Raw genomic sequence first — 57671 nt, forward strand, 5'->3', positions numbered from 1 at the left:
CTGGCATCAGCGGCATCTTCCTGCCACGGCGTTTATTGGTTGTCTGCTTGCTGACCCGGACGATGTTACGTTGCCTCTTCCGACAGAGGTTCGTCAGGCACTGCATTGTGACGTGCTGAAGGCTGACGCACTCATGTCTGAATACTCAGGTACGGGCCAGAAAAAAGATAACACGGAAGAAGGTGTGCCATCTGGTGGGCCTGCATTGCTGAAATACACCCATAATCTGACTCAGAAAGCGCGCCGGGGAGAGCTGGATCCCGCTACAGGGCGTGAGAATGAAATCCGCCAGATGATAGATGTATTACTTCGTCGGCGTCAGAACAATCCAATCCTGACGGGTGAACCTGGCGTCGGTAAAACAGCACTGGTTGAGGGATTAGCGCAGCGCATCGTCAGCGGTACCGTACCAGACGCACTGAAAAAAATGGATATCATGTCACTTGATCTCAGCCTGTTACAGGCTGGAGCCAGCGTAAAAGGTGAATTTGAAAATCGGCTGCAAAGCCTGCTCTGTGACATTCAGTCACACCCCGTGCCGATCATTCTTTTTATTGATGAGGCACATATGCTGGTTGGAGCAGGAGGGACTGCGGGCCAGAACGATGCGGCCAACCTGCTAAAACCCGCCCTGGCAAGGGGAGAGTTACGCATGATCGGTGCTACCACGTGGTCTGAGTACAAAAAATATTTTGAAAAGGATGCTGCGCTTGCCCGCCGCTTTCAGATAGTCAGGGTGACGGAACCCGACCGGGACACGGCAATTAACATGCTGCGGTCGATTGTACCCGCCATCAGCAGTCATCATGGTATTCCAGTCCCTGATTCGGCAATCGTGGCTGCTGTTGAATTCTCTGCCCGTTATCTTCCGGGCCGGCAGTTGCCTGATAAGTCAGTCACGCTGCTGGATACGGCATGTGCCAGGGTGGCTTTATCCCAGAGCGACGAGCCACGAGAGATTGAAGATCTGAATGTCATGCTGAGGAATATCTCACTTGAGCGCCGTAGCCTCTCTCTGGACAGTGGATGTGCAACACGTATTGCCTGGCTGGATCAACGTAAAGCTGAAATCAAACAAGACCTGACCATTCTGACTCCGGTATGGAAAGAACAGCAGAGCCTGGTTGCCCGGATTGCTCAATGCCAAAATTCTGAGCAGCAAGCAAGCCTGCGGCAGAAACTGTCTGTAATGCACAAACAGCAACCTATGGTCTTCGAGCGTGTTGATGCGGCATGCGTTGCAGAAATTATTGCCGGGTGGACGGGGATTCCGGTGGAACAAATCCTGGAGCAAAAACAGGGGCCGCTGAATACTCTGTATGAACGTTTGTGCGAACGGGTTACCGGACAATCACATGCGCTTGAGGCAATTGTCCGGCAGATTCGAACCAGTCGGGCGGGTCTTGCCGATCCGTTAAAGCCAATGGGCGTCTTTATGCTGGCCGGACCTTCCGGGACAGGTAAAACAGAAACAGCACTGGCCCTGGCAGAAATGTTGTACGGCGGAAGTAGAGGGCTGATAACGCTGAATATGTCTGAGTACCAGGAGGCACACTCTGTCGCCGGCCTGAAAGGCTCTCCCCCTGGCTATGTCGGCTATGGACAGGGTGGCGTACTGACTGAGGCTGTGCGTCGACAACCCTATAGCGTTGTTCTGATTGATGAAGTTGAAAAAGCACACAGAGATGTGATCGAACTTTTCTATCAGGTATTTGACAAAGGGGTCATGGAGGACAGTGAAGGGCAAACTATCGACTTTCGCAACACCTTCATCATTCTGACCAGTAATCTGGCTGATGATGTAATTATGGCGGCAGGAGAAAAGGAATCTCCTGATATCAATGCATTAGTCCGCCAGATACGACCTGAATTCAGCCGCGTATTTCCAGCGGCGTTTATGGGGCGTCTGACCCTGCTCCCTTACTTACCGCTCAGTGCCCAGGCGCTTAATAATATTATCAACGCTAAGCTCAGAAAAATCAGCCTGCGCTTTTCTGGCAGAGACGGTGAGAAGAGATCTCTCAGTTACAGTCCTGCAGTAGTGAGGTATATCGCTGACCGCTGTCATGTCAGGCAAAGTGGCGCGCGTGATGTTGATACTGTAATCAATCAAAGCCTGTTGCCTTTGGTGACCGATTATTTGCTCGAAGCTGACGGCAGCGGAAACCTGCATATCCGGGTGCAGGTTACGGGAAAAGATCTTGCCATCGTTACAGATCGACAGAGTAAAAGAAAATGAACTCAGGCACTGGTTTTCAGGCGCTAAAAGTTAATAAAAAAGATCCGAGACAGAGCCCGGAGTTTCTTGAAATCAACTGGTCCATGCAGAATGCAGATATTCGCAGGATGAGTGAAAGTGAATGGAAAACGCTGGATAGCCAGTGCCGGGCATACTGGCGTAAGTATGGGTATGATTTGCAGAGTGGGTGTTGGTTCTGTCTGATGAGCTTAAAGCTGGACGGCTGGAGAGGTCTGGCGCAGGGACTCAATATCCTGGTTAGAGTATGGCGCGGCAAGGCATCCGAATATTGCTGGCCTCCGGTCGTCGATTCGGATCGACGACGATATCTGCTTGAATGGCTGAATACACACGTAGTGACCAGTATTTACCAGCTTGACTGTGATGATAATTTTACGGCCGTGGCCAGTAGTATTGCTGAAAGTATTGCACTGCTTTATGACGAAGCGGTGAAAACGGATGCGCGTTGCAGAAACTCTTTAAAAAATATGCATTATTTTCTTCAGGTTCGCAGTAAAGCATCTTCTTCTTTTATTTTAAGCCTTGCACATTTAAAAATTGATAAAGATATACGGCCAGAATTATCTCCGATCAATATTAAAACCAATTCCTCTGTCCAGGGGAGCAGCATAAAAAGAAAGCATCTTATTCAGGCAGGATGTGCAGGTATTATTGGCGGTATGTTGGCGACCATGCTGTTAATGTCCGGCATCAGATACATGGAAAAACCAGGAGTTACCGAAAAGCTTGCTGGGGTACTTCAGGATTTTCCGGGTGACGATGCACTGACAGCATTAGCATGGCAGGGGATAGATAAGGAAGAACTGGAAAGTCATCGTGATGAAATATTGCATAAGTCGGCGTCATTATTGACATGGATTGCGGATCGTCCAAACGATGAATTACTTCGCAAGGGCGATATTCTTGCTCAGCGTCTTGAAAATGCATGGCCTGATAATTCAGTCAGTCAGAAATGGAAGTATGAACTGCAGGCTAAGGCTAACATTTTACCCTCAACGTGGAACTACAAAGAGGTTACTGCCGATCTGGACGAATTTGATTTAAAACTGGCCAATGCAGAACAGAAAAAAGGAGGATATTTAACGATTTCTGAACTGAAAAGCTTTTCCTGGAAAATACGCAGAAAACTGGAAAGTTCAGGCGTACCACCAGAAGAACTGCTTAGATATTCAGCAGAGGATAAAGAAGGCAGCCGTAAAGAAATTCTGGAGTCTGTTGCAAAAACCTTGTCTGCTTTAAATGCTTTGTATGTATTGTCAGTGAACCAAAATGATAAGCCAGCACAAAAAAATCATTAAGTCCCAAAAGGATTATGCTCTTTAATGAACGTAATGTTTTTTCTGAAAAAATAAAGCTGATTTGATTTTGTTATTTTGAGGTGGCTGGCAACACTAAGCTAGCATCACCCGTGTAAAATTATACTAAACATGAGATTTAAAATGATAAACTTTGATAGAAGTATTTCAAAGAAATGTTTAAAAAAATTCAGTGAGAGAACTCAGGTTAGAAACGAAAGAGAAAAGATTAATAGCGATATATTACGGGCGTGGGATTATGAATTAAATAAAAAAGCAAGACCAGATTTAATGATCGCACACTGTATCTCTTCCCGCGGAAGCGTTTCTGCCATTGGAAAAAAGAACACAAACTCACCTTTTTTAACAAAGACTGTAGAAGCGGTTCTATCATCATGGGATGTTATATCTGCCTGTTGTACAGGTGTAGTGTCGAATTCTAACGGTATTATGGAAGGTCGGGTGCCTCTGGATATTCAACTCAATCTTCGTGTTCCGGTACAAAATATTTTGGGTACGCATCATAGTGATGTGAGATTCAATAATTTTTCAGGGCTTGAAGGTAATGTTCCGCATGGACGTGTTCTGGATAAAGCGGCATTGACCGAAAGTATTTTTAAAGGGATAGAAAGACCTAATGATCATGGTTTCAAAATGTCTGGTCCTTATAATATTTTACGTCATCCAAATGAATTCTTGAGAAAAATTGTTTCCAGTGCGGGTAATTATAACGAAATACTTCTTGTGGGGAAGACAGGCGTACGGATGTATATGGACTTCCCATGTACTGAAATGATAAAGCTAAGAGGGGTTTCATTCAGACCAAATTATCTTATAAAGCTTTTGATCAAAGGGGAATATGACGAAGAAACACTGTCAAAATTTGAAGAGGACATGGAGTTTATGAAAAAAATTCTCAGGGTTAATGCTAGTAACAGGCTTCTATTCCCGATGGGAAGACATCCTGGGTTAAGAAGGCTTAAGTTTTCATCTCACATTGAAAAAGCAGGGTTTATAACAGTTGATGGTAGCTCTTTTGTGCTTAGTTGAAAGCTAAATTTTTAACATTTTACTGATTATTCGTAAGGTGCCGGGAGAATGTTCCTGCCACCCCTGTTATCCGTTAATTAGTAAGGAGATACGTATGGATAAAAAAAAGTGTGTGGCCGGCAATCCATTGCAGGTTAACAAGGCATTGGAACTACAGGCATTGATTATGTGTTATTTCCCAAAATATACTAACTGCGAAGTTGAGTTTGAAGAATGCAACTGGGATTTCGGGGGTAGTGATAATGTTATTCAGTCAAAAATAAGAAGTATGGCTATATCAAAAGGGTATTGTAAAAAGGATTTTATAGTGCGAAACCGGATGGTTGTAAAAAAAGAAAAAGCAATCAGCCCCATAAAAACCCTTCACAGGGCATTGGTAGCAACCTATGTTACTTCAGGTAATTACTATAATACGCCCTTAAGACGACGTCTCAATCCAGTTCAGCGGCTTGTGTCTGAACCACTTACCATGAGTATGGAGGATGTCATTGAAAAGTTCAGGCGTGAAAGCGAAGAAGCTGCCAGAGGTTATGGGTTTAGCCTTGATTTTACTGTAAGAAGCATGAGATTACAGGGCAGGTTGTCTGCGGGCTTTTCAACATTACTGCTTAAAAATCTGCTATTGGAAAGAAAAAGAAAAGGGACAACGTTTCGTGGCGTTCTGGCGTCATCACAGTTTGTGACTTTGCTCGATTATTACAGTCAGCATTCTACCGTTGTAACCACAGATCAATTTCTTTCCACTACCACATATCAGCTTGTTGCCAGAGAGTTTTCCGCAGGAAAATATGATTCCCGATCTGTTTCTGAAGGAGATAAAAAAGTTGTCTTTATCGTGGAGGGATACTCTGGTGCAGAAATATCAGCATGGATTGATGAAGGTGAAGTGTTATATCCGCCAGAAGTTTATTTTCAGGTCTGTCCAGTAAATACTTATGAAAAAATACGTTATCTGGGTGCTACATACGGCGCGTTTATCTATAAATTAAAAGAGGTTCCTGCGCCAGATACCGATAAGGAAATACCCTTTTTAACAGATGTTCATAAATTGCAACGTTAAGGCATAATTTTAATAACATGTTTGATATCACACCTGAAAATGCTGGGGTTAAAACATACACTCCATAAATATCTTCTTTTGGTTTTTTAGCTTTTAAGAAGAATATGGCGGTGTTTTCAGGGTGAGGTTTCTCTTATTTTTTTTGGTGGATGCTTTTATTTTTCTATAATATAAAAGGTAATGTTTATGTTAACAAGCACTCAACGTGATAAGTTAAAAAATATATTTAATCATCGTGCTAAAATGAAGACAATCAATTCATTTTTATCCTTACAAGAACCTGCGGGCCCAGAGCAAATCCTTGAGCTAAGGAGATTGTCTGACAATGATTATTTTTTTGTCCCTGTGATGCCTGAAAGGAAAGTTAATATCCCGAAACCTTATGGGCGATTTTTATTTGTTATTCCCTCTTTCTCGCCAGGAAAGGTCTTCTGTGGCGTACCTGATGGTTACCGGACGTTTGCTTCTGATATTATCAAACCAATACAGGGCCATACTTCAATATGTCTTGATAAAGATGTGTTTTTTGCGGGTGAAGTGGATTTTATTAATGGTGTATTGAAAAGCTGGTCGAATAACAGTGGTCATTATATGCCAAAAGCAGAACTCATTGATATTAATTTTATTCCGGCAGTAAAATTACTCTTGCCTAAAAGTAAGTTTAATGAGATTTTTTGAAGTAATTTTTTGTTAATGATAGACATGTGATTTTTTAGACTACTGTTTTTTTTGAAAAGCAGGATGTCCAGGAGTGCCAGAAAGATTCATTCACTACAGAATCTGGCAAATGCCTGCAAATACCTCAGAATTGGTAAAGGAAATAGATCGTTCATTACGGTCTGGAAGAATGCGTTAGCAAAGATACCTGAACCCTAAAATTTTATGAACAAGGAGCACCCCATCATGGAAAGTCAGAGTCTTGTTGATATCGCTGAGGTCTTTCCTCAGTCAGCCATCGATCTCAAATATGCCACCGCTGACAACCTCACCGGTAAGCCGATCTATCGCGACGCGCGTTGTCTGCTGCACGTTGATGCGGCGAAAGCGCTGGCAAAATGTATCAATATCGCCGGTGTGGCGGGCTATAAGATGCTGATCCTCGATGCATATCGGCCACCTGCTGCGCAGGCTATTTTATGGCAGGCCTGTCCGAATCCTGACTATGTTGTGCCGCTTTCGCGTGGATCAAACCACAGTCGCGGAACGGCGGTAGACGTGACGCTGATCGATGAGCGCGGTGAGATCGTGGATATGGGCACCGGCTTCGATGAGATGAGTGAGCACTCTCATCCTTATCATCCTGCGGTGCCTGTTCAGGCACAGCGCAACCGACTAATGCTTAATGCCATCATGCTGGGCGGTGGCTTCAGCAGTATTGCAACCGAATGGTGGCATTTTGAATTGCCCGGTTCAGATAACTATCCTCTGATTGACGGTGCGTTTCACTGTTATTCCTCGCCTCATGCTGAAAATATCAACATCTGAAGCGTTATAAACAGACGGGGTATAATGAGTGCAGGGAAATGCGTATCGCGCTGTTTAATGTAAGCAGAGTGATTAAATAAAGGAGTTCGGGCAGGGCGGAATGACGTTGTCATTTACAGCGGTTTTCTGGAGTAATAAAAAATAAGCCGTGGCAGGCGCCACGGCTAACGATTTATGCAGACTGCCACTCGCTTTCAACATCCGCTTTGGCTTTAGAGAGAATGACTTTATTGTCATCCACTTCTTTAACCCAGCTGAATGGAATAATGTGGTGCTTGCCGCCTGCTTCAGGGTCGCTTTTCGCCAGTTTAATTTTGTCGTCGCCTTCAAAATGGTCGACAATACCGACATGTTCGCCATTTACATCAACAACCTGTGCGTGATCCAGAATCTCTGATTTATCTACCATGGTGGCTTAATCCTTATATTTGATGAGTTAAGTTGCCCTCAGACAAAACAAGCCTGGTAGTTAAATACGTTTTTAGCCAGGCGATTAACAAAATGAAATAGTTAAGTGCACTGGTCCTGGTCGATATTATTTCCCCTCATAAGTGTGTGAAAGAAAAATAAGCGAAACCGCAGATAAGGCGGATTTGTCTGTTGCATCAGGCATTCTGACCTGTTCATCTGCCACATCACTTTAATCAGATTAGCTGCGTGAGTCTGCCGCGCGTTTAACAACAAGGCTATGATAATCAGACCCATCGTCTTGCGGTAGAGCAACCTGATCGCGGGCGGTTTAACGTACAGAAAGGAGTCCCTATGACAGCAGTCAGTTCATTGACCACCGAAGGCGGCGTCTGGATTAATCAGCCGCCGGTACACAGTCTGGATGGCAATACGTTGCAGTTCGAAACCGCATTAAACAGTGATTTCTGGCAGCGCACCTGGTACGGCTTCGAACGGCACAGCGGCCACGCCTTTGGCTTCTGGGTAGAAAACGACTTCACCGTTCAGGTGCAGGTGAGGGCAGAATTCAGTCAGCTCTATGATCAGGCTGGTCTGTTCATTCAGGACAGTGAAACGCATTGGGTTAAAGCGGGTATTGAGTTCAACGATGACCAGCCCGCCATTGGCAGCGTGGTCACGCGTGAGTTTTCTGACTGGTCTACCGGCGTTTTTCCAGGCGATGCGCGTCAGTTCTGGATGCGAGCCACGCTGGAAAATGCCGCGCTGAGGATCCAGTACTCCACTGATGGAGAGATATGGCCGCTGTTGCGGCTCTGCCCGTGGCCGGGTCAGGGGTGGCGTTTTGTCGGTGTGATGGGCTGCTCGCCCGAACGCGAAGGGCTGGCGGTTAGCTTTATGGATTTCGCGCTGACTCCGCCGCTCGGTAAAGCACTGCACGACCTGTCATAACCCTGGGCAGATTGCTTATCATCGCAGAATCGGCTTAATTGTCGGGTCAGAATTTGCGGTGATGCGTCGTCCATACAGGGCAACGCTTTTACAGGGAAAGCCATGCGTTGTTCCAACTTGTTGACCAGACTGCTGGTCATCTTCTGCTGTGCCGGATGGGCAGAGCAGGCCGCAGCCGATACCGTCTGGCTGAATAATGGCGACCGGCTGACGGGCACGATTCGTTATCTCAGTGACGGCAAGCTGGGTATAGAGACACAGTATGCCGGGACCGTCACGCTGGACTGGAATGCGGTCAGCACGCTCGCCAGCGAGAATCCGGTCAATGTCGAAAACAAACAGACCGGTGAGCATTATCAGGTGCGGCTCAGCTCGTCCGATCCCGGCTATGTCTGGGTTGAGCGCAACGAGCAGGAACAGCAGGTCTCCCTCAGGCGTATTGACGAGTTTATGAAAGCCAAAGTACGCACCGATCAGCTCGCCTGGACCGGCAACATCGATGCGGGCGTCAAAGTCAAAAAAGCCTCGACCAAAACGGATGACTACAGTTTTGCGCTTAACACCAAACTCAACCAGGGAAAATGGCGGCATGACATCGGCGCGACCTTCAATCGCGAGCAGGAAAACGACAGCATCAACACCAGTAACTACAGCCTGCGCTATGCCTTTGATTACCTGGTCAGGGAGCAGTATTTCTGGCAGACCCGCGCGACCTACAAGCGCGACTGGGTTGAGAATCTCTCCCGGCAGGCGCTGATCGGTACCGGGCCAGGCTATCAGCTGTGGGACACTGAACTCAGCGCGTTCTCACTCTCATTGCTGGGCGGTGCCTTTGAGTATGGCTACAGCGATGACAGGGAAGAGCGACATTTTGGCGGCTCAGTACGCTGGAACTATCAGCGCTATTTGCTGGGCAAGTCGGTCACGCTTTACAGCAATGGCGACATCGGCCATTCGCTGGACGATGACGGGGTATTTATGCTGGATGCGGAAGTCGGAATGCGCTATAGCCTGACTTCCTGGTCAACCCTGCATATTGGCTATCATCGCAACCTGGTCAGCGGCATACCGGATACCCTGAATGAAGGCATCTTCTCCACCGGGCTTGGGCTAAAGTGGTAATCCGCAGATTGCGCAACGCCGCAGCAAATCCTTACGGTTTTTATCCGGTTACAGGCCCGGCATTAGCTAAGCTCCATGTACTGTCACAACAGGAATGCAGAAGATGATCGTAAGTAGCATGGTGTATCGTCCGGGATGCGCGGGCGAAGAGGTCCAGGTCGATGATATCAGTGAAGTGATTAAAGAGCCGGAGGCGTTTATCTGGCTTGGGCTGTGGCAGCCAGACGCTGAGTTTATGGCGAAGATTAAAGAGGAGTTTGGACTCCACGAACTGGCGGTTGAGGATGCGCTTAATGCCCATCAGCGACCTAAAATCGAACATTATGGCGACTCACTGTTTATTGTCGTGAAGACGGTGTGCGCTAAGGATGATACCTGCGAGCTGGGTGAGTCCCATTTCTTTGTTGGGAAAAAATTCCTGATCAGCATCCGTCACGGCGCATCGGAAAGCTACACCCCGGTGCGACAGCGGGCGTCTGAAAACCCGGCGCTGCTAAAATTTGGTCCGGCCTATCCGCTTTACTGCCTGCTCGATTTTGTCGTGGATCGGTATGCTCAACTCTCCACCTCTCTGAATGAGCGGGTCGGGCAGATGGAGAACGATCTCTTTACCAGCGAATTCGACCGCAAGTCGGTGCAATCGGTTTACACCATGCGTCGTCATCTGCTGTCGCTGCGCAATGCGGCGCTACCGGTTGAAGAGATCTGCAATCAGCTGATTCACCTGCATGAAGATTTGATACCCCGTCCGCTGCGTGCCTATATCCGTGACGTACAGGACCATGCCCGCCATGTGGTAACCGACGCGGAAGATATGCGCGAGATGCTGACCAGCGCCATGCAGGTCAATCTGGCGCTGGTCACGGTGCAGCAGAATGAAGTGGTGAAAAAGCTGGCCGGCTGGGGCGCGATTCTGGTGATCCCGACAGTTGTATTCAGCATGTATGGCATGAACTTCGAGCACATGCCAGAGCTGAAGTCGCTGTATGGTTATCCGCTGGCTGTCGGGCTGACACTGGTGGCCTGCGGCGGGCTGTGGGCCAGGCTGCGCCGCTCTGGCTGGTTGTGATCGTGACGGGTCAGGAGAGGCTGCACAGGCGGTCATCCGGTTCCTGACCCGTGTTATTTCGCTGTAACTGACGCAGCTGCCCGTTTTTGCCGCGGGTCCACATGAAGATGCGCGGGATTGGTCCGGCAGAACAGGCAACAGACACCGCCACAAAGCGAACCCTTTGACGCTGCGCTTATTCTGCCGCTGCCCTTGTAATCCTGTCGATTTAGTTCAGACTCACTACTCCACTCATGTTTTATCATCAGAGCTGGCCTGACTATCAATCAGCGTTATGCTTTTACAGTCAGGATTAATGTGAATGAATTTACACGTTTTACCTTCTATCCGATCACCGGCTGGCATATCGGTCCTCTGAGCTCGCATCAGGCACTCGTCCTCAAATTCGGTTATATCGATCCCGACGCCCCGCGTGAACAGGGCCCGCAGGAGACGCTGTTCCTGGGGCTGACCATTGAAATGGCCAAAAAACTGGTTGCCAGTCTTTCCGAACATATCGACTACGCCGAAAAAATGGGCAACCAGCACTAGTTTCCATCCGGGAAGACGCCTGGCGGTTGGCATTCAGTAATCCATCGTCGGGTGCGCACACCGTTACGCTGCCGCCGCATTTAACCTACTGGCACCACCGCCGACAATAACGCTATCCACGCCACACTATGCGACTGGCCTACGCTGCGATTCACTGGCTGTCGCTGCGGGGTTCGTTTTCGTCTGATTGCAGCATAATGAGTCCTGTTTGAGTCAGCAGCGTCTGTGCCCGACGGGCCTCCACGCCTCTTTTGGACTATTGGTAGTTAATCAGCAATAGCCCTGTTCTTTCATGGTGAACACACTTTTTTGTCATCCTGATGTCAAACCAGCGACAATAAGAGAGCAGGAACACCATCCGACTGACCGGTCAACAACGTTGCCTGCGCGACGGTACGTAACCCGTTGAGTGCCATAAGTAACCATAAAGATCGTCTACACTGCTTAGGGTCTGTTCCACATTGAGGTGTTGCCATGACCGAACATGAATTCAGAAAATTGTTAGCCGAACAGGGCTTTGATGAGCCGCTGCTGGTTGAACGTGCAGCGTCAGCCCAGCTTGATAATCACGTCCATCCCTTTGAGGCGCTGGCACTGATTCTCAGTGGTGACATCACTATCAGTACTGAACAGGGCGACACGACTTATCATCCCGGTGAGACATTTCACCTGCAGCCGAATGAGCTGCATCGCGAGGCGTTTGGTCTGCAGGGCGTCAGTTATCTGGCGGGACGTAAATATGAGTAACGAGTATTAGCATGAAGGTTTCAGACGATCTCTTTATCCGGCTGGCGCGCTCACCGTTCCGCCAGCGTTTTCGCCTTGGACGCGCTGAATATGATTACGCCAACAGCAAAGGCGAGTCGGTGGTGAGACAGCACGCCGCAGGGTTTGTGGAACAGCGCCTTGCGCCTGCCCAGCCTGAGAATGATGGCAAACAGACACCCATGCGCGGCCATCCGGTGTTTATCGCCCAGCACGCCACCGCGACATGCTGTCGTGGCTGTCTGAGTAAATGGCACAATATCGGACAGCATCAGCCGCTGAGTGCTGAGCAGCAGGCGTATGTGGTAACGGTGTTACTGGCGTGGATTACGCGACAGCTGGAACAGCCTGCGCCGCCTGCTCGCGTGACCCGAAATCAGCCTGAAAAAGACGACGATCCGCAGCTCGCGCTTTGGTAGTGGGCGAAAAATCTACAATCAATCACTTTTTCTGGTGAAAACTGGCCCTTTTTCATTCCTGGTTTATTCTTAAATCTTTCCTGGGAAGGCTATGCCAGGATTAAAACCTACACGGCAACGATGAATACAGAGGGAATTATGAAGAAATCAATTATTGCACTGTCTGCTATTTTGCTGGCCTCGCCAGTATTTGCTGCTACTACTACAGACAACACCGTTGCAGAAGCGCATAAAGGCGCTGATACCGCGAAAGAAAAACTGCATCAGACCCAGAACGAAGGCGAAGAGCTGAAGCTGAAGTCTGAGCACGCCGCTGAAGGCAAGAGCCACACCACCGGTAGCAAAATCACCGAAGGTACACAGAAGGGCTGGCACAAAACCAAAGAAGGCACTGAGAAAGGCTGGGATAAAACCAAGCAGGGTGCTGAAGATCTGAAAAACAAAGCGACCAACTAATTCGCTGCTGTTTCAGAGTTAAAAAAAACCCACCGAAAGGTGGGTTTTTTTATGGCCTGACGCTGTCAGGGCTTATTCAAGGCTGCTTTCTCTCTCTGCGAGGCGACTAACGCTGAGACTTTGCTTTCCGTTTCTGCAGCCGCTTCCGCTGATGCCGCAGCCGCTTCTGCCGCGGCTTCTGCTGCTGCCTCGGCGGCGTCATCGGACTGTTTCTTGCCTTCTTCGATAAACTCTTCGTCGATGGCTTCGATATTCTCGCGGTTGTCGCGTCCGGAGAGGAGATTCCAGCAGGCGATAAACAGAGCAGCAATCACCGGACCGATAACAAAACCGTTAATGCCGTAGATTTCCATGCCGCCCAGCGTGGCAATCAGGATCATATAGTCAGGCATTTTGGTGTCTTTGCCGACCAGCAGCGGACGCAGGATATTATCCACCAGACCGACAATCACCACGAAGAAACCCACCAGGAACAGCCCTTTCCACAGTGCGCCAGTGGCGAAGAAGAAGATCGCCGCAGGCACCCAGATAATGGCGGAACCGACGGCCGGAATCAGGGAGAGGAAGGCCATCAGCGCACCCCACAGCAGGCTGCCGTCGATGCCGGTAAACCAGAAGGCCAGCCCGCCGAGAATACCCTGAACGATACCGACTACCACCGTGCCTTTCACCGTCGCGCGCGCCACGGCGGCAAACTTCACCATCAGGTGATGCTTCACGTAGGTTGAAAGCGGCAGCGCTTCCAGAATCAGATGTACCAGATAGGAGCCATCTTTCAGCAGGAAGAACAGCAGATAAAGCATGATGCCAAAGCCGACGGTGAAGCTGAACGTTCCTTTACCGATAATAAAGGCGCTGCCCGCGACATACTGACCGCCCTTAAGGGCAAACGAGGAGAGCTTCTGCTGAATCTGCCCGGCGTTATCCAGATTGTTTTCAGCCAGAAAATGCTTCGCCCAGCGCGGCAGATGCTGCAACAGATCGGCGAAGACCACCGGGAACTGCGACGAGTTGGTCTGCAGCTTGTGATAGACCGCGTTGGTTTCAACCACCAGTGAGGAGGCAATGATCGCCAGCGGCGTAAACACAATCAGGCAAATACAGAGCAGGGTAATTAACGCCGCTACGCCATTACGATCACCCAGTCGATTACGAAGCCAGGTTTTCAGCGGATGGAAAATGACCGCCAGAATCGCTGCCCATAAAATCGACGAGAAATAGGGCGAAAGGACGTCAAAAAAAGCGACGGTGGCGATAGCCAGAATCAAAATGAAAAACCCGATGTTCAATCCTTTAAAACGCATGGAAAAACCTCATCTGGAACAAACGCTGATAAACCCGACGCGCAAATTTTCTGTGCCTGTCTTCGCCTATGCGAGGGCCTGGGACGCATTAACGGTCTGGCTTTGTTCTTAACACGCTGCTGGTGGCAGCATCATACTGGCTAACTATCTGAAAGGTCTGGCAGAAGTGATGAACGGATAATGTTCGTTCGCTGCGTGACTTCCGGTCGGTAGCAGGCTGCTTATGACTGCAGCGCGCTGAATCCTACATTAGCGTAGCGGTTTCGACCATTATTGGTAGGTCAGAGACTCATGTTCTCTGTGTATGCTGCCGATAATAGCGTTGACTGAGCAAAAAACAGGCAATAAGAAATGGGTAAACCGAGCGTTTTAACGGTGCTGCTGGCGCTGGCACTAACCGGCTGTGCCACCAAACAGTATCCTCAGGCGGCGGCGGTAACGCCGGAAGAGACGGCGACACTTAACTGCAGTGCACTGGATCAGGAACTCGTGAAAGCGCACAGCGTGCAGAGTGACATTGAGCAAACCGGCCAGTTTGATGCACTGACCGTACTGGGGTTTGTCGGCGATTTCGGGCTGGGTAATGGCATTGCGAAATACAATGCCAGCCAGAAGGCAGAACGGCGACTGAATCAGTTACAGTCGCTGAAAGCCGCGAAGTGCAGCCAGCGACTGTCGTAGCGGGCGGCTTAAAATCAGCCAACGGTTCCTGCGCGGACATGCTGCAGCCGGACATTTTCGGCTGCACGTTTACCTGCCAGAAACGCGTGATCCGAATTGTAATATTCCCACTCGCTGTAGCGACCCGACAGATGAATATCCTGAGTCAGCAGCCACTGACGGATCAGCGCCACGTTATCGCTTCGTGCATGGTCATAGACCACGTAGGCATAGGGCATATCAACCTCTGAAGCACAAAGCAGCGGATCGTCCGCAGTGATCATGCCGACCCTGATGCAATCCTGACGGCAGCGCTCAATCAGCGCATCGCCCTCCAGCGGCAGTGGGTTGGCCGCATTGTAAGTGATTTCGCAGGTTAAGCCGAATCCGCCCGGCGGATTGCAGTGTGGGCTGGCATTACCCTGCACAAAGATGCGGTGGAACAGCGTATCGCCAGGATAGTAAATCCAGTGCTTTTCGGTCAGATCAGCGCGACCAATGCCCAGATTCACACAGCGCACCGAAACAAACTGCAGCTGCTGCGCCGCCCGTTGCACACTCTCCGGCACCTCATCGCCCATCAGTTTAATCAGCTCAGGTAGCGGCATGGTGCTAATCAACTGCTCATAACGGTAGTGGCGACCATCCGCCAGCAGCGCAACATGCGCCTGCGAATAGATGCGGGTCAGCGTCGTATCCGTTTCCAGCGTACATTTCAGATGCGGCAGGAAGCCGGACATCAGTGCCTGGAAACCGCCGCGCAGCGGATAGCCAAATCGGGCGTTAGGGCCGACCGGTTTCGCCAGTGGTTGTAGTGCGCCATCGATGATCTGCGACAGATCGGGCAGTGGGACGCGTCCGCCCAGCCACGAGGTTTCCATGTCGCTCAACGGCACCTTCCACAGCTTCTGGTTGTAGGGCAGGGCAAAGTGACGTGCGATGCCTTTACCCCAGGTTCGCATAATGAAGTGCTGGAAATCCTCTTCGCCTTCCACCATGCCGCTGCTGCTGCCCTCATCAGGAATCGCGCCATCCGCACAGCAATCCCGCCGCGCCCGCGCGCGATCCAGCGGCACGGCAGCTGTCGCCGTTGCGCCATAACGCGCCTCGATAGCCCCCAGCACGCACTCTTTTACCACTTCGACGGGTAAGCCGTGCAGCGCTGACTGGAACGGATAGCGGGTATACACGCCGTCACTGTAGACCCAGGCTTCACGTGCCTGCCAGTGCAGATTGTCGCCCAGCAGCATTTCATAGAGCTGCAACACATATGGGTCCTGCGAGAACATAATGTGACCAGCATAATCGAAGGTGAACCCCTGATCGTCAATCGAGCGGCACCAGCCGCCTGGGGTGCTATTTTTCTCCAGCAGGACTGCGCCTTCGCCATAGTGATAACCGGCGCTCAGCCCGGTGGGTCCGGCGCCGATAATCAGGCAGGGCACCGCTTCGCTCTCCAGCATCGCCGGGGTGAGTGGTGTCACGTTAGTCTGTGCGCTGGCCTGACTGGCTGACTTCAGGGCAGGCTGACGTTGCGCGAGCGCCTGCTGGATCAGTCCATGTATCTGCTCAGCGGTGCGATCCCATGAGGTGGCATCCACTTTTGTCTGCATCCGTCCCATCAGCGCCAGCCGCTCAGCGGCACCCATCGCCATTGCCTGTTCACAGGCGGCAATAAACGCCGGGTGAGTTTCTGCTACTGCCACCTCCTCTGCGTAGTGGCGCGCCACATCGACAATCGCGGTACTGACAATCGGCAGCTGCGCCGCCATATATTCCAGCACCTTGGTAGGCGAGATGAAGCGGGTGGAGGCATTAATGGCGAACGGCATCAGACAAACATCCCAGCCTGCCAGAAATTGCGGCAGTGCCTGGTAGGGCTGCTGGCCGAGCCAGTGAATATTGTCGCGCTGTGGCAGGCTGGCGGGATCAATTTTTACTACCGGCCCAACCATAATGATCTGCCATTCGGGGTGGGTGTCTGCCAGCGTCGCAATCAGCGACAGGTCGATGCGCTCATCAAGCACGCCGTAGTATCCCAGACGCTGCGGTGGAATCGTATCCTGCAACGGATGACGATTAGTGCGATCGCGTGCCTGCTCAAAATGAACAGCATCGACACTGCTGGGAAAGCAGTAGACCTGAGAATGTTTGTCACGCTTCGCTTCGTAGAGACTGGTGCCGCCCGTAAAGACCAGATCGGCGCGGGTCATCAGTGCCGATTCGCGCTGTTGTAACTGGCGCGGCGCATTCTGGAAAGCGGAAAGCTCATCCATACAGTCGTAAATTACCAGCGAGGGATCAAACGGCGTCAGCAGCGGCAGCGCCATCGGCGTATAGAACCAGATCAGCGGCTGTTCATCTTCCTCAAGAAGTGGCGCCAGCAGCAGCAACAGTGGCGCGATCTGACTGTCATGAAAACCGGGCGCGTCGCTGTCGGTATGTGGCTGGATGACCGTGATGTTAGCGGCAGGTGAACTCTGATGCAGACCCGGTGGCCCCGACTGCCGGACCGGCTCCTCGACAAACAGCACGCGATAGTGCTGCGCCAGGCGTGTCAGAAGCTGCTGCGGACGCTGGAAAACAAATCCCCAGCGTAAATGGCTGAAAACAATGAGAACAGGTGGTTTCATGGTGTGCTCCTGACGTTGTAGTGGGGACTGAATGTGCTGCAAAAAGCGCTGCGCCTGCCGTAAAGCGTCGGCATAAGGCTGCTGTAACTGGCGGGCGTAAGGATCCGGCCCCAGCAGATCGAGATCCCATAAACCGCTGCGGGTCCAGAAGGTTGTCTCTTCCCACAAGGGACGATCGAGGATCGGATAGAGGCAGATGCCGATCAGATCAACGCCTGCCAGCTGTGCCTGCGCTACCTGGGCGGTGATTTCGCTGATCCAGGCTCCACGTCCGCTGCCAACATGACTCGTTTCCGCCAGCAGAATGGGCCGCTGGTAACGCTGCCAGACTTGCTGCAGCATCTGATGCAGTGGCTGGCGGCGGTTGTCGCCCAGATGCCAGTAAAGGCGGAGGTTTGAGCCCTGTTCCCACTGGTTATCGTGGTAGTAATTCACGCCAATCAGATCGAGATAGCGGGGTGTGCCACCCAGCTCCGGGTTACGCCTGCCGCTAAGCATGTCCCACGCCTGATACTGGGTATCGCACATCTCACGCGCCAGCACGTCACTGGTGGGATCGGCAGGATCGGGCACGATATGGATCAGCGGATCGCAGTGCAGCAGACGGGCGCGCGGATCGGCCAGCCAGATCGCATCACAGGCGGCCAGAGTGGCGCGAACCAGTTGCTGCTTGGCAGCATCCGCCCGATCCGGCGCCGGAATCGCCTCACAGGCGAACAGCCCGACCGAGATGCCCCAACTGACAAAGGAGATTTCATTCATTGGGGAGTAGACCGGCGGCTGCTGATACCAGGGCGCCAGAAAGCGGGCCAGCGCACCGCAGAACGCAGCAAAGCGACTGATAAAATCGTGATCAAACAGGCTGACGCCAGCGGGCCAGCCGTAATGGCAGATTGTCCAGCTCAGCTGGATGCCCTGCTGCTCTGCGGCCCGCATCCGCGCAGCGACCGTCGAAAAGTCATAATGCCCATCGCGTTCACATAAGCGCCAGCCGACGCTTTCGCGTACCGTGCGAATAGAAAAGGGGGACAGCGCGGCATAATCCTCTGCTACACGTGCCTGATGCTGATTAAGATCGTTCATCGACAGCGCAATCCCGGCAGGATTGATATGGTCGGCACCTTCATAGCCGGCCTGCCAGAAACTGGTAAAAGGCGTCATGGCATCTCCCGAAAAAAAAGCAACACGTTTCTCTCTGACGAGCCGTCGTGAAACGGGTCAGGGCGTTACAGGTATGCATTGCAGACTGGTCGTTATGACCAGTCTGAACAGATGGGCGATCCTTGCCATAAGGCACAACCACTGAAGGACAGGCATCAGGTCCTGTGGCGGTCTGGACGAGAGATAGCAGGTATCTATGTGCGGCGCTATCGACAGGAAAAAGACTGACTTCTCTGAATGTTATCGGGTTTACGGAAGCCTTACTGGAAAGTATAGATGCGAGAATGTGTTAATCAACTCATTGAAGTAAAAAGAAAAAAAGCGTAGCGGTAAAAGAATTCCAGTCAGAAACAGGATGTTTTTTGGTTAAGTTTCATAATCTGTTTGATAAGCGCAACGTGAACAGCGTCAGCGCTATTTTCAGCTTTATTAACCTTTTCCTTCACATGCAGAGAGGTCAGACTCACCCGCTTTTACGTTACAGCTTCGCTTGCCTTTTGGCGGTCTGGCGACAAGATTTACTTATCACTGGCCTGAATCTGCGGGTCATCAACGGAGGGCTGCGATAATGCGCGTTCCCTTAAAACAGGATGTTTAGCAGACTATGTTCTCATTCGACTGGCACCGTTTCTTACTCAACGATCAACCGGCCACTTTTTTATTTGAGGTGGTGGCGCGGGTCCTGATCGCATATCTGGTGGTATTCACCTTTTTGAAAGTGTCTGGACGACGCGGCGTGCGCCAGCTGTCCCTGTTCGAACTGGTGGTCATCCTGACACTGGGCTCGGCATCGGGTGACGTCACATTTTACGATGATGTACCGGTGTTGCCGGTCATTATGGTGTTTGTGGTGCTTCTGGCCCTCTACCGCCTGACGACCTGGCTGACGGCACACAGCCCGCGCTTTTCACGATTTATTCAGGGCGACGTCATTACGCTGATTAAAGATGGGTTGTATGTGCTGGAAAGTCTGGATCGGCTGAATATTTCCGAAGATGAGTTCTTTATGGAGTTGCGGCAGAGCGGCGTGGAGCATCTGGGGCAGGTCCGGCTGGCGCTGGTGGAGGTCGACGGTCAGCTTAGCCTCTATTTCTATGATGATAATGAGATGCGCGCCGGGCTAAGCATACTGCCGCCGGATCATCGGCAGGATTACAGTACGGTGCCGATCAGCGCCCTTTACGCCTGCACGCATTGCGGGCAAACACAGAGGATAGAAGCCGGGCAGCCGGCCGTCTGTCCGCGCTGTCAGCGGCAGCGCTGGTCTGCGGCACTGAGCGTGCGTCGGCTGCATTAATGGCCCGTGCCTGCTTAACCTTTCCGGCTTGTCGCGTCAGTATCGCCCCGATGAGCACCGGCGAAACAGGCGCTGAGTGAGCGCTTTTGCTCTCCTTCGGCGGTGAAATTATCCGCGCTCAGCCAGGCGTTCAGGGCGCGCTGAACGTCTGGCCATTCCCGATCAATCATCGACAGCCAGTCGGTATCCCGATTACGCTGTTTTCGCGTCATGACCTGACGAAAACGGCCCTCAAATCGAAACCCCAGCCGTTCTGCTGCGCGTCGTGACGCCACATTGGTTGAATCACAGCGCCACGCGACTCGCCGATACCCCAGCGAGAAAGCCTGTTGCAGCAGCAGAAAAATCGCCTCGCTGCCGATCACACTACGCTGCATCAGCGGCGACCAGGTGACGTGACCGATTTCAAGGGTGCCATGTTCGGGTTCAATGCTGGCGAAGCAGACCACACCGCAGGGCTGCTGATTCGGCGTGCAGACAGTGAAGGGTACCAGGGCTTTATCAGCAACTTTATCCGCAATCCAGCGCTGCATCTGCATCAGCGAAGCGGGCCGCTCTGCGCTCAGCCAGGTCCAGTCGCGATCATCAGGTGCCAGCATAAAGGCCTGTAACAGCGACGCCGCATGTTCCACGCTAAGCGGTAAAAGAAGGCAGTGCTGTCCCTGGAGAGGAACGCCGTGAGGTCTGGCGACCGGCTGCCAGTCGGGCAACGCTTCACCGACCGGCTGATCAAACTGATTGATGTTCACTGGCATCCTCCTGAAGGGAATAGGGACGGGAAGCGGGAAAACTTTCGAGCTGTACTGACGGGCTATCCTGAACCGCGAGTAAACCCGTCGCAGCTTGTTCCCGCTACCCACATAACTTTGCCTGTTACTGACAGAAAATGAAAACCCTTCAGGCAGCATAGCGACACCGAATTCATTGAGGTGTGCGTATGAAAGTGAGGCTGGCCAGTGCATTACTGTTTTTGCTGTTATCGTTTGGCGCGTTTTCACAACAGGTGATCAGTGAAAGTCATCCCCATTCACGCAGTGCGCGACTGCTCGAGCAGGGGAGTCAGGTGGACACGGCGGATTCGCCGGATGAACATCTGCTGGAGCGGCGGGAGTGGCGAAGCAGTCTGGAGCGTAAGCCGTTTTGAAATGAATTCCCCGGCAGAGTTCTCTGCCGGGGAGCAGGGAATGTGGCCCTGCTGGTTCATGTGACTAAATGGTGGCCTGGGAGGCTGCCATGCCAGGCACCAGAATCACCTTGCGACACTCCTCTTCGCGTTTTGCGAAAATATCGTAGCCGCGTGCGGCATCTTCCAGCGGGAGATGGTGAGTTATAATCTCTTCCGGCGTCAGATGGCCCTGCTCAATCAGCTTCAGCAGGTCAGGCAGATAAGCATGGACATGCGTCTGTCCCATCTTAAAGGTCAGCCCTTTGTCGAAGGCATCGCCAAACAGAAAGCCGTGAATAAATCCTGCGTAGACGCCTGGCACGCTGACGATACCGCCACGTCGCACTGCAGCAATACACTGACGCAATGCTTTGCCGCTACTGCCTTCCAGCTTGAGATTGGTGAGCACGGTCTCAGTCATGCTGCCTTTTGCCTCAAACCCGACGGCATCAATTACGGCATCTACACCGCGATTGCCGGTACTGTGTTCGATAATCCAGCCAGCCGGATCATCAATTTCATCGAAATTAATCGGGATTACGCCGTAACGTTCGCGGGCAAAGTTTAAGCGGTAATTATTATGGTCAATCATGTAGATCTGTTCGGCACCCTGCTGGCGGGCGCAGGCAGCACTGAGCAGGCCAACCGGTCCGGCACCGAAAATTGCCAGGCTGGAGCCCGGCTTGACCTCAGCGTTTTTCACCGCCTGCCAGGCAGTGGGCAGAATATCCGACAGGAACAGCACTTTTTCATCCGACAGCACCGACGGCACTTTGAACGGGCCTGTATTGGCTTTGGGCACACGGACATATTCCGCCTGGCCGCCAGGCACACCGCCATAAAGCTTGCTGAACCCAAACAGCGCCGCAGGTGGCGTGATGTTTTTGCGGTTCAGGATGGCGCCTCGTCCGCTATTGGTATTTTCACAGGCGGCATACTGACTCATGAGGCAGAAAAAGCAGTCGCCACAGGCGATAACAAAAGGGATGACAACCCGATCGCCTTTGGCCACGGCGGTCACGGCGCTTCCGGTCTCAACCACTTCACCCATAAACTCATGACCAAAGATATCGCCATGCCCGGTCCCCGGGATTTTGCCGCGATAGAGATGCAGGTCTGAACCGCAAATAGCGGTAGCGGTCACACGCAGGATAATATCATCGGCGGCTTCCAGTCCCGGATCGGGCACGTTATCCACACTGACTTTATGGGGACCATGATAAGTTAATGCTTTCATCTCTTCATCTCCTGCTGACAAGGGAATGGTGGTCAGGCCAGAAGGCGTGACTACCCGCGGGAAAGACTCAGGGAACCTGAAATCGCAACCTGCCTGAAGTGTAGTAACCCTTTGAGGAGTAAGCAGAGCGGTGCATATGACTGACCTGTATCAGCCGGGCTGACAGGGCGGATGCAGCTGGATCGTAGCGACCGGGGCGGAGGCCGAATCGGGCTGCCAGCGGGCCAGATCGGCAAAGGCACGACGATAAACCGTATCGATCTGCGCCGGAACCTGTTCGATGTAGTGAAACGCATGCTCGCGTGTTTCACCGGTGAGATTATGCAAATAGTGCCGTGCGTCATCCAGCGTGGGGATCTGGCCTTCCGTTCCCGCCATGCGGGCGGGCAGACCGGTCCAGATTAATCCTTCAATGCCTTTCGTCTGTGCCCACTCCGCCAGCGGTCCGGTTGCGTTCTCTGTCACCGTAATCATGCCGATGCCATCGACGCGGCTGTCCGGAATCGCCTCACGAAGGCGCAATGCACGGCAGGCGCTCTCCAGTGACGCCGTGTTTAACCAGGCCCAGAGTACCTGCACCGGTTTTGCGTTCAGACAGATTGCGGTCGAGAGTTCACCGCCGTCAGCGATGCGCACAAATTCAATCGGTACCGCAGGACCATCATGATGCCACGGACTGGCCACTGGCAGGTCGCCGGTTTTCCAGATTAACGATCCCCATCCCAGGCAGGCAATCTTCATTTTCATCTCCTTTGCATCTGTCGGCGTGATCGCGACAGCGTGAGGTAAAGCGTAGTCCGTTATGCTGAATCGTTGCAGGGATCACCTTTTTAAGGGGGTAAAACCGCCACATAAATGGCATGATCGCCGTGCAGTCGTCTTGCACGATATGACGGATTTTTGCGCAACACATGCGAGTTTATCTTCGTTACTTGAAGTTTTATCGTCATGTAGTGTAAAAAGTGGCGCACGCAATCGATTACCTAGGCGCGGGCGGATCAGCGTTACCCTTCACTGATCCGCTTGCAGCAGAGGCGGAGAGCGGGAGAGACCTTTTCCTGCCTGTTGGCTCAAATTAATGGCGGCTTTTAACACGGAAAATCTGATGAAAACCACGCAAACGGGCACGCTGGGTGCGCTTGAGAGTGACGTCGATACGGGATGGCGTAAAACCGACACCATGTGGATGCTGGGTTTATACGGCACGGCAATTGGCGCGGGTGTACTGTTCCTGCCAATTAATGCGGGTGTCGGCGGTCTGATCCCGCTGATCATTATGGCGGTGCTGGCTTTTCCGCTGACCTTCTTTGCGCACCGCGCTCTGACGCGCTTTGTGCTCTCCGGTAAAAATCCGGCCGGTGATATCACTGAAGTGGTCGAGGAGCATTTTGGCATCGGCGCGGGCAAGCTGATTACGCTGCTCTATTTCTTCGCTATCTACCCGATACTGCTGATGTACAGCGTGGCGATTACCAATACGGTAGAGAGCCTGATGGTGCATCAGCTTGGCCTGGTGCCACCGCCGCGTGTGCTGCTGTCGCTGCTGCTGATTGTCGGACTGATGACCATTGTGCGTTTCGGCGAGAAGATGATCGTGAAAGCGATGAGCGTGCTGGTTTACCCGTTTGTGGCGGTACTGATGCTGATGGCCTGCTACCTGATTCCACACTGGCACGGCGCGGCGCTGTCGACCCTTAACGTTCAGCCTGCGGGCAGCAGCCTGTGGATGACGCTGTGGCTGGCGATTCCGGTGATGGTCTTCTCGTTTAACCATTCACCTATCATCTCTTCCTTTGCGCTGGCGAAGCGCGAAGAGTATGGCGATGCCGCTGAGAAAAAGTGTTCGCGCATTCTGGCCTGTTCGCACCTGATGATGGTAGTGACGGTGATGTTCTTTGTGTTCAGCTGCGTGCTGAGCCTGTCGCCCGAAGATTTACACGCTGCCAAGGCGCAGAACATCACCATCCTTTCTTATCTGGCTAACCATTTTCAGGTGCCGATGATTGCGTGGATGGGGCCGCTGATTGCCATTGTGGCGATCACCAAATCATTCCTGGGTCACTATCTGGGTGCGCGCGAAGGATTTAACGGTATGGTCAATAAGGCGTTGCGCAGTCGCGGTAAGACCATCGCGCCAGCCAGACTGAATCGCCTGACGGCACTCTTTATGCTGCTGACCACATGGCTGGTGGCGACGCTGGACCCGAATATTCTCGGCATGATTGAGACACTGGGCGGACCGATTATTGCCATGATCCTGTTCCTGATGCCGATGTATGCCATCCAGAAGGTGCCCGCGATGCGTAAATACAGTGGTCACATCAGCAACCTGTTTGTTGTGTTGATCGGACTAATTGCTATCTCTGCAATCTTCTATTCGCTGGTGAAGTAACACGCAACAGGCGCATCTCAGTCACGCTGAGACGCGCCTGCTTTCCTGCCCGCCACTCGCCGTTCTTACTCTCCTCCTCCGCAATTCTGCGCCATCGCTTCGTGATTTCAGCCAGCAATCGCGTTCCTGATCTTCTCTGACAGTAGCATCCGGTCAGCAATTTTTACATTTGTTACGTATTCGCATGGTAAAGTAAACGCGAATAATTATTATTCCTTTATGGGACAGGAGAAAAATGAAAATCGGGATTGCTGCAGCTACCACACTTTTACTGTCAACGGCCTGTGCGGCTACCACCTATCCGGTCACCGTGACCGACATGGATGGCCAGAAAATTACGCTGCAAAAAGAGCCACAACATGTAATTTTGCAGGATGGGCGCGACGTGATGTCGCTGGCACTACTGGATCGACAGAATCCGTTTCAGCGGGTTGTCGCCTGGAACAACCTGCCGAAAAAGCAGGACACTCAGACCTGGGACCTGCTGAAGCAGCGCTGGCCGCAGGCCGCATCCATTGTGGACATGGGCTTTAACGATCAGGGACAGGTCAATCTGGAGAGCGTGCTGGCTCAGCAGCCCGATATGATGATTGCCCAGCTGCGTGCCAAACCGGCCCTGGTGCAGTCAGGCGTGCTGGCGACCCTGAAAAATCTGCATATCCCGGTGCTGTTCCTGGATGATGAACTCCATCCAAAAGAGAATACCCTGAAGAGTGTGAAAGTGCTGGGTACCGTTCTGAACCGCGAAGCCGAGGCGAAAGCCTATGCTGATTTTTACCAGCAGCGCTGGGAGATGCTTCAGCAGAAGATTGCGCAGGTGCAGCACAAGCCGACAGTGTTTATTGAGCCAATTGCCGGCAACAGCGATAACTGCTGCTTTACCCACGGTCATAACGGCTGGGGCGCACTGGTAGAAGCGGTCGGTGGAAAAAATATCGGCTCAGCGTTACTGCCCGGCAGTTCAGGATTTGTGTCGCTGGAGAAGATTATCGCCATGAAGCCGGACGTCTACATCATGACCGGCTCTAAACGCCCGAACAGCAACGTGCTGCCGTTTGGCTACGGTGCCAGCCATGCCGACGTGACCGCCACCTTTAACCGCCTGCAGAGCCGTACCGGTCTGGAGCAGATCGAACCGATAAAACAGAAGCGGGTGTATGGCGTTTATCACCATTTCTATAATCACCCTTACAACATTATCGGAATGGAAATTCTGGCAAAAGATCTCTATCCGGATTTGTTCAGGGATCTGGATCCGACGGCTGATTATCACCACATTGTGACGCACTTTACCGGGTTACCGGACGCGCCAGTGATCCTCAGTACGCCATAACCGGATAACGCGTCAGAGAGCGATTCAGCATCCTGACGCATCTCAACGCTTAAACAGTCAGCCTGATGCGTGATTATCAGGCTGACTCTTTGATATCTGGATTACGTCAGGAAAGCTGTCCGGATATGACGCGTGTTAAGAAAGCGCTAAGCAAGCGTAATAGTGTGTAAGTTACCGGATTTTAAGACTTTTGAAGATGTCTCCCGCCACAATTATTGCCATCATGCCAATCAACGGTGCCTGAACAGCCGTTATTTTCGGAGGCAGTATCATGAAAAAAACAACACTCACGCTTATCGCTTCACTTTTGACATGCAGCACACTCTTTTCTCAGCCCTCACGGGCAGACGATCACGGAGACGCACCGCGTATGCCGGTGCCACATCAGAATGATGATCATCGTCCTGACAATCGCGGTCCTGACCAGAATCGCGGCCGCGACAATCGCGATCATGATATGGGCAATCATCGCCCGGATCAGGATAACAAACGCCATGGCAGAGAGGGCCGCAATGAACGGGACCATTTCGCCTGGCAGGGGCACGACTTCCGTCGCGGCCATCCTGTTCCGCCAGAATATCGCGGTGACCATTATCGTGTAGCCGACTGGCATGAACGCGGTCTGCGTGAACCGCCACGTGGTTACCACTGGGCAAACATTGATGGCAACTATGTGCTGATTGCTGCCGCGACCGGGGTGATTACCGCGCTGGTGCTGAATAGCGCCCTGAACTGATTCCCGGGGGATGGCTCAGGCCATCCCTCTTTCTTTCCGTTTTGCTGCGCCAGCGGCTATCCTGAGACTCCACTCTGAAATTTCCTGTGTAAGGAGTCATGATGACGACGGTTAAGATGGTTGCGGTAGATATGGATGGCACGTTTCTGGACGATAACAAGCAGTATAATCGATCCCGTTTTCTCGACTGCTATCAGCAACTCACCGCCCGTGACATCAAATTTGTGGTAGCCAGCGGCAATCAGTATTACCAGCTCAAATCCTTCTTCCCGGAGATCGCCAGCGATATCGCTTTTGTGGCAGAGAACGGCGCATGGATTATTGATCGTGATGAGGAGCTGTTTTGCGGTGCCTTTGAACGACGTGATGTGGAAGCGGTCATCGACACTCTGCAAAACGGCAACTATCCCGGCCTGCGTTACCTGCTGTGTGGACGTGACAGCGCGTATTACTTCGAGGGCATGGAAGAGACCTGGCTTAAGAAGATGCGCCACTACTGTCACCGGCTGAAGCCGATTCATCATCTGAATGAGGTGCAGGATGACAGGCTGTTTAAGTTCGCACTGAATCTGTCTGACGATCACATAGAAGCACTGATGGCGGATATTGAGCGTTTGCATCAGGGCCGCGTGGCGGCGACCTCCAGCGGTCACGGTTCGGTAGATTTGATCGTGCCGGGAAATCATAAAGCGCACGGTCTGGATCTGCTGGCTCAACGCTGGGGGATTACGCACGATCAGGTGCTGGCCTTCGGCGATGGCGGTAACGATCTGGAGATGCTCAAACAGTCCGGCTTTAGTTTTGCCATGGGCAACGCGCCTGAGCGGGTGAAGCAGGCGGCGCGCTTTGAAGCACCCTCTAACAACGAGCAGGGCGTGCTGCAGGTGATTGAGCAGATGCTGGCAGGTGAGGGGCCTTTTAGCGCCAGAGAGGCTTAGCCTCGCGTCTCAGAGCGCGGATGCAACAGAATTGCGCTGAGCGGATGCCTGACCTGCCAGGGCTGGCAGGTCAGAATTGCCGGAACCGGGAAGCGAGATTCGCGTTGATCACGCCGTGATTTGCCAGGCCTGCGTAATCATCGTCTGCATCTGTTCGTGGCTGTAATTTACCAGCGAGTTTTTGCTGTTGGCACGCGCCAGAATCCACTCGACCTCGGTGCGGCTCAGTGTGGGGCCATCCTGCCAGAACGGGGTGATCGACTGCGCCTGCAGCCACTGCTTCAGAAACTGTGCCGGTGAATCCGTGGTTTCGCTGAAAAGTTGTGGGTGTAGCTCGGCCATCAGCTTTCGCTGCAGCGGCTGCTCGCTATCAGACAACAGATCCAGGAACGGAAACAGAAGCCGTCCGCATACTTCTCCGTGATGGAACGGTTTTATCGCCCCCAGTTCTCCCGCAATACCATGGATCACGCCGAGACCCGCACTGCTGAGACTGACACCTCCCAGCCACGACGCCATCATCATCGCTTCTCGTGCCTCATCACCAACCGCATCCTCGCGATTGAGTGCAGGCCAGGCCTGAATAAACTGACGCAGACCGGTCAGCGCCAGCTGTCGGGTGAAGAGATTGCCTTTGCTGGAGAGATACGCTTCGAACAGGTGGGTAAAGGCATCAATTCCGCAGGTCGCCAGCACAGAGTCAGGTGCACCTTTCAGCAGATCCGGGTCAAGAATCGCCACCTCTGGCACAAAGACCGGGTGGCGCAATGACGCTTTGATTTGAATGTCCTGCTGATCGGTTACCACCGCATTTTGCGTCACTTCACTGCCGGTCCCGGCAGTAGTCGGAACAGCAATCAGCGGCAACGTGATGGGCTGAACGGCGGTGTCACCCACTTTTTCCAGATAACGGGCGACAGGTAACGGATGCTGTACCATCGCACTGAACGCTTTCGCCGCATCCAGCACACTCCCTCCACCAATCGCGACTACCCGATCAACATGCCCGCGCCAGCGCGCAACCCAGCCATCAATTTCAGTGGGTGAGGCTTCATGGCTGACAATTTCGTAGCCAATAATGTGATCGTTGAGGCCAGCTTTCAGCCGGGCGTAGGCCGGGCCCTGCAGGAAAGATTGTCCGCAAAACAGCAGGGTAGGCTGTGAACGGGCTGCCAGCAGCGGCACCAGCTTATCCAGACTACCGCGGCCAAAAAGGGTTCGTTGATTACTGTACAGCTCACTCAGGTTCTCACTCACCAGTGCATCCTTTTTACATTTCACTAAAATCTGAGTGTAACGAAAAGCGCGGCGTCGACACTGGCAAACTTTCTGATAACGCATCGGCAAAAAGTTGATCACCTTCGCAAAACAGAAATTCACCGTCGGCGGGGTGATGCTTTCCTGCGGATGTTACCCTTAACATGTTATCGGTAACAGCGTTTGTCGGGATGTGTAAACATCTTACAAAGGCACTGTTTTGTCGCCCTACGGGGATCATGATAATAAATCGACACCGTATTCCGTTCGGTGCACAAGGTGGAGAAAAGCTATGCCATTACTCTATGTGGCGATCGGCGTCGCGCTACTGTTGCTGCTGATGATTCGCTTTAAGCTCAATGGATTTATCGCGCTGATCCTGGTGGCGCTGGCCGTCGGCGTGATGCAGGGCATGCCGGTGAATAAAGTTATTACCTCAATCAAAGCGGGTGTAGGTGGCACGCTGGGCAGCCTGGCGTTGATCATGGGCTTTGGTGCCATGCTCGGTAAACTGCTGGCCGATTGCGGCGGGGCGCAACGTATCGCGACCACCCTGATTGAGAAATTCGGCACAAAGCACATTCAGTGGGCGCTGGTGCTGACCGGTTTTATTGTCGGATTTGCGCTGTTCTATGAAGTCGGCTTTGTACTGATGCTGCCGCTGGTATTCAGCGTGGCGGCGTCGGCGCGTGTGCCGCTGCTCTATGTCGGGGTGCCGATGGCCGCTGCTCTGTCCGTGACGCACGGTTTCCTTCCGCCCCATCCGGGTCCAACCGCCATTGCCACGCTGTTTAACGCAGACATGGGTAAAACGCTGCTGTTTGGCACGCTGCTGGGTATCCCTACGGTGATTCTGGCAGGTCCGGTCTACGCACGTTTCCTGAAAAATATCGATAAACCGATTCCACAGGGGCTCTATAACCCGAAAACGTTTACCGAAGCGGAAATGCCCAGCTTTGGCGTGAGTGTCTGGACGGCACTGGTACCAGTGGTGCTGATGGCGCTGCGTGCCGTGGCGGAGATGCTGCTGCCAAAAGGCCACGTGCTGCTGCCCTATGCGGAGTTCTTTGGCGACCCGGTCATGGCGACCCTGATTGCGGTGCTGATTGCCATCTTCACCTTTGGACTGAATCGTGGCCGCACGATGGAACAGGTGATGGATACCCTGACCGACTCGATCAAAATCATTGCCATGATGTTGTTGATCATCGGTGGTGGCGGTGCCTTTAAACAGGTGCTGGTGGACAGTGGCGTAGATAAATATATCGCCAGCATGATGCACTCAACGCAGCTGTCACCCATCTTTATGGCGTGGTCGATTGCCGCAGTGCTGCGTATTGCGCTGGGCTCTGCCACGGTAGCAGCGATTACTGCCGGCGGTATTGTTGCACCGCTGATTGTTACCAGTGGCGCCAGCCCGGAACTGATGGTGATCGCCGTGGGGTCCGGCAGCGTGATCTTCTCTCACGTTAACGACCCTGGATTCTGGCTGTTCAAAGAGTATTTCAACCTGACGATTGGCGAAACCATTCGCTCCTGGTCTGCGCTGGAAACCATTATTTCGGTTTGTGGCCTGGTGGGTTGCCTGTTGCTCTCCTGGGTGATTTAACCTGTCGTCGCTGGCAAATCTGTCAGCGGCGCTCTGTTCTGACCGGGTGCACGACGTTAAAACTAAAAAGGGCCGCAAGTGCGGCCCAGGCTGTCACTTAATTCTGACGCCTTAGTGAGGCGGTTCAAAACCGGCTTTCACCATCTCTTCCCGCAGCGCACGTGCAATTTCACGGTTGCCGCCAGTGACCGGGTAGATCACGTTATTCACCACATCATCAAGATAGTGCTCGTCAAACTCCTGCATAGAGAGCTGCGTGCCGCCTTCATCGTTGATGGCGAAAGAACCTCTGATGTGGTTACCGCTGTTTTTGGCCTTAAGGCTGTAGCGGCCCATGCTGGTATTAATCGTGCTCATAAGATCTCCTCGCGACTCATTTCAGTCTCATCACTATTGAGGCCTGCCTTGCCGCATAAATTTTAGCCAGGAGTATTCTTTAAAACGAAAAAAGAGTGCCGGTAAAAACTGGTGTTGCGATCGCTATCCCAGAAAGCAAATAAAGAGCAGGATTGGTGAACTTTTGACCAATTGAAGCCTGAGTGAAGCGGCGCGATAAATATTCCTGTCTATACTGCCTACAGGAAACGTGTCTAATCAGTGAGGGAAAAGGAAATGAAAATTATTCTGTGGATTATCGCGATTATCTTTATCGTCGGCCTGCTGACCCTGACAGGGGTGTTCAAACTGATTTTCTGATTTTTGTAAAAGCTTCAGCGACAACGGGCACCTAATCAGGTGCCCGAACTGTTTTCTGGCTGGCCAGCAGACACTGTGTAATGGGATCCATCGGCGTCGTGGGCAGCAGATCCTGGGAATCCAGGCATTTTTTACAGTTCGCACAGCGGGCACCATGAACGTTGTGCTCTTCCTCGTGATACTCCGTAAAAACGAATCGGGTGCTTCCGCACTGACTGCAGCGTATCTTCATCACCATCCTGTGCCTCACTCTCCTTTTCATTTGCCCGGAAGGAAGCTATCCCCTCACCGGTTAAGCGGACGTAATCTATTGCCGGATAATATTATTCCGGCTCGCCATAAGAAAAGTAGTTGCTCATAACGTTAATTGTTTGTTGCCAGATGCGAATCCGGACACTAAAAAGCACTTCATTGATCTTTCTCAAGGTTTGCCTGCTTTTGGTGAAAATATCAGCAGGTTGCCTGCTCTCACTGGGGGCAATGGCACAGCAGTCTCAATATTGTCTGAGAAAAAGTCGTTTCGGCGGATAGGAATTTGCGATCAACTGCACATTAAATAACCAGATGCGTTACGGCGGCCTCCGGAAGCAGGGAAATCGGATTTTTATGCTGAGGTTTACTACCCGCAGGACGATAAAAAATAACGCTTTTGAGACGATCGTTATCAGTAATAACAGGAATACGTCTTAATAAGATTTTCCTTTTTAACCTCAAAACGTCACGGTGCTAAAGATCAAAAAGGTTTGCCTTTCCAGCAGGTTAGTGGAAGGCACAGGCCATACGTCTGATCCCTGCTGATGAGTGTTTCGCAAGTCGAAAAGCAGGAAAGTGTGATGCATGTACGGAAAGTCGATATTTATCACTTTTTCATCAAATCATGCTGGACAAATCCCTCAGCAATTGCTGTACTAGACCCCGACACAGTTTAGTGTCCATTTTTCATGTAAAGGTAATATAGATGTCTAAGATCAAAGGTAACGTTAAGTGGTTTAATGAATCTAAAGGATTCGGTTTCATTACTCCTGAAGATGGCAGCAAAGATGTATTCGTACATTTCTCTGCAATCCAGAGCAACGGCTTCAAAACTCTGGCTGAAGGTCAGCGCGTAGAGTTTGAAATCACCGACGGCGCTAAAGGCCCATCTGCTGCTAACGTTATCAGTCTGTAAGTTAACAGTCAGAATTCTAAAAACCCGCCTTATGGCGGGTTTTTTTATGGCTGTAATCTGCGCTTCATCCCTCACATCGTAACCTTCTGAATTGTCCCCAGGGGCGCACAAACTGCGCGGCGGTTCACAATAAATCCTCGTAACATATTTATAACAACAAGCTGTGCAGCTTTTCAGCCTGCGACGCTATATAACAGTGCTACAGAACCCGATGAGTGAGGAGACAGGATGAACATACGGCATGCGGAGTTGAGAGACAGTTTTGCGTTGAGTGCCTTGCTGAGTGAGTTAGGCTACGGCGGCACTGAAAGTTTCATTGAGCAGCGTCTGGCGCAGTTATGCAGCGATCCCAGTGAAGCGCTGTTAGTGGCTGAACTGGGCAGTCAGGTTCTGGGTTTCCTTTCACTTCATTTTATTCCTCAGCTGGCCCTGGCCGGTGATTTCGCCCGCATCAGTTACTTCTGTATTGCGGAAGGTGAGCGCAGCAAAGGTGTCGGCCAGCAACTGCTCCAATATGCCGAAACGCTGGCAGCCCGCCGTGGCTGCGATCGTATGGAAGTCCATTGCCATCAGTCACGGCTCAAGGCGAATCAGTTTTACGCGCGCGAGGGTTATGCTGAATCACCCTGTTATCTCATTAAAAATCTGCAAGCGGGTTAAATTCCCGTCCTGAGGCGATGACCAGTGCCTCGGCAATCATCTCCCGCTGTTCATCCCTGAGGCTGGCGACAGGGATTATTGCTGACCTGCTACCACAGCATTTGTTCTTTGCCAGCACTTTCTGCTTCCTATCTGGTTTCAGGACAGCATAAACAGTTGTCCGACTGCTGATTAGCGCCGTTACCTCACGTGATGCAGACACTCTCTGCATACCCATCGGGACGGCGTCCACGCAGAACACGCACTGAAGCTGTTAGCGGTATTAAGGGCGGCGAGCGATAGCGCTTAAAGGCTATGGCGGTATAAAAGAAAACAGGATGACACTGCACTGGCTGTACAATGCCGAAGCACAGCGCAGGAATAAGCGGCGATCAGGTTCGTTTTAAAGAGAACAGACAACGATCGCCGGCTCTGGATGCGAGCATTCTCTGCAAGGGCTTAATCACTGATGAGTGACGCGGGAAGTGATACTTCTGGTCGCTGGGGGAGGAAAGAGATGATGAAAGTTGCACTGGGACAATTTGCGGTCAGCCGTGAATGGCAGGAGAACGCTGATAGATGTCTGGCTCTGATGAAGCGGGCAGCAGAGGGAGAAGCGGATCTGCTGGTCCTGCCAGAAGCTGTTCTGGCGCGCGATAATACCGATCCCGATTTAGTGGTGAAAGCCGCACAGCCGCTGGATGGCCCTTTTATCACACAGTTGCTGGCTGCCAGTGAGCATAATGCGCTGACCACTATAATGAGCGTCCATGTCCCCAGTGACCAGCATAAAGCGCTCAATGTACTGGTGGCTATCCGCAACGGCGAAATTATTGCCACCTATGAAAAGCTGCATCTGTACGATGCATTTGCCGTGCAGGAATCGCAACGGGTCAATCCAGGCCATGTCATTCCACCGCTGATTGAGGTTGCGGGTATGAAAGTTGGATTAATGACCTGCTATGATGTGCGTTTCCCGGAACTGGCACGACGACTGGCGCTGGACGGTGCAGAAGTACTTGTGTTGCCTGCCGCATGGGTGAAAGGCCCGCTGAAAGAGATGCACTGGGATTTACTGACCCGTGCCCGCGCGCTGGAGAACACCTGCTATATGGTGGCGGTGGGCGAGTGTGGCCCACGCAATATTGGCAACAGTCTGGTGGTCGACCCGCTGGGGGTAGCGGTGGCGAATGCCGCGGAGTCCCCGACACTACTGTTTGCTGAACTCGACCCGGAACGCGTCGTCTATGCCCGACAGATGCTGCCGGTACTGGAGAACCGGCGCTTTGCGCGTCCTGAACTCAAGTGATCTAAGGATAAAAATCCATGACGACAAAGCGAGCAAAACGCTGAGTGCTGGCACTTGTGCATACTTAATCGGCCTCTCTGAGATCTCACTCTGTTACAGATTCCAGTTGTCGCCGCAGGCAAACTGCGCGTAAATAACAGTCACCGTGATTTGAATAAGTTGAAAGGTTAAATATGGAAGGTATCAGTATTGCCAAGCTGCTGATTATCGGTGCGCTTATCGTACTGCTTTTTGGTACCAACAAGTTGCGCTCACTGGGCGGCGATCTGGGCTCCGCGATTAAGGGCTTCAAAAAAGCCATGAAAGACGAAGATACCAGCGCAACCCGAACAACCGCTGAAGACGTACCGGCAGAACGTGTCGTTCATAAAGATTAATCGGTTATTTGCTGAAAATAACTGTTACTTTTTATTTCAGGCAACGTCAGGCACGCATAAAAAAACCAGGCTGTTTCCAGTCTGGTTTTTTGTTTTTCAGGCTTCTGATAGCGGAGGCCGGCTTATTTCACTTCTTCGCCTTTGGCCTGCATATCCGCATGATAGGAAGAGCGGACAAACGGACCGCATGCGGCATGGGTGAAGCCCATCGCCATCGCTTCTTCTTTCATCTCATCAAATTCAGCCGGGCTGACGTAGCGCTGAACCGGCAGGTGGTGACGGCTCGGCTGCAGATACTGGCCCAGAGTCAGCATGGTGACACCGTGGCGACGCAGATCGCGCATCACTTCCACGATTTCGGCGTTGGTCTCACCCAGCCCAACCATCAGACCCGATTTGGTCGGGATATCCGGATGCGCTTCTTTGAACCGCTCCAGCAATTTCAGTGACCATTCGTAGTTAGCGCCCGGCCGCACCTGGCGGTAGACGCGTGGTACGTTTTCCAGATTGTGGTTAAACACATCCGGTGGCGTTGCGGTGAGAATTTCCAGCGCACGGTCCATGCGGCCACGGAAGTCCGGAACCAGTGTTTCAATTTTAATCGTGGGATTTTTTTCGCGAATGGCGCGGATACAGTCTGCAAAATGTTGTGCACCGCCATCACGTAAATCATCGCGGTCAACAGAGGTGATCACGACGTAGCGCAGGCCCATATCGGCAATCGTCTGCGCCAGTTTTGCCGGTTCGTTAGCATCAGGCGCATTAGGACGGCCATGTGCCACATCGCAGAACGGACAACGACGGGTACAGATAGCACCTAGAATCATAAAGGTGGCAGTACCGTGGTTGAAGCATTCAGCAAGGTTAGGGCAGGAGGCCTCTTCGCAGACTGAGTGCAGCCCGTTTTTACGCATCGCGGCTTTAATGCCCTGAATACGACTGGAGTCAGCTGGCAGCTTGATTTTCATCCATTCCGGCTTACGCAACATCTCCTGCCGTTCAACAGCCACGGTTTTCACCGGGATCAGCGCCATTTTGTCTGCGTCACGATATTTGACGCCGCGTTCCATCTGAATTGGTTTACTCATAAATCAGCAGGTTCCGGTCGGATTGCGATTTGAAAGCGTTCCCACTCAAACCGGGAAGGGGGCTTTCAACTTTATTTGAAAAAAGTGCAAAAATTATATCATCACATCGCCTGCGAAGCAGCCACAGTCAGCACGGATACGTTACATATTTGTAAATTCGCATTCTGCGTTAAGGCTTAACAGGGAGATCGCCTGATATCCATTCAACATTTTCATAACCTGACAGCCGCGCAAAGGCGCTGACCAGCGGAGAACGTACCTGCTCCGTTGTCACCTCTGGCTCAAAATTTTTCAACTGGGTCATGCTCATCCCGGCGTAACCACAGGGATTGATGCGCAGGAAAGGAGATAAATCCATGGCCACATTCAGCGCCAGGCCGTGAAATGAACAGCCTTTGCGGATGCGTAATCCCAGTGAACAGATTTTCTCTTCCCCGACATAAACGCCAGGAGCATCCGCGCGGGCGCGGGCGCTGACGCCGAACTCTGCCAGCGTCGCGATTACCGTCTCTTCCAGAATGGTCACCAGCTGGCGCACGCCGAGTTTACGGCGTTTCACATCGATCAGGACGTACATCACCTGCTGTCCCGGCCCGTGATAGGTCACCTGACCGCCACGATCGCTCTGCACCACCGGAATATCGCCTGGCATCAGCAGATGCTCCGCTTTTCCCGCCTGACCCTGCGTAAAGACCGGAGGATGCTCGACCAGCCAGATTTCGTCACGACTCTGGTCATCGCGCTGGTCGGTGTAGTGATGCATGGCGTCGGAGACAGATTGCCAGTCGCACAGACCGGACTGACGGACAAAGAGGGTTTCAACTGACAAAACGATAGCCCGCTAAAGGAAATAACGTTAAGAATAACGTCGGCAAACCGTCAGGCAGAGGCGCCTTGCCGACCCGTAAATTACAGGACCATCCGCACGATTTCGATGTTGCCCAGCTCTTCGTACAGGCGTTCAACCTGCTCGATGTGGGTGGCGGTGATAGTGATGTTTACGGAGTGATAGTTGCCTTTGCTGCTCGGCTTAACTTCAGGGCTGTAGTCGCCGGGCGCATGACGTTGCACCACTTCAACCACTTGATCAACCAGCTCCGGTTGCGCCAGACCCATTACTTTGTAGGTAAACGGGGTAGGAAATTCGAGCAGCTCATTCAGTTTGGTTTTCATATTAACTCCGGTGCATAAAAAACAGGCTCCCGCCTGAGCGGGAGCATCATAATATCCTGTAATGGGGGCAGAGGGGTGATTTTTCAATCACCCCTTACGCTTAACCGAACCAGTGATGGAACATCAGTTTGATGTAATCAACGATACGGCCGAAGAAACCACCCTCAGAGACTTCGTTCAGCACCACCAGAGGACGCTGTTCGATAGTTTTGCCATCCAGCTGGAAGTTGATGCTGCCCACAACCTGGTTTTTCTTCAGTGGCGCGTGCAGTTCTGTATTGGTCAGCACATAGCTGGCTTTCAGATCTTTCATACGGCCACGTGGAATGGTCAGGTAAGCATCTTTTTCCACGCCCAGCTGCACACGGTCATTATCACCAAACCAGACTGGCTCAGAAGCGAACTCTTTGCCTGCTTTCAGTGGCGCAACAGTTTCAAAGAAACGGAAGCCCCAGGTGAGCAGTTTCTTGCTCTCAGTTTCACGGCCTTTATAGGTATGACCGCCCATCACAGCGGAGATCAGGCGCATCTGGCCTTCGGTCGCTGACGCCACCAGGTTGTAACCGGCTGAGTTAGTATGACCGGTTTTGATCCCATCCACATTCAGGTTGGTATCCCACAGCAGACCATTACGGTTCATCTGACGGATATTATTGAAGGTGAACTCTTTCTCTTTATAAACAGCATACTCTTCCGGTACGTCGCGGATCAGCGCCTGGCCGATCAACGCCATGTCGCGCGCGGAGCTGTACTGACCTTCCGCGTCCAGGCCATGAACGGTCCCGAAGTGGGTATTCTGCAGGCCAAGCGCTTTGACGTAGTTGTTCATCAGGTTAACAAAGGCATCCTGACTGCCAGCGACATAGTCAGCCATCGCAACGCAGGCGTCGTTACCGGACTGCAGGACAATGCCACGGGTCAGCTGTGAAACCGGCACGCGATCGCCTGGTTTCAGGAACATCAGCGAAGAACCTTTAAACACCGGGTTGCCGGTCGCCCAGGCATCCGGGCCGACGGTCACCAGATCATCCTGATGAATTTTGCCCGCTTTCACGGCCTGACCAATGACATAGCTGGTCATCATCTTGGTCAGACTGGCAGGATCGCGGCGTGCATCGGCGTTTTTCTCTGCCAGCACTTTGCCTGAGTTGTAGTCGATGAGGACATACGCTTCGGCATCAATGTCCGGCACGCCCGGAATCATGGTCTTGAGATTGACGTCATCAGCAATAGCAGCATGGCTGAGAGAGATAGCGATCAGTGATCCCACTGTCAGGCGTTTCAGTAAACGAGATGATTTCAGCGTGTTCATGTGTAGGACTACAACATCCGTGAGTTTGAGGTTAAAAATGTCACTCATCATAACCAATGCCAGATTTTCTGGCACCGGGCATGATGATTGGGTTGTTAGCAGACGTAACCTGCAGTGCTCTGAACCACGGTTCAGCGACGTGTGTTCGTAATAAATGACGCGGCCTGGCCTTCACTGCTCAGGCGCTGTTGCAGCGCAGCCGCTTCGGCGCGGGAGGCATAACCACCAAGCTGTACGCGATAGACATTGTTGCCCGCGTTTTCAACCTTGCCGGGCACACCATAACGCTGGCTCAGGCTTTTCATCATCTGCTGCGCACGCGCCGGATCGTTCAGCGCACCAACCTGCACCACATAGCCATCGGCGGAACCACTGCTGGCTGCAGGCGAGGCACTGGCTGCTGCGGGTGCGGAACTGGCAGGTGCGGCGGCTGGCGGCTCGTTACCTTCCAGTACACCGTTCGCTAATGGCTGGGGTGCGCCAAGAAAGCCGCTGCTCTGGACTGGCGCGCCCATGTTGTCACTGCTCTGCAGCGTGCTGTTGCTGATGGCTTCAACATTCTGTGCAGGCGGTTCAGAAGGGGCTGCACTGCCGCCGTTCATCACCGCGCCGCCACTCAGATCCGGGCGGGCAGGCAGAGAGTAGCTCTGTTTGGCTACCACGGTTCCGATGGTGCCGGGACCTGAGAGCGTGCCGTCGGGTGCGACCTTGATGTAGTCGACGCGTACCCGCGAATTGTTGGAGATATTCAGGCGATCACCGGCAGCCCGCGACAGGTCGATAATGCGTCCCGGCGTGTAGGGACCGCGATCGTTAACGCGCACCACAATCTGACGGCCATTCGCGATATTGGTCACACGCACATAGCTCGGCAGCGGCAGAGTAGGGTGAGCCGCAGTCAGCGCATCGGGATCGTAAGCTTCACCGGTGGCGGTGCGGTTGCCCTGTGCCTCTTCACCGTACCAGGTTGCCAGACCGACTTCGCTGTAGTTCGACGGATCTTTGATGATGCGATAATTTTTGCCGTTAACGCTGTAATCCTGGCTGGTGCCCGGATTGATTGGCTCATAACGTGGCTCAACGCCTGGAATCTCTACCACCGGTCCGTTGTAAGCCGGTTGCGGCGGCGCCGTATTTTGGGGTTCGGGCGTGGTACAGGCCGCCAGAACCAGTGATGCCAGTGCAACGCCAAGCCATTCCTTACGCATCTGCAGCCTCTTAGACACTTTTAGATAACATTTTTCGGTGAGTGTGGATCGACATCACAATGCCAAATCCCGCCATAAGCACGATAAGCGCGGAGCCGCCATAACTGACCAGCGGCAGCGGCACGCCAACTACCGGTAAGATACCACTAACCATGCCAATATTAACGAAAACATAAACGAATAAAATCAGCATTAAACCGCCCGCCATAACACGGCCAAAGGTGGTCTGCGCCCGGGCTGCTACCACCAGTCCCCGCATGATCAGCAGCAGATAGAGGGCGAGCAGCAGCAGCACGCCGACCAGCCCTAACTCTTCGGCCAGGACCGCGAAGATAAAGTCAGTATGACGTTCCGGCAAAAACTCCAGCTGAGACTGGGTGCCCTGCAACCAGCCTTTGCCGCGCAGTCCGCCCGAGCCAATCGCGATTTTCGACTGGATGATGTGATAACCGGCACCCAGCGGGTCCGTTTCCGGATCGAGCAGCATCATGACGCGGTCGCGCTGATAGTCGTGCATCAGGAAGAACCACAGAATCGGGATAAAGGCGGCGACCAGCAGTACCGCCACGCTAATCAGTTTCCAGCTCATTCCTGAGAGGAAAAGCACAAACAGGCCTGAGGCGGCAATCAGAATCGAGGTGCCGAGATCGGGCTGTGCGGCCACCAGCAGAGTAGGCAGGAAGATCAGAATCAGCGCGATACCGGTATTTTTCAGCGTCGGCGGACAGACATCGCGGTTGATAAAGCGCGCCACCATCAGCGGCACCGCGATCTTGGCAATCTCCGAAGGCTGGAAACGCACAAAGCCGAGATCGAGCCAGCGCTGGGCCCCTTTACTGATCTGTCCAAAAGCATCCACTGCCACCAGCAGGATGACGCAGACAATATAGAGATAGGGCGCCCAGCCTTCATAAACGCGCGGCGGCACCTGCGCCAGCACAATCATGATCACCAGACCCATCGCGATCTGCCCGAGTTTACGCTCCATCATGCCAGGATCCTGTCCGCTGGCACTCCAGATCACCACGGCGCTGTAGGTCAGCAGCGCGAGAATGATCAGCATAAACATCGGATCGATGTGGATGCGCATCCAGATCGATCGTTTCTGCGGACTATCTTGCATCGACATGTTTATTCACCTTCATAACCGGGCGGCACAGGGGCGGCGTCCGGCAGAACTGTATTGTTATCACCCAACATAATGTGATCCAGAATCTGGCGCATGACGGTGCCGACAGCCGGACCGGCGCCACCGTTTTCCAGGATAATGGTCACAGCGACCCGAGGTTTGTCATAAGGGGCAAACGCGGTCATTAATTTATGGTCGCGTAATCGTTCAGCAATTTTATGGGCGTTATACGTTTCGTTCTCTTTCAGGCCGAAGACCTGTGCTGTACCGGACTTGGCGGCGATTTTATAGGGCGCATCAGCAAAACTCTTGTGCGCGGTACCATTAGGGCGATTCGCCACGCCGTACATGCCATCTTTGGCGATTTCCCAGAAGCCGGAATGGATATCACCAATCGGGGCCTCAGGCGGCTGACGATAGGGCACCAGGGTACGACCTTCGCGGGTAGCACGCAGCATATGCGGCACCTTGACGACACCGTCATTGATTAAAATCATCATCGCTTTGTTCATCTGCAGCGGGGTTGCCGTCCAGTAACCCTGACCGATCCCCACCGGAATGGTATCACCCTGATACCACGGCTTTTTAAACCGTTTCATTTTCCAGTCGCGGGTAGGCATATTACCGGCGCTCTCCTGCGGCAAATCGATGCCGGTACGGCTGCCATAACCAAATTTGTTCATCCACTCCGACAGGCGGTCAATACCCATGTCGTAGGCGACCTGATAGAAGAAGGTATCAGCAGACTCTTCCAGTGCTTTGGTGACGTTCAGACGGCCGTGGCCCCACTTTTTCCAGTCACGAAAACGCTTTTCTGAACCCGGAAGCTGCCACCAGCCGGGATCAAACAGACTGGTGTTACGGTTGATCACGCCCGCACTCATGGCAGAAACCGCGACATAAGGTTTGACTGTGGAAGCCGGTGGGTAAGCCGCCTGAATGGCGCGGTTGTAGAGCGGGCGGTTTTCATCTTCCAGCAGTCCACGGTAATCCTTACTGGAAATACCGTCGACAAATAAGTTGGCATCGTAGCTCGGCGTAGAGACCATGGCGAGAATTTCGCCGGTGCGCGGGTCGCTGACCACCACTGCTGCGCGACTTCCCGCCAGCAGAGTCTCGACATATTGCTGCAGTTTGAGATCGATCGTCAGATAGATATCACGCCCAGCCTGAGGTGACTCCTCATGCAACTGGCGAATAACGCGGCCACGATTGTTAACCTCTACCTCTTCAAAGCCGGTTTTGCCGTGCAGCAAACTCTCGTAATACGCTTCAATCCCCAGCTTACCGATATCGTGTGTTGCGGCATAGTTCGGCCATATGCCCTCTTTATCGAGGCGGGCAACGTCACGGTCGTTGATTTTTGACACGTAGCCGACGACATGCGTCAGCGTGGCACCGTAAGGATAGTAGCGGCGCTGATAACCTTTCACTTCCACGCCGGGGAAACGGTACTGATTAACCGCAAAGCGCGCCACCTGCACTTCATTCAGACCGGTTTTAACCGGGATAGAGGTGAAACGACGTGAGCGTTTACGCTCTTTCTGGAAATTCTCGAGGTCTTCATCCGTCAGCTCAAGAACCGGACGTAAGTTTTCCAGCGTCTGTTGCAGGTTATCGACTTTTTCCGGGACAAGTTCAGCCTGATAGATGGTGCGGTTCAGTGCCAGCGGGGTGCCGGTACGATCGTAAATTATGCCGCGACTGGGCGCGACAGGCACCAGTTTGATGCGGTTCTGGTTAGAGCGGGTGCTGTAATCATCAAAGCGAAGAATCTGCAGGTGGTAGAGGTTAACCACCAGAATTGACGAGAGCAGTAAGATACCGACGAAGGCGATAAACGCCCGACGGACAAAGAGTTTCTGTTCGGCGCTGTAATCGCGAAAGGCGTTGCTTTGTAATTTCATCCGCTACTTGTCATGTCTGATGTGGGCTGATCGGTCATTCACGATGATAAGGATGATTTGTCGTTATACTCCAGGCACGATACAGACTTTCGGCTACCAGCACGCGCACCAGCGGATGGGGCAACGTCAATGCTGACAGTGACCAGCTCTGTTCTGCCGCCGCTTTACAGGCGGGGGCCAGGCCTTCGGGCCCGCCAATCAGCAGGCTGACATCGCGACCATCAAGCTTCCAGCGTTCAAGCTGCTGTGCCAGCTGCGGGGTTTCCCACGGTTGGCCCGGAATATCCAGCGTGACGATGCGATTACCTTTGCCGACCGCCGCCAGCATCGCTTCACCCTCTTTTTCAAGAATGCGTTTGATATCAGCATTTTTACCGCGCTTACCTGCGGTAACTTCGATCAGCTCAAACGGCATATCTTTCGGGAAGCGGCGCAGGTATTCCATAAAACCGGTCTGCACCCAGTCAGGCATTTTGGTGCCGACGGCAACGAGTTGCAGTTTCACCGATTAGCTCCAGAGTTTTTCCAGCTCATACAGCTGGCGACTCTCTTCCTGCATCACATGCACGATGACATCGCCCAGATCAACCACGACCCAGTCTGCCGCGCTTTTACCTTCAATGCCTAATGGCATCAGGCCAGCTAAACGGGATTCCTGCTCAACGTGTTCTGCGATCGAAGTCACATGACGCGTGGAGGTACCGGTGCAGATGATCATGTAATCGGTGATGCTGGATTTGCCCTGAACGTCGATGGTAACAATGTCCTGGCCTTTAAGATCATCAATTTTATCAATAACGAACTCTTGGAGTGCTTTACCTTGCAAAAGGTTCCCCTTGGAATCTGGTAGTAACGAGCCGGCTGTAAGCCCGGAGAGTGCAGCCAAAAAATTAAGCGGCGCAGTATAGCATGCCCGGATCAGTCGCGATATAAGCCTTCGCGGTCGATATAGTCGATAACCGCAGCGGGTAACAGGTCATCGCAGGGCTGATTTTGATGGCGACGGCGGCGAATTTCGGTCGCCGAAATATCATAGAGTGGGGTTTCCGCCAGCCAGATATGCCCCGCGGGCTGCTGATGCAGCTGCCGGATATCCTGAGCGACGTGTTGCTCAAGCCACGCCTGCATCTCTGGCGAGTCGAACCGGGTCGGATAGCCGGGACGCTGGCAGACCAGCAGATGGCAGAGTGACAGCAGATCCTGCCAGCGATGCCATTTGGACAGGCTCAGCAGGGAATCCTGACCAATGATAAAGGCCAGCGGCTGCTCTGCACTGCGTTCTTCGCGCCAGGCTTCCAGGGTGGTCACGGTCCAGGAGGGTGTGTCACGTTCCAGCTCCCGGGTATCTATTTCAAACAGCGGTAAGCCACGGATAGCGCAGCGCAGCATAGCAACCCGCTGAGACGCGCTGGCTTCCGGTTGTGGACGATGCGGGGGCACATTATTGGGCAGCAGCGTCACACGCTGTAAGCCGGTCTGCTGAGCCAGCGCTTCCACCGGGCGCAGATGGCCAAAATGGATCGGATCGAAGGTGCCACCAAACAGTGCGTGTAACTCAGACATGGGCAAAGCTCGTCGGAAAAGCGCGACTGCTGAGCAGCAGCGTCAGGGTTTGCAACTGCGGCCACACTGACTGACCATAATCCTGCTTCAGGGTGATCTCAATCTGACTCAGCAGATGAATGGCGCGTTGCAGACGGGTGGCATCCAGTCGCTGGAGTGCGTCGGTGAACAGCGCGCGGCGGTTTTGCCAGATACGCTGCTGATCCATCAGCGTGCGCAGTGGTTGCTGGGCCTGATGGCGTTGCAGATGCAACAGCGTCAGCAAATCGCGCTGCAGCGTACGCAGCAGAATCACGACTTCGCTCTCTTCTTTCTCCAGTTGGTGCAGGATATGCAGCGCGCGACGACTTTTACCCGCCAGCAGGGCATCCACCCAGTGGAAGGGCGTGAAGTGCGCGGCATCACTGACCGCCTCTTCGACCCGTGGCAGTGTCAGCTTGCCGTCCGGCCACTGCAGTGAGAGCCGCTCCAGCGCCTGCGCCAGCGCCAGCAGATTACCCTCATAGCAGTAACACAGCAGCTGTACTGCCGCGTCATCCACGGATAATTTCAGCGCTTTCGCGCGATTTACCACCCAGCGTGGCAATTGTGCCTGCTCTGGCGTCTGGCAGGGCACGACAACCGCAGAGGCAGCCAGTGCCTTAAACCAGGCGCTGTTTTCCTGCGCTTTGGTCAGCTTTGGCATCCGGCAGATCAGCAGAATATCGGCGTGCAGCAGCTGAGAGAGCTTAACCAGCTGCTCGGCCATGGCGGCGTTGGGGCCATTCTCGGGGAATTGCAGTGTCATCGTCTGACGCTGGGCAAACAGACTCAGTGACTGGCAGCTGACGAACAGGCTCTCCCAGTCGGTCTGGGCATCCAGCGTAAAACTAAAATGTTCGTCGAATCCCTGTGTGGTTGCGGCGGCACGGATGGCATCCGCGCTTTCCTGCAACAGCAGCGGTTCGTTACCGGCTAACAAATAACAGGCGCGCAGCCCCTCACGGAGCTGCGCGCTGAGTTGCTCAGGATAAATCCTGATCATTGCAGGCTGGTAGCAGAGGAAGAGGGCGCTTCCTGTGAACCCTGACCCGGCACCGAAATCACTGACGCTGGCAGAGTATCTTTGCTGTTCATCTGCGCGGCATGCACCGACAGCAGCTTACGAACCAGCTGTTCAGCTGCACGCTGACGCATCTCCTGCGTAATCAGGTCCTGCTCGGCATCTTTTGCCAGCGCCGCATTCGGGTTATCGAAGAACGAACGATAAACCGTGGTGCTGATGGGATAGATACCTTTGCCCGGCAACAGCACCTGCGCAGTGAGGGTCATCACCAGCTGATACTCGGCAGTGGTGCCGCTGATAAAGACCGAGGCTGTATTACGCCCTGACATTTCAGGACCCAGACGCAGTGTCGGAATATCGGTACGGGTCTGCTTGCTGTCTTCAACAATGGTGACATCGTTGATACGCAGTTGCTGACGTACAGTACGCGCCAGCGGACCATAAGGATCGCCGGTTGAAACAATCAGGGTTTTCAGTTCGCTGGGCACCTGCGTGGTGCCGCGCGGATGAAAACCACAGCCAGCGGTGATCACCACCGCCAGCATGACAAACAGCCTGATAATCGGATGTCGCACAGTTCCTCCTGAACTTAACCTACGACCAGGTTAAGCAGTTTGCCCGGTACATAAATGACTTTACGGATAGTCACGCCGTCCAGATACTTCGCCACCAGATGCTCCTGCGCAGCGCGTGCCTGAACCTGTTCCTGTGTTGCATCGGCGGGTACGGTGATTTTGCCGCGCACTTTACCGTTAACCTGTACCACCACCAGCAGTGAATCTTCAACCATAGCGGCTTCATCAGCAACCGGCCAGCTCGCTTCATCAATGGTGCCTTCGCCGCCCAGCGTCTGCCACAGAACATAGCAGGCGTGCGGGGTAAACGGATAGAGCAGACGGACGATAGCCAGCAGCGCTTCCTGCATCAGGGCGCGATCCTGCTCGCTCTCCTGCGGAGCGCGGGCCAGCTTGTTCATCAGCTCCATGATTGCCGCAATAGCGGTGTTGAAGGTCTGACGACGGCCGATATCATCCGCCACTTTGGCGATGGTTTTGTGCAGGTCACGACGCAGCGATTTCTGCTCGTCATTCAGGCTGTCCACATCCAGTGCCACGGTCGCACCCTGTGAGGTGTGCTCGTAGACCAGCTTCCAGACACGTTTCAGGAAGCGGTTAGCCCCTTCAACGCCCGATTCCTGCCACTCCAGCGTCATATCTGCTGGCGAAGCAAACATCATAAACAGACGTACGGTATCGGCGCCGTAACGCTCAACCATCAGCTGTGGATCGATGCCGTTGTTTTTCGACTTCGACATTTTGCTCATGCCCGCGTAGATCACGTCGCGGCCCTGCGTGTCGGTCGCTTTAATAATGCGGCCTTTCTCGTCACGCTCAACTTCAACGTCAACCGGGGAAACCCAGTTACGTTCGCCGTTGTTGCCCAGGTAGTAGAAGGCATCAGCAAGTACCATGCCCTGGCACAGCAGACGTTTTGCTGGCTCATTAGAGTTCACCAGGCCCGCGTCACGCAGCAGCTTGTGGAAGAAGCGGAAATACATCAGGTGCATGATGGCGTGTTCGATACCACCCACATACTGATCGACCGGCAGCCAGTAGTTTGCTGCGGCCGGGTCCAGCATGCCTTCCTTGTAGCTGGCGCAGGTATAACGCGCATAGTACCAGGAGGACTCCATAAAGGTGTCAAAGGTGTCCGTTTCACGCAGCGCTGGCTGACCGTTTACTGTGGTTTTCGCCCACTCCGGATCCGCTTTGATCGGGCTGGTAATGCCATCCATCACCACATCTTCCGGCAGGATAACCGGCAGCTGGTCTTCAGGTGTCGGCATCACAGTGCCATCTTCCAGCGTCACCATCGGGATAGGTGCACCCCAGTAGCGCTGACGGGAAACACCCCAGTCACGCAGACGGTAGTTCACTTTACGTACGCCCACGCTTTTTGCCGCCAGTGAATCCGCGATAGCGTTAAAGCCAGTTGCGTGATCCATGCCGTTGAACTCACCCGAGTTGAACAGGGCGCCTTTATCCGTCATCGCCGCAGCGCTGACGTCAGGAATGGAGCCATCCAGGTTGAGGATGACCGGCTTGATCGACAGATCGTATTTAGTGGCAAACTCCCAGTCACGCTGGTCGTGTGCCGGAACCGCCATCACGGCACCGGTGCCGTATTCCATCAGGACGAAGTTGGCGACCCAGACCGGAAGCAGCTCACCGGTCAGCGGATGAATAACAGACAGGCCGGTCGCCATGCCTTTCTTCTCCATGGTCGCCATATCGGCTTCGGCCACTTTGGTATTACGGCATTCCGCAATAAAGTCAGCCAGTGCCGGATTATTGACTGATGCCTGAGTGGCCAAAGGATGACCTGCTGCGACAGCCACATAGGTTGCGCCGATGAAGGTATCCGGGCGGGTGGTGTAGACTGTAACTTTCTCTTCGCTCTCTGCCACGTCGAAAGTGATTTCGACGCCTTCAGAACGACCAATCCAGTTACGCTGCATGGTTTTGACCTGTTCAGGCCACTCTTCCAGCGTATCCAGATCGTTCAGCAACTCTTCCGCATAATCGGTGATTTTGATAAACCACTGCGGGATCTCTTTACGCTCAACTTTGGTGTCGCAGCGCCAGCAACAGCCATCGATCACCTGCTCGTTCGCCAGCACCGTCTGATCGTTCGGGCACCAGTTCACTGCGGAGGTTTTTTTATAGACCAGGCCTTTTTCATACAGTTTGGTAAAGAACCACTGTTCCCAGCGGTAGTACTCAGGCTGGCAGGTGGCCAGTTCACGACTCCAGTCATAGCCAAAGCCCAGCAGTTTGAGCTGGTTTTTCATGTAGGCGATGTTGTCGTAAGTCCACGGGGCAGGTGCAGTATTGTTTTTAACCGCAGCGCCTTCTGCAGGCAGGCCGAAAGCATCCCAGCCAATCGGCTGTAGCACGTTTTTGCCGAGCATACGCTGATAGCGCGCGATTACGTCGCCGATGGTGTAGTTACGAACGTGACCCATGTGCAGGCGGCCAGAAGGATAGGGCAACATGGAGAGGCAATAGTATTTCTCTTTACCTTCCTGCTCAGTCACTTTAAACGTTTCGTTTTCATCCCAGTGCTGCTGCACACGGGATTCAATTTCTTCCGGGCGGTATTGCTCTTGCATGGCTGCCTGTGGTCCTTTATGAAAAACATTTTTCTGGCTCTAAGATCCGCATAGCATACCCATAAGGCCGCGTATCAACAACACTTCCCACTTTTGCTGGCACGATTTCTGCCGAAAGCGTCAGCCTCTTCACCCTTTTGTAATTCACTGTACAGACGACACGGCAAAAGCAACATTACGACTAAACTTAAGTCAGCGAGGGTCTGCATAAAGGAGAACAAAATGAATAAAGTGGCTCAGGAGTATCGCGAGTCGTTAGCCGTATTGACTGAACGTCTTCGTCAGGGCGATCGTAACCTTGATGAGCTGATTGCCGGGCGGCGAAGTCAGTTGCTGGTGCGCGATGATATGTCAGAAAGTGAGATTGACCAGGCGCTGCGTTCGGTGCGCCGTGATTTAGGCGAGTTTGCCCGAAGTTACAGCGATGCTGAAGAACCGCTGGCGGACTCACTGTTTATGCGCATTATCCGCGAGAGCGTCTGGAAAGAGCTGGCGGATATTACGGATAAAAGTCAGCTGGAGTGGCGTGAGGTCTTTCAGGATCTGCATCACCATGGTGTCTATCAGAGCGGTGAAGTGGTCGGTCTTGGCAATCTGGTGTGTGAAAAGTGCCAGTTTACCCGGGCAATCTATACGCCTGAGACCTTATCCCGTTGTCCGGAATGCGGCCACGATCAGTTCCAGCGTCAGCCTTTTGAACCCTGATAACAAACATTATGCGGGCCACATTGAGTGACCCGCATACGTTGTTTAGTGCAGAATTTTAGCGAGGAAATCTTTAGCGCGGTCAGACTGCGGATTATTAAAGAAGTCATCTTTGTTGGTGTCTTCGATAATTTTCCCTTCATCCATAAAGATCACGCGATTGGCGACTTTACGGGCAAAGCCCATCTCGTGTGTCACCACCATCATCGTCATCCCTTCCTGCGCCAGTTCAACCATCACATCCAGCACTTCATTGATCATTTCCGGATCCAGCGCGGAGGTCGGTTCATCAAACAGCATCGCAATAGGATCCATGCAGAGCGCACGCGCAATTGCCACGCGCTGCTGCTGACCGCCGGAGAGCTGGCCAGGAAACTTCTCCGCATGGGCTGACAGTCCCACACGCTTCAGCAGCTTCAGCCCTTTATCGCGGGCCGCCGCTTTGTCTCGCTTCAGCACTTTTACCTGCGCCAGCACCAGATTGTTAATAATGCTCAAATGCGGGAACAGCTCGAAGTGCTGGAACACCATTCCGACCTGACTGCGAAGCTGCGCCAGATTGGTTTTTTTGTTGTTCACTTCGGTGCCGTTGACGGAAATCACACCCTGCTGAACGGGCTCAAGTCCGTTCACGGTTTTGATGAGCGTCGATTTACCGGAGCCGGACGGGCCGCACACTACCACCACTTCACCGGTTTTGACTTCGGTTGAGCAGTCGGTCAGCACCTGAAAGTGACCATACCACTTAGAAACATTTTTCAGGCTAATCATTTAAACCGTCCTTTTTCTTTTTAGATAGCTGACCAACAGCGATGCGCTCAGGCTGATAACGAAGTAGACCAGACCTGCAAACAGAACCATTTCAACCTGGGTGCCGTCGCGCTCACCGATAGTCGACGCGGTACGGAAGAAGTCCGCCAGGCTTAACACATAAACCAGAGAGGTATCCTGGAACAGCACGATACCCTGCGTCAGTAACAGCGGAACCATGGCCCGGAATGCCTGCGGCAGAATAATCAGTTTCATGGCCTGCCACTGCGTCATACCCAGTGCCAGCGCGGCATTACCCTGGCCGCGTGAGATACTGATGATGCCGGCACGAATGATCTCTGAGTAGTACGCCGCTTCGAACAGTGAAAAGGCGACCATGGCTGAAATCAGGCGGATATCGGTTTTAGGCGACAGGCCCAGCACCTGTTGCAGGAAACTCGGCACCACCAGATAGAACCACAGCAGCACCATCACCAGCGGTACTGAGCGGAACAGGTTGACATAAATTTTGGCGAACCAGCTGATGGGCTTAAAGGTCGACAGACGCATTACCGCCAGCAGGGTGCCCCAAAGAATGCCGAAAACCACGGCGGTAATCGTGATCTTAAAGGTAATCACTAAGCCGTTAAGCAGATAGGGCAGGCTGGGCGCAATCGAACTCCAGTCAAAGTCGTACATTACTTGCCTCCCGCATTGCCTGGCAGCCGGACTTTGCGCTCGACCAGACTCATCAACAACATAATCACCAGGTTAATCGCGACGTAGGCCAGCGTAATGGCGGTAAAGGATTCATAGGCGTGAGCAGAATAGTCGAGCAACTTGCCCGCCTGTGCTGCCATATCCACCAGACCAATGGTGGAGGCGATAGCGGAGTTCTTGACCAGGTTCAGCATTTCCGAGGTCATCGGCGGAACAATCACGCGATACGCATTCGGCAGCAATACATAGCGGTAAGTCTGCGGCAGGGTTAATCCCATCGCCAGGCCAGCATTCTTCTGTCCACTCGGCAGTGACTGAATCGCCGCGCGCACCTGCTCGCAAACGCGGGCGGCGGTAAACAGGCCGAGACAGATCATGGAAGAGAGGAAGAACTGAATGTTGGGGTCCAGCTCAGACTTAAACCACATGCCGAGATTCTCGCCCACCAGCTCGGGCGCCACCAGATACCAGAAGAAGAACTGGACGATCAGCGGGATGTTACGAAACAGTTCGACATAGCAGGTGCCAATGGTCGACAGCAGGCGATTCGGCACGGTGCGCAGAATGCCAAAAAATGAACCCACGCAGAAAGCGATAATCCAGGCGCAGCAGGAGACGGCAATCGTCACCTGAAAACCGGACCACAGCCAGCCGAGGTAGGTCGTGTTACCGAACGGGGCCTGTTCGAGAAATATGCCCCAGTTCCAATCGATACCCATAACGAGCTCCGGAAAAAAAGGGTAGCTAAGCTACCCTGAAGATTGATGAACGGCGTTTTATGTCCTGACGCAGGGGAACGACCCGTGTCAGTCTGTCTGTCCATGCCGCGGTTTCAGCAATCGAGAGGGCAGCCAGGCCGCCCTTGTTATACCCGCCGTCTTTCAGGCTGCATTTTGTTGGCTATGTATGTCCACGCATCCGAATCATCTACCTGAGTAAGTTCCCCGGGATGCATGCTCTCCTGCCGACTCAATGTGACCTGAAATCCATTGGGTATTTTTTTGTTAATTGAGTGCTTTGTCGTTTGGCGTTTTGAACAGCGCTTTCATGTCATCAGACAGCTCAAAGTTCATGTTCAGATTCTTAGGCGGAATAGGCTTTTTGAACCAGGTATCGAACCATTTTTCTGCCTGACCCGACGTCTGGGCTTTGGCGATGGTTTCATCTACCAGCGCTTTGAACTGCGGATCATCTTTACGCAGCATGCAGCCATAGGCCTCTTTAGACTGTGGCGTGCCTAAAATTTCCCAGTTGTCCGGCTTTTTGGCTTTAGCGCGTTCGCCAGCCAGCAGGGCATCATCCATCATAAAGGCCACGGCACGGCCGGTTTCCAGTGTACGGAACGAGTCGCCATGATCTTTTGCGCTGATGATGCGCATATCCAGTTTTTGTTCATCGTTGAGTTTGTGCAGCAGCACTTCAGACGTGGTCCCTGAGGTTACCACCACGGTTTTGCCTTTCAGGTCGGCGAAATCTTTGATCGGGCCATCTTTCTTAACCAGCAGACGGGTGCCAATAACAAAAATGGTGTCAGAGAAAGCCGCCTGTTTCTGGCGCTCAAGGTTATTGGTGGTGGAGCCACACTCATAATCGTAGGTGCCGTTTTGCAGCAGTGGAATACGGTTTTGTGAGGTGATTGGAATCATTTTGACCTGCAGGTCAGGCTTGTTCAGCTTCGCTTTGATGGCTTCCACAATGGCGTTTGAGTAATCCTGTGAATAGCCGACGACTTTTTGCTGGTTGTCATAATAAGAAAAGGGAACTGATGATTCGCGATGCCCGACCACAATGACGCCATTGTCATTGATTTTCTTCAGGGTGCCGCTGAGATCTTCCGCCTGGGCCGCTCCCGCCGCTGCACCGATCAGCAGAAGAGATAATGCCACTTTGCGTAGTTGCATGTTCCAACTCCTTCGTATGAAAAAGGCACAGGATATAACCTGCGCTGATTATGATGTTGTGTCTGTTTTGTGCTGCGTTTCTGCTCATTCTGCGGATTAAATGGGCGCAGAAGAGTCACTAACATAGCGGATTGTTAACGCAATGAAACAAAAAAGTTTCTTTTTTGCGAGGTGATCCGCACCAAAAAAAGGCAAATTTCTCACACTGCGCGTTTACGGTGCAGGAGGTGCGACAGTTTTGGTGCAATCCGCCTCGCGGCAGCGTCTGCAATCAGGCCGTTAGCGAAAAACAGTGAAACATTTTGCAATCATCGTGCCAGAAAGCGGTGCAGGGTGAGAAAGGCAGCAGAGTATGCGGTCAGGGAGTGGGAGTATCAGAAAATAACAAGGAGAAAAGGCGAAACTTGCACCTCGCACCTACGGCAGACAAACGTCAAGCGAGGGGAGCTTTCGCCTGTAGCAGCGCATCGCGGGCCATAGATGGCCCGCGATGCGCAAGGCAGGGATGGCGGTGTTTGCGTCTCTGCGTAAGGCGTTTACTCCCTGAGCACCGCGCGTTTTCAACAACCTCAGGCGAAGCATTCGCTTCGCCATGACGCCTCTGCGCTGTTATCGGCGTCGGCGCAGCAGGGCAATCAACGCCGCCAGCAGCGTCAGTGACCAGACAGGCCAGATGCCAGCCCGCGCGTACGGGGTTTCTCCCTGCGTAGGCGTAACTTTGCTGGTCAGGACATCGCGCGTAAATTGCGGCAGCATGGCTTCCACATCACCACTGGCATTCACCACTGCAGTTACGCCATTGTTGGTACTGCGCAACAGCGGACGACCCAGTTCCAGCGCCCGCATCCTCGCCATCTGGAAGTGCTGCCACGGGCCGATAGAGTGGCCAAACCAGGCATCGTTCGAAACGGTCAGCAGGAAGTTGGTGTCGGGATGGAAGTTGGCCCGCACCTGTTCACCCAGCACGATCTCATAACAAATGGCGCTGGTCAGGTTATAGCCCGCCACGCGGAGTTGCGGCTGGAGATAGTTGCCACGGCTGAACGCCGACATCGGCAGATCAAAGAACGGAGCCAGCGGACGCAGCAGATCGGCCAGCGGCACAAATTCGCCAAATGGCACCAGGTGATTTTTCTGGTAACGATTGCCGCTGAAGTAGTTGTACGGCGTCTTGCCACCCAGCACGATCACGGTGTTGTAATCGTGATAGCGGTTCTGCTCCAGTCGGGAGTCTACGATACCCGTGACCAGCGAACTGCCGCGTTCACGCAGTTCATCATCCAGTGAATGCAGGAACGGCTGCTGATTACTTTCCAGATCGGTAATCGCCGATTCAGGCCAGATAATAATCGGCGCTTTGCCCATGAGCGGCTGGCTCAGACCGTGATAAATGCGCAGGGTGTTGAGCAGTTGCTGCGGATCCCACTTCATCGACTGCGGGATGTTTCCCTGCACCAGCGCCACTTCGACGGCACGCTCGGGCATCGGCTGAACCCACTGGATATAGCGCAACGGCCACGGCAGGGCCAGCAGCAGCAATGCTGCGACCAGACTTCTGACGTTGCGCTGCTGCAGGGCATATGCCAGCAGGCCAGCCACCACCATCAGCAGGAAGGTCAGGGTCTCGACCCCCGCCAGCGGGGCCAGACCTTTTAACGGGCCGTCAATCTGGCTGTAGCCAAACTGCAGCCATGGAAAGCCGGTCAGCACCCAGCCGCGCAGGAATTCCGTGATCTGCCACAAAGCCGGTGCGGCCAGCGCCAGTCGCCACAGCGTTGTGCGCGGCCAGATGCGATTCAGTACACCGGCAAACAGCGCCGGGTAGATCGCCAGATACGCCGCCAGCAATGCCACGATAAAGACATTCACCGGGCCAGGCATGCCACCAAAGGTGGCGACACTGACGTAAACCCAGTTGATGCCGCTGCCGAATAAGCCCACTCCCCAGACAAAACCGATTGCCGCAGCCTGCGGACTTGAGCGGTTCAGGGTCAGGAGCTGTAAGCCGCACAGCGACAGCAGGGCGGCGGGCCAGAAATCGTAAGGAGAGAAGGCGAGGGTGCCCAGCGCACCCGTCATTAAAGCCAGCAGCAGGCGAACCCGCTGGCGCGGGTAGAGTGAGGCTAAAGCCATAGACTTATTCGTCTTCCAGTTGAGGTTGTGGCGAGTTTTCCGGAATGGTCACGTGAACCTGGATAATGCGGCGGCTGTCAGCCATTGCTACCTTGAACTGGTAACCCTCAATCTCAATGCTTTCACCGCGCGCGGGCAGATGGCCGAAGCCCTGCATCACCAGACCACCAATGGTATCGACTTCATCGTCACTGAACTGCGTGCCAAACAACTCATTGAAATCTTCAATGGCGGTCAGAGCGCGCACCGTAAAGGTGTGACGGTTGAGCTGACGGATATCACGATCTTCTTCATCGTCATACTCATCTTCAATCTCACCGACAATCAGCTCCAGAATATCTTCAATGGTCACCAGACCAGAGACACCACCAAACTCATCGATAACGATCGCCATGTGGTAGCGCTGGGAGCGGAACTCTTTCAGCATCCGGTCAACGCGCTTACTTTCAGGCACAACCACCGCAGGACGCAGGACTTTCTCAATGCTGAAAGGCTCAGATTCGCTGCTCATAAACGGCAGCAGATCTTTCGCCATCAGAATCCCTTCCACATGATCTTTATCTTCGCTGATCACCGGGAAGCGGGAATGGGCGGATTCGATAATGACATCCAGACACTCTTCGAGGCTCTGATTACGTTTCAGGGTGATCATTTGCGAGCGCGGGATCATGATGTCACGCACGCGCTGCTCCGCAATATCCAGAACCCCTTCGAGCATGTCGCGGGTGTCCTGGTCAATCAGCTCTTTGTTATTCGAGTCGCGGATCAGCTCCAGTAGCTCATCACGGCTTTTCGGTTCACCGTGAAAAAGTTGGTTGATCAACAGGGAGAAAAATCCCTTTTTACTACTGGGTGCATCGCTGTTTTGAGAATGGTCGTCGCTCATGGCGGTTTTTATAGATCTCTCTGGTGAGGAATAGGTGCTGTCAGCAAACCGTGCTGACAGCCGGATAGCCAGAATTCGGGATTCAGGCGTCTTCTTTCTCCGAAATGTACGGATCAGGATACCCAAGAGCAAGCATTATCTCGGTCTCCAGTCCTTCCATCTCGTCCGCTTCGTCGTCTTCAATATGGTCGTAACCCAGCAGATGCAGCGTGCCGTGTACCACCATATGCGCCCAGTGGGCTTCAACGCTTTTGCCCTGTTCTGCGGCTTCCTGCTCAACCACCTGGCGGCAGATGATCAGATCGCCCAGCAGAGGTAACTCGATGCCCGGTGGTGCTTCAAACGGGAAGGAGAGAACATTTGTCGGCTTGTCTTTGCCGCGATAAGTCAGATTTAACTCATGACTCTCCGCTTCATCGACCAGACGGACGGTGACTTCGCTTTCGGGCTGAAAAGGGGTAACAGCCGCGGAAAGCCAGCGATGAAACAGGCTTTCATCCGGCAGATCCGCCGTGTTCTCACAGGCGACCTGCAGGTCGAGAATGACCTCACTCATTTGCTCTCCTGCGAGGTGCTCTGTGCAGCCAGTGCTTCACGTTTACGCTCTTCAGCCTGCTGATCGCGACGGGTCTGATCGGCCGCTTCCCAGGCTTCATAGGCGGTAACAATGCGGGCAACCACCGGATGGCGCACCACATCTTCACTGTGGAAGAAGTTAAAGCTAATCTCTTCAACGTCTGCCAGCACTTCAATGGCATGCCGCAGGCCCGACTTAACGTGACGTGGCAGGTCAATCTGGGTGACGTCGCCGGTAATTACCGCTTTGGAGTTAAAGCCGATGCGCGTCAGGAACATCTTCATCTGCTCGATGGTGGTGTTCTGGCTCTCATCAAGAATGATAAATGCATCGTTCAGGGTACGACCACGCATGTAAGCCAGCGGAGCCACCTCAATAACGTTGCGCTCCATCAGCTTTTCTACCCGCTCAAAACCGAGCATTTCAAATAGGGCATCGTAGAGCGGACGCAGATATGGGTCGACTTTCTGGCTCAGATCGCCAGGCAGGAAGCCGAGTTTTTCACCCGCTTCGACGGCAGGGCGCGTCAGCATGATGCGGCGAATCTCCTGACGCTCCAGGGCATCCACTGCGGCTGCCACCGCCAGATAGGTTTTACCGGTACCCGCCGGGCCGACGCCAAAGGTGATGTCATGGTCGAGCACATTCGCGATGTACTGCGCCTGGTTTGGCGTGCGTGGCTTAATCACACCACGCTTGGTCTTGATATTGACCGCTTTACCGTACTCCGGCACGCTTTCGGCGGTTTGTTCCAGTACCCGGCTCTCTTTGATGGCCAGGTGAATCTGGTCCGGCTCAATATCCGGGATCTCACCACGCATCGGCGCGGTGTCGACATAGAGGGTTTTCAGAATATCTGCGGCGGCATTGACGCACAGTGGACGTCCCACCAGCTTAAAGACATTGTCGCGACGATTGATCTCAATGCCCAGACGACGCTCAAGCTGTTTCACATTATCGTCGAACGGCCCGCACAGGCTCATCAGTCGACGGTTATCAGCCGGTTCAAGGGCGATTTCACGAGTTTCGATATTCAAACGAATCCTTTGGGTCACTCAGGGCCAGTTATGGGATGTGTCTGACGCACCGTTGGGCTTAACCGTGTGCACCATAACGAAATTATTTATGCCGTAACGCCTGGGCGCAAGCTTAAGGAGAGATATTTGGGCGACACTTTCATAAACCAAGTGTCGCGGCGTGAAATTGGCGGCAACGCGCTGCGCGCTGCCGCCCGGTAGTGCAGGGATCACGGCTGGAACAGGCTCACGCCGATTTCGTTTTCTTTGCGGGTACGGGCAATCACAGAGGCCGGGCTTTCCGCCATACGCAGGCCCATCTCTTCTTCGGTACGCACCAGTTTGCCGCGCAGCGAGTTGGTGTAGACATCGACAATTTCAACATCCACAAAACGGCCAATCATCTCAGGCGAGCCTTCGAAATTAACCACACGGTTATTTTCGGTGCGGCCGGAAACTTCCATGACGTTCTTGCGGGAGATGCCTTCTACCAGAATACGCTGCACGGTGCCCACCATGCGGCGACTGATCGCCTGCGCCTGCTGGTTAATGCGGTCCTGGAGGATCCACAGACGCTGCTTTTTCTCCTCTTCGCTGACATCAT

Annotated in this window: 56 protein-coding genes (2 of these 56 only partly in view); 26 read left to right on the plus strand and 30 right to left on the minus strand. The window is 53.2% G+C overall.

Translation table 11 applies throughout. The features are described 5' to 3' along the window. The 6 genes from tssH to ddpX form a co-directional block, all read left to right on the plus strand. On the plus strand, positions 1 to 2239 hold the 3' portion of the coding sequence (gene tssH, locus NP77_RS04125; RefSeq protein ID WP_039659129.1) for a type VI secretion system ATPase TssH. 314 nt of this gene lie to the left of the window's left edge; 2239 of the gene's 2553 nt are visible here — the last part of the coding sequence; its start codon lies beyond the left edge, outside the window; the stop codon is at positions 2237 to 2239. Then, positions 2236 to 3558, plus strand: coding sequence for a VasL domain-containing protein (locus tag NP77_RS04130; protein WP_039659130.1), 1323 nt, complete (start codon positions 2236 to 2238; stop codon positions 3556 to 3558). The genes tssH and NP77_RS04130 overlap by 4 nt, the downstream gene beginning before the upstream one ends. A gap of 141 nt (positions 3559 to 3699) precedes the next feature. Beyond that, on the plus strand, positions 3700 to 4605 hold the full coding sequence (locus tag NP77_RS04135) for a hypothetical protein (RefSeq protein WP_039659131.1): 906 nt from the start codon (positions 3700 to 3702) through the stop codon (positions 4603 to 4605). A gap of 94 nt (positions 4606 to 4699) precedes the next feature. Further along, complete coding sequence (locus tag NP77_RS04140; RefSeq protein WP_039659132.1) at positions 4700 to 5665, plus strand: hypothetical protein; 966 nt, start codon at positions 4700 to 4702, stop codon at positions 5663 to 5665. Between the two features lie 186 nt (positions 5666 to 5851). Further along, the gene (locus tag NP77_RS04145) at positions 5852 to 6343 is read left to right on the plus strand and encodes a hypothetical protein (RefSeq protein WP_156137287.1); all 492 of its coding nucleotides are present in this window, start codon (positions 5852 to 5854) and stop codon (positions 6341 to 6343) included. Positions 6344 to 6568: 225 nt separating this feature from the next. Next, positions 6569 to 7150, plus strand: a complete 582-nt coding sequence (gene ddpX, locus NP77_RS04150) for a D-alanyl-D-alanine dipeptidase (RefSeq protein ID WP_082040827.1) — start codon at positions 6569 to 6571, stop codon at positions 7148 to 7150. A 172-nt stretch (positions 7151 to 7322) separates the two neighbouring features. Here the strand turns inward: ddpX and NP77_RS04155 are convergent, their stop codons facing one another. After that, complete coding sequence (locus tag NP77_RS04155; RefSeq protein WP_003854080.1) at positions 7323 to 7559, minus strand: DUF2171 domain-containing protein; 237 nt, start codon at positions 7557 to 7559, stop codon at positions 7323 to 7325. 353 nt (positions 7560 to 7912) lie between these two features. Here NP77_RS04155 and NP77_RS04165 point away from each other — a divergent pair, with 353 nt between their 5' ends. The 7 genes from NP77_RS04165 (at position 7913) to NP77_RS04195 (ending at position 12871) form a co-directional block, all read left to right on the plus strand. Beyond that, positions 7913 to 8509, plus strand: a complete 597-nt coding sequence (locus NP77_RS04165; RefSeq protein ID WP_039659137.1) for a DUF1349 domain-containing protein — start codon at positions 7913 to 7915, stop codon at positions 8507 to 8509. 102 nt (positions 8510 to 8611) lie between these two features. Beyond that, on the plus strand, positions 8612 to 9631 hold the full coding sequence (locus NP77_RS04170) for a DUF481 domain-containing protein (RefSeq protein WP_008924985.1): 1020 nt from the start codon (positions 8612 to 8614) through the stop codon (positions 9629 to 9631). Positions 9632 to 9734: 103 nt separating this feature from the next. Beyond that, on the plus strand, positions 9735 to 10700 hold the full coding sequence (corA, locus tag NP77_RS04175) for a magnesium/cobalt transporter CorA (protein WP_003854075.1): 966 nt from the start codon (positions 9735 to 9737) through the stop codon (positions 10698 to 10700). A gap of 297 nt (positions 10701 to 10997) precedes the next feature. Further along, positions 10998 to 11231, plus strand: coding sequence for a hypothetical protein (locus NP77_RS04180; RefSeq protein ID WP_003854071.1), 234 nt, complete (start codon positions 10998 to 11000; stop codon positions 11229 to 11231). A gap of 474 nt (positions 11232 to 11705) precedes the next feature. Beyond that, on the plus strand, positions 11706 to 11978 hold the full coding sequence (locus NP77_RS04185; RefSeq protein WP_003854069.1) for a cupin domain-containing protein: 273 nt from the start codon (positions 11706 to 11708) through the stop codon (positions 11976 to 11978). A gap of 11 nt (positions 11979 to 11989) precedes the next feature. Continuing rightward, positions 11990 to 12415 (plus strand): DUF4186 domain-containing protein, encoded by a 426-nt coding sequence (locus tag NP77_RS04190; protein ID WP_008924986.1) that lies wholly within the window; start codon positions 11990 to 11992, stop codon positions 12413 to 12415. Between the two features lie 138 nt (positions 12416 to 12553). Further along, complete coding sequence (locus NP77_RS04195; protein WP_003854066.1) at positions 12554 to 12871, plus strand: hypothetical protein; 318 nt, start codon at positions 12554 to 12556, stop codon at positions 12869 to 12871. 65 nt (positions 12872 to 12936) lie between these two features. Here the strand turns inward: NP77_RS04195 and NP77_RS04200 are convergent, their stop codons facing one another. Then, complete coding sequence (locus NP77_RS04200; protein ID WP_003854064.1) at positions 12937 to 14175, minus strand: AI-2E family transporter; 1239 nt, start codon at positions 14173 to 14175, stop codon at positions 12937 to 12939. Between the two features lie 351 nt (positions 14176 to 14526). Between NP77_RS04200 and NP77_RS04205 the strand changes: the two genes are divergently transcribed. Further along, on the plus strand, positions 14527 to 14856 hold the full coding sequence (locus NP77_RS04205) for a hypothetical protein (protein WP_003854059.1): 330 nt from the start codon (positions 14527 to 14529) through the stop codon (positions 14854 to 14856). 14 nt (positions 14857 to 14870) lie between these two features. Here NP77_RS04205 and NP77_RS04210 read toward each other — a convergent pair whose 3' ends face one another. Then, the gene (locus NP77_RS04210; RefSeq protein WP_039659138.1) at positions 14871 to 18629 is read right to left on the minus strand and encodes an NAD(P)-binding protein; all 3759 of its coding nucleotides are present in this window, start codon (positions 18627 to 18629) and stop codon (positions 14871 to 14873) included. Positions 18630 to 19233: 604 nt separating this feature from the next. On the opposite strand from NP77_RS04210, the gene NP77_RS04220 reads away from it, so the two are divergent. After that, positions 19234 to 19926, plus strand: a complete 693-nt coding sequence (locus NP77_RS04220) for a YetF domain-containing protein (protein ID WP_039659144.1) — start codon at positions 19234 to 19236, stop codon at positions 19924 to 19926. Between the two features lie 14 nt (positions 19927 to 19940). On the opposite strand, the gene NP77_RS04225 is transcribed toward NP77_RS04220, so the two are convergent. Beyond that, complete coding sequence (locus NP77_RS04225) at positions 19941 to 20675, minus strand: GNAT family N-acetyltransferase (RefSeq protein WP_003854055.1); 735 nt, start codon at positions 20673 to 20675, stop codon at positions 19941 to 19943. 188 nt (positions 20676 to 20863) lie between these two features. Here NP77_RS04225 and NP77_RS04230 point away from each other — a divergent pair, with 188 nt between their 5' ends. Then, positions 20864 to 21070: a hypothetical protein gene (locus tag NP77_RS04230; RefSeq protein ID WP_039659145.1), complete on the plus strand. Its 207-nt coding sequence runs from the start codon at positions 20864 to 20866 to the stop codon at positions 21068 to 21070. 64 nt (positions 21071 to 21134) lie between these two features. Here the strand turns inward: NP77_RS04230 and NP77_RS04235 are convergent, their stop codons facing one another. Together NP77_RS04235 and NP77_RS04240 are read right to left on the minus strand one after the other, a co-directional pair. Beyond that, positions 21135 to 22328, minus strand: coding sequence for a zinc-dependent alcohol dehydrogenase (locus NP77_RS04235; RefSeq protein ID WP_003854051.1), 1194 nt, complete (start codon positions 22326 to 22328; stop codon positions 21135 to 21137). Positions 22329 to 22478: 150 nt separating this feature from the next. After that, entirely contained in the window at positions 22479 to 23069 is a 591-nt protein-coding gene (locus tag NP77_RS04240; RefSeq protein ID WP_039659146.1) for a hypothetical protein, read from the minus strand. A gap of 364 nt (positions 23070 to 23433) precedes the next feature. Here NP77_RS04240 and NP77_RS04245 point away from each other — a divergent pair, with 364 nt between their 5' ends. The 4 genes from NP77_RS04245 (at position 23434) to NP77_RS04260 (ending at position 27727) form a co-directional block, all read left to right on the plus strand. Beyond that, positions 23434 to 24720 (plus strand): HAAAP family serine/threonine permease, encoded by a 1287-nt coding sequence (locus NP77_RS04245; RefSeq protein WP_003854047.1) that lies wholly within the window; start codon positions 23434 to 23436, stop codon positions 24718 to 24720. A 235-nt stretch (positions 24721 to 24955) separates the two neighbouring features. Beyond that, positions 24956 to 26053 carry an ABC transporter substrate-binding protein gene (locus NP77_RS04250; RefSeq protein ID WP_039659147.1) on the plus strand — a complete coding sequence of 366 codons (1098 nt, stop codon included), beginning with the start codon at positions 24956 to 24958 and terminating at the stop codon, positions 26051 to 26053. A 271-nt stretch (positions 26054 to 26324) separates the two neighbouring features. Further along, a complete protein-coding gene (locus tag NP77_RS04255; protein ID WP_033763066.1) occupies positions 26325 to 26789 on the plus strand; it encodes an RcnB family protein in 465 nt (154 codons plus the stop codon). Positions 26790 to 26890: 101 nt separating this feature from the next. Further along, the gene (locus NP77_RS04260) at positions 26891 to 27727 is read left to right on the plus strand and encodes a Cof-type HAD-IIB family hydrolase (protein ID WP_039659155.1); all 837 of its coding nucleotides are present in this window, start codon (positions 26891 to 26893) and stop codon (positions 27725 to 27727) included. Between the two features lie 108 nt (positions 27728 to 27835). Here NP77_RS04260 and NP77_RS04265 read toward each other — a convergent pair whose 3' ends face one another. Then, positions 27836 to 28984: an iron-containing alcohol dehydrogenase gene (locus tag NP77_RS04265; protein WP_039659295.1), complete on the minus strand. Its 1149-nt coding sequence runs from the start codon at positions 28982 to 28984 to the stop codon at positions 27836 to 27838. A gap of 292 nt (positions 28985 to 29276) precedes the next feature. Between NP77_RS04265 and gntT the strand changes: the two genes are divergently transcribed. Further along, positions 29277 to 30593 carry a gluconate transporter gene (gene gntT / locus NP77_RS04270; protein ID WP_003854041.1) on the plus strand — a complete coding sequence of 439 codons (1317 nt, stop codon included), beginning with the start codon at positions 29277 to 29279 and terminating at the stop codon, positions 30591 to 30593. Positions 30594 to 30704: 111 nt separating this feature from the next. On the opposite strand, the gene NP77_RS04275 is transcribed toward gntT, so the two are convergent. Continuing rightward, positions 30705 to 30950, minus strand: a complete 246-nt coding sequence (locus NP77_RS04275; RefSeq protein WP_003854040.1) for a hypothetical protein — start codon at positions 30948 to 30950, stop codon at positions 30705 to 30707. 1297 nt (positions 30951 to 32247) lie between these two features. Between NP77_RS04275 and cspE the strand changes: the two genes are divergently transcribed. From cspE to tatE, 4 genes are all read left to right on the plus strand, one after another. Beyond that, positions 32248 to 32457 carry a transcription antiterminator/RNA stability regulator CspE gene (cspE, locus tag NP77_RS04285; protein WP_006118399.1) on the plus strand — a complete coding sequence of 70 codons (210 nt, stop codon included), beginning with the start codon at positions 32248 to 32250 and terminating at the stop codon, positions 32455 to 32457. 228 nt (positions 32458 to 32685) lie between these two features. After that, a complete protein-coding gene (locus NP77_RS04290; protein ID WP_003854037.1) occupies positions 32686 to 33117 on the plus strand; it encodes a GNAT family N-acetyltransferase in 432 nt (143 codons plus the stop codon). A 499-nt stretch (positions 33118 to 33616) separates the two neighbouring features. Further along, positions 33617 to 34405 carry a deaminated glutathione amidase gene (locus NP77_RS04295; protein ID WP_039659296.1) on the plus strand — a complete coding sequence of 263 codons (789 nt, stop codon included), beginning with the start codon at positions 33617 to 33619 and terminating at the stop codon, positions 34403 to 34405. A 173-nt stretch (positions 34406 to 34578) separates the two neighbouring features. Then, the gene (gene tatE, locus NP77_RS04300) at positions 34579 to 34782 is read left to right on the plus strand and encodes a twin-arginine translocase subunit TatE (RefSeq protein ID WP_003854033.1); all 204 of its coding nucleotides are present in this window, start codon (positions 34579 to 34581) and stop codon (positions 34780 to 34782) included. 122 nt (positions 34783 to 34904) lie between these two features. Here tatE and lipA read toward each other — a convergent pair whose 3' ends face one another. From lipA to leuS, 13 genes are all read right to left on the minus strand, one after another. Further along, complete coding sequence (gene lipA, locus NP77_RS04305; protein ID WP_003854032.1) at positions 34905 to 35870, minus strand: lipoyl synthase; 966 nt, start codon at positions 35868 to 35870, stop codon at positions 34905 to 34907. A 169-nt stretch (positions 35871 to 36039) separates the two neighbouring features. Continuing rightward, positions 36040 to 36699, minus strand: a complete 660-nt coding sequence (gene lipB / locus NP77_RS04310) for a lipoyl(octanoyl) transferase LipB (RefSeq protein WP_008924997.1) — start codon at positions 36697 to 36699, stop codon at positions 36040 to 36042. A gap of 80 nt (positions 36700 to 36779) precedes the next feature. Then, positions 36780 to 37043, minus strand: a complete 264-nt coding sequence (gene ybeD, locus NP77_RS04315) for a DUF493 family protein YbeD (RefSeq protein WP_003854030.1) — start codon at positions 37041 to 37043, stop codon at positions 36780 to 36782. A 100-nt stretch (positions 37044 to 37143) separates the two neighbouring features. Beyond that, positions 37144 to 38355: a D-alanyl-D-alanine carboxypeptidase DacA gene (gene dacA, locus NP77_RS04320; protein WP_003854029.1), complete on the minus strand. Its 1212-nt coding sequence runs from the start codon at positions 38353 to 38355 to the stop codon at positions 37144 to 37146. Positions 38356 to 38486: 131 nt separating this feature from the next. After that, the gene (gene rlpA, locus NP77_RS04325) at positions 38487 to 39563 is read right to left on the minus strand and encodes an endolytic peptidoglycan transglycosylase RlpA (protein WP_003854028.1); all 1077 of its coding nucleotides are present in this window, start codon (positions 39561 to 39563) and stop codon (positions 38487 to 38489) included. A 10-nt stretch (positions 39564 to 39573) separates the two neighbouring features. After that, positions 39574 to 40686, minus strand: a complete 1113-nt coding sequence (gene mrdB, locus NP77_RS04330) for a peptidoglycan glycosyltransferase MrdB (protein WP_033743010.1) — start codon at positions 40684 to 40686, stop codon at positions 39574 to 39576. Between the two features lie 8 nt (positions 40687 to 40694). Next, complete coding sequence (gene mrdA / locus NP77_RS04335) at positions 40695 to 42599, minus strand: peptidoglycan DD-transpeptidase MrdA (RefSeq protein ID WP_003854026.1); 1905 nt, start codon at positions 42597 to 42599, stop codon at positions 40695 to 40697. A gap of 34 nt (positions 42600 to 42633) precedes the next feature. Next, positions 42634 to 43104 (minus strand): 23S rRNA (pseudouridine(1915)-N(3))-methyltransferase RlmH, encoded by a 471-nt coding sequence (rlmH, locus tag NP77_RS04340; protein ID WP_008103678.1) that lies wholly within the window; start codon positions 43102 to 43104, stop codon positions 42634 to 42636. Positions 43105 to 43107: 3 nt separating this feature from the next. Next, the gene (rsfS, locus tag NP77_RS04345; protein ID WP_003854023.1) at positions 43108 to 43425 is read right to left on the minus strand and encodes a ribosome silencing factor; all 318 of its coding nucleotides are present in this window, start codon (positions 43423 to 43425) and stop codon (positions 43108 to 43110) included. 92 nt (positions 43426 to 43517) lie between these two features. Beyond that, entirely contained in the window at positions 43518 to 44162 is a 645-nt protein-coding gene (gene nadD / locus NP77_RS04350; protein WP_039659158.1) for a nicotinate-nucleotide adenylyltransferase, read from the minus strand. Further along, entirely contained in the window at positions 44155 to 45186 is a 1032-nt protein-coding gene (gene holA / locus NP77_RS04355) for a DNA polymerase III subunit delta (RefSeq protein WP_039659159.1), read from the minus strand. The genes nadD and holA overlap by 8 nt, the downstream gene beginning before the upstream one ends. Then, complete coding sequence (gene lptE / locus NP77_RS04360) at positions 45183 to 45782, minus strand: LPS assembly lipoprotein LptE (RefSeq protein ID WP_003854016.1); 600 nt, start codon at positions 45780 to 45782, stop codon at positions 45183 to 45185. Before lptE ends, holA begins: the two co-directional genes overlap by 4 nt. Positions 45783 to 45796: 14 nt before the next feature. Next, entirely contained in the window at positions 45797 to 48379 is a 2583-nt protein-coding gene (gene leuS / locus NP77_RS04365; RefSeq protein ID WP_008925002.1) for a leucine--tRNA ligase, read from the minus strand. Positions 48380 to 48601: 222 nt separating this feature from the next. Between leuS and NP77_RS04370 the strand changes: the two genes are divergently transcribed. Then, positions 48602 to 49084 carry a zinc ribbon-containing protein gene (locus NP77_RS04370; RefSeq protein ID WP_003854013.1) on the plus strand — a complete coding sequence of 161 codons (483 nt, stop codon included), beginning with the start codon at positions 48602 to 48604 and terminating at the stop codon, positions 49082 to 49084. Positions 49085 to 49129: 45 nt separating this feature from the next. Here the strand turns inward: NP77_RS04370 and NP77_RS04375 are convergent, their stop codons facing one another. The 9 genes from NP77_RS04375 to miaB form a co-directional block, all read right to left on the minus strand. Next, positions 49130 to 49855 carry an amino acid ABC transporter ATP-binding protein gene (locus NP77_RS04375; protein WP_003854011.1) on the minus strand — a complete coding sequence of 242 codons (726 nt, stop codon included), beginning with the start codon at positions 49853 to 49855 and terminating at the stop codon, positions 49130 to 49132. Next, entirely contained in the window at positions 49856 to 50533 is a 678-nt protein-coding gene (gltK, locus tag NP77_RS04380; RefSeq protein ID WP_003854008.1) for a glutamate/aspartate ABC transporter permease GltK, read from the minus strand. After that, positions 50533 to 51273 carry an amino acid ABC transporter permease gene (locus NP77_RS04385; protein WP_003854005.1) on the minus strand — a complete coding sequence of 247 codons (741 nt, stop codon included), beginning with the start codon at positions 51271 to 51273 and terminating at the stop codon, positions 50533 to 50535. The genes gltK and NP77_RS04385 overlap by 1 nt, the downstream gene beginning before the upstream one ends. 285 nt (positions 51274 to 51558) lie before the next feature. Beyond that, positions 51559 to 52455, minus strand: a complete 897-nt coding sequence (locus tag NP77_RS04390; RefSeq protein ID WP_003854004.1) for an amino acid ABC transporter substrate-binding protein — start codon at positions 52453 to 52455, stop codon at positions 51559 to 51561. A gap of 609 nt (positions 52456 to 53064) precedes the next feature. After that, entirely contained in the window at positions 53065 to 54588 is a 1524-nt protein-coding gene (lnt, locus tag NP77_RS04395) for an apolipoprotein N-acyltransferase (RefSeq protein ID WP_008925003.1), read from the minus strand. A gap of 4 nt (positions 54589 to 54592) precedes the next feature. Beyond that, positions 54593 to 55474 carry a CNNM family magnesium/cobalt transport protein CorC gene (corC, locus tag NP77_RS04400; protein WP_039659162.1) on the minus strand — a complete coding sequence of 294 codons (882 nt, stop codon included), beginning with the start codon at positions 55472 to 55474 and terminating at the stop codon, positions 54593 to 54595. 82 nt (positions 55475 to 55556) lie between these two features. Then, complete coding sequence (ybeY, locus tag NP77_RS04405) at positions 55557 to 56030, minus strand: rRNA maturation RNase YbeY (protein ID WP_039659164.1); 474 nt, start codon at positions 56028 to 56030, stop codon at positions 55557 to 55559. Then, complete coding sequence (locus NP77_RS04410; RefSeq protein WP_003853995.1) at positions 56027 to 57088, minus strand: PhoH family protein; 1062 nt, start codon at positions 57086 to 57088, stop codon at positions 56027 to 56029. Before NP77_RS04410 ends, ybeY begins: the two co-directional genes overlap by 4 nt. Positions 57089 to 57297: 209 nt before the next feature. After that, positions 57298 to 57671, minus strand: partial view of a tRNA (N6-isopentenyl adenosine(37)-C2)-methylthiotransferase MiaB gene (gene miaB / locus NP77_RS04415; protein WP_003853992.1) — the 3' end only. Its footprint extends 1051 nt past the window's final position; 374 of the gene's 1425 nt are visible here — the last part of the coding sequence; the start codon falls outside the window, past its right edge — the gene reads right to left on this strand; it ends in the stop codon at positions 57298 to 57300.

It is taken from the genome of Pantoea sp. MBLJ3, assembly GCF_000816655.1.
In the GTDB taxonomy this organism is placed as follows: domain Bacteria; phylum Pseudomonadota; class Gammaproteobacteria; order Enterobacterales; family Enterobacteriaceae; genus Pantoea; species Pantoea eucalypti.

Coding starts and splice junctions, on each gene's coding strand:
- cspE (WP_006118399.1), top strand. CDS start 32,248: ATGTCTAAGATCAAAGGTAACGTTAAGTGGTTTAATGAATCTAAAGGA.
- NP77_RS04255 (WP_033763066.1), top strand. CDS start 26,325: ATGAAAAAAACAACACTCACGCTTATCGCTTCACTTTTGACATGCAGC.
- NP77_RS04220 (WP_039659144.1), top strand. CDS start 19,234: ATGTTCTCATTCGACTGGCACCGTTTCTTACTCAACGATCAACCGGCC.
- corA (WP_003854075.1), top strand. CDS start 9,735: ATGATCGTAAGTAGCATGGTGTATCGTCCGGGATGCGCGGGCGAAGAG.
- NP77_RS04190 (WP_008924986.1), top strand. CDS start 11,990: ATGAAGGTTTCAGACGATCTCTTTATCCGGCTGGCGCGCTCACCGTTC.
- lipA (WP_003854032.1), bottom strand. CDS start 35,870: ATGAGTAAACCAATTCAGATGGAACGCGGCGTCAAATATCGTGACGCA.
- NP77_RS04165 (WP_039659137.1), top strand. CDS start 7,913: ATGACAGCAGTCAGTTCATTGACCACCGAAGGCGGCGTCTGGATTAAT.
- NP77_RS04245 (WP_003854047.1), top strand. CDS start 23,434: ATGAAAACCACGCAAACGGGCACGCTGGGTGCGCTTGAGAGTGACGTC.
- ybeD (WP_003854030.1), bottom strand. CDS start 37,043: ATGAAAACCAAACTGAATGAGCTGCTCGAATTTCCTACCCCGTTTACC.
- NP77_RS04210 (WP_039659138.1), bottom strand. CDS start 18,629: ATGACGCCTTTTACCAGTTTCTGGCAGGCCGGCTATGAAGGTGCCGAC.
- tatE (WP_003854033.1), top strand. CDS start 34,579: ATGGAAGGTATCAGTATTGCCAAGCTGCTGATTATCGGTGCGCTTATC.
- rlpA (WP_003854028.1), bottom strand. CDS start 39,563: ATGCGTAAGGAATGGCTTGGCGTTGCACTGGCATCACTGGTTCTGGCG.
- NP77_RS04260 (WP_039659155.1), top strand. CDS start 26,891: ATGACGACGGTTAAGATGGTTGCGGTAGATATGGATGGCACGTTTCTG.
- NP77_RS04140 (WP_039659132.1), top strand. CDS start 4,700: ATGGATAAAAAAAAGTGTGTGGCCGGCAATCCATTGCAGGTTAACAAG.
- NP77_RS04145 (WP_156137287.1), top strand. CDS start 5,852: ATGTTAACAAGCACTCAACGTGATAAGTTAAAAAATATATTTAATCAT.
- NP77_RS04385 (WP_003854005.1), bottom strand. CDS start 51,273: ATGGGTATCGATTGGAACTGGGGCATATTTCTCGAACAGGCCCCGTTC.
- NP77_RS04155 (WP_003854080.1), bottom strand. CDS start 7,559: ATGGTAGATAAATCAGAGATTCTGGATCACGCACAGGTTGTTGATGTA.
- NP77_RS04390 (WP_003854004.1), bottom strand. CDS start 52,455: ATGCAACTACGCAAAGTGGCATTATCTCTTCTGCTGATCGGTGCAGCG.
- NP77_RS04290 (WP_003854037.1), top strand. CDS start 32,686: ATGAACATACGGCATGCGGAGTTGAGAGACAGTTTTGCGTTGAGTGCC.
- NP77_RS04375 (WP_003854011.1), bottom strand. CDS start 49,855: ATGATTAGCCTGAAAAATGTTTCTAAGTGGTATGGTCACTTTCAGGTG.
- NP77_RS04185 (WP_003854069.1), top strand. CDS start 11,706: ATGACCGAACATGAATTCAGAAAATTGTTAGCCGAACAGGGCTTTGAT.
- NP77_RS04295 (WP_039659296.1), top strand. CDS start 33,617: ATGAAAGTTGCACTGGGACAATTTGCGGTCAGCCGTGAATGGCAGGAG.
- lnt (WP_008925003.1), bottom strand. CDS start 54,588: ATGGCTTTAGCCTCACTCTACCCGCGCCAGCGGGTTCGCCTGCTGCTG.
- NP77_RS04170 (WP_008924985.1), top strand. CDS start 8,612: ATGCGTTGTTCCAACTTGTTGACCAGACTGCTGGTCATCTTCTGCTGT.
- NP77_RS04195 (WP_003854066.1), top strand. CDS start 12,554: ATGAAGAAATCAATTATTGCACTGTCTGCTATTTTGCTGGCCTCGCCA.
- NP77_RS04275 (WP_003854040.1), bottom strand. CDS start 30,950: ATGAGCACGATTAATACCAGCATGGGCCGCTACAGCCTTAAGGCCAAA.
- ddpX (WP_082040827.1), top strand. CDS start 6,569: ATGGAAAGTCAGAGTCTTGTTGATATCGCTGAGGTCTTTCCTCAGTCA.
- NP77_RS04370 (WP_003854013.1), top strand. CDS start 48,602: ATGAATAAAGTGGCTCAGGAGTATCGCGAGTCGTTAGCCGTATTGACT.
- NP77_RS04205 (WP_003854059.1), top strand. CDS start 14,527: ATGGGTAAACCGAGCGTTTTAACGGTGCTGCTGGCGCTGGCACTAACC.
- NP77_RS04235 (WP_003854051.1), bottom strand. CDS start 22,328: ATGAAAGCATTAACTTATCATGGTCCCCATAAAGTCAGTGTGGATAAC.
- NP77_RS04240 (WP_039659146.1), bottom strand. CDS start 23,069: ATGAAGATTGCCTGCCTGGGATGGGGATCGTTAATCTGGAAAACCGGC.
- NP77_RS04230 (WP_039659145.1), top strand. CDS start 20,864: ATGAAAGTGAGGCTGGCCAGTGCATTACTGTTTTTGCTGTTATCGTTT.
- gltK (WP_003854008.1), bottom strand. CDS start 50,533: ATGTACGACTTTGACTGGAGTTCGATTGCGCCCAGCCTGCCCTATCTG.
- corC (WP_039659162.1), bottom strand. CDS start 55,474: ATGAGCGACGACCATTCTCAAAACAGCGATGCACCCAGTAGTAAAAAG.
- nadD (WP_039659158.1), bottom strand. CDS start 44,162: ATGTCTGAGTTACACGCACTGTTTGGTGGCACCTTCGATCCGATCCAT.
- dacA (WP_003854029.1), bottom strand. CDS start 38,355: ATGAACACGCTGAAATCATCTCGTTTACTGAAACGCCTGACAGTGGGA.
- NP77_RS04250 (WP_039659147.1), top strand. CDS start 24,956: ATGAAAATCGGGATTGCTGCAGCTACCACACTTTTACTGTCAACGGCC.
- holA (WP_039659159.1), bottom strand. CDS start 45,186: ATGATCAGGATTTATCCTGAGCAACTCAGCGCGCAGCTCCGTGAGGGG.
- NP77_RS04135 (WP_039659131.1), top strand. CDS start 3,700: ATGATAAACTTTGATAGAAGTATTTCAAAGAAATGTTTAAAAAAATTC.
- NP77_RS04130 (WP_039659130.1), top strand. CDS start 2,236: ATGAACTCAGGCACTGGTTTTCAGGCGCTAAAAGTTAATAAAAAAGAT.
- NP77_RS04200 (WP_003854064.1), bottom strand. CDS start 14,175: ATGCGTTTTAAAGGATTGAACATCGGGTTTTTCATTTTGATTCTGGCT.
- leuS (WP_008925002.1), bottom strand. CDS start 48,379: ATGCAAGAGCAATACCGCCCGGAAGAAATTGAATCCCGTGTGCAGCAG.
- mrdA (WP_003854026.1), bottom strand. CDS start 42,599: ATGAAATTACAAAGCAACGCCTTTCGCGATTACAGCGCCGAACAGAAA.
- ybeY (WP_039659164.1), bottom strand. CDS start 56,030: ATGAGTGAGGTCATTCTCGACCTGCAGGTCGCCTGTGAGAACACGGCG.
- mrdB (WP_033743010.1), bottom strand. CDS start 40,686: ATGCAAGATAGTCCGCAGAAACGATCGATCTGGATGCGCATCCACATC.
- gntT (WP_003854041.1), top strand. CDS start 29,277: ATGCCATTACTCTATGTGGCGATCGGCGTCGCGCTACTGTTGCTGCTG.